General features: G+C 64.8%; 54 protein-coding genes and 1 pseudogene (1 of these 55 running past the window's edge). 24 read left to right on the forward strand and 31 right to left on the reverse strand.

Annotated features, from left to right (window positions below; translation table 11 throughout):
• The 6 genes from ORS3428_RS06705 to ORS3428_RS06730 form a co-directional block, all read right to left on the reverse strand.
• Positions 1-887 (reverse strand): VCBS domain-containing protein (locus tag ORS3428_RS06705; protein ID WP_201788296.1); only part of this gene is annotated, 887 nt, incomplete at its 3' end.
• A gap of 471 nt (positions 888-1,358) precedes the next feature.
• The gene (locus tag ORS3428_RS06710) at positions 1,359-2,213 is read right to left on the reverse strand and encodes a patatin-like phospholipase family protein (RefSeq protein WP_071095754.1); all 855 of its coding nucleotides are present in this window, start codon (positions 2,211-2,213) and stop codon (positions 1,359-1,361) included.
• Positions 2,210-3,469 (reverse strand): M16 family metallopeptidase, encoded by a 1,260-nt coding sequence (locus tag ORS3428_RS06715; RefSeq protein WP_083355026.1) that lies wholly within the window; start codon positions 3,467-3,469, stop codon positions 2,210-2,212. Before ORS3428_RS06715 ends, ORS3428_RS06710 begins: the two co-directional genes overlap by 4 nt.
• Before the next feature lie 293 nt (positions 3,470-3,762).
• The gene (locus ORS3428_RS06720; protein WP_071095756.1) at positions 3,763-5,124 is read right to left on the reverse strand and encodes a M16 family metallopeptidase; all 1,362 of its coding nucleotides are present in this window, start codon (positions 5,122-5,124) and stop codon (positions 3,763-3,765) included.
• A gap of 193 nt (positions 5,125-5,317) precedes the next feature.
• The gene (gene rsmD / locus ORS3428_RS06725) at positions 5,318-5,872 is read right to left on the reverse strand and encodes a 16S rRNA (guanine(966)-N(2))-methyltransferase RsmD (RefSeq protein ID WP_071095758.1); all 555 of its coding nucleotides are present in this window, start codon (positions 5,870-5,872) and stop codon (positions 5,318-5,320) included.
• Positions 5,853-7,871 (reverse strand): pseudouridine synthase, encoded by a 2,019-nt coding sequence (locus ORS3428_RS06730; protein ID WP_071095760.1) that lies wholly within the window; start codon positions 7,869-7,871, stop codon positions 5,853-5,855. The genes rsmD and ORS3428_RS06730 overlap by 20 nt, the downstream gene beginning before the upstream one ends.
• Positions 7,872-7,947: 76 nt before the next feature.
• Here ORS3428_RS06730 and ORS3428_RS06735 point away from each other — a divergent pair, with 76 nt between their 5' ends.
• Positions 7,948-8,400 carry a nucleoside deaminase gene (locus ORS3428_RS06735; protein ID WP_071095762.1) on the forward strand — a complete coding sequence of 151 codons (453 nt, stop codon included), beginning with the start codon at positions 7,948-7,950 and terminating at the stop codon, positions 8,398-8,400.
• Between the two features lie 2 nt (positions 8,401-8,402).
• Here the strand turns inward: ORS3428_RS06735 and ORS3428_RS06740 are convergent, their stop codons facing one another.
• The 3 genes from ORS3428_RS06740 to ORS3428_RS06750 all read right to left on the reverse strand — a co-directional run bounded on the left by ORS3428_RS06740 (position 8,403) and on the right by ORS3428_RS06750 (position 13,369).
• Positions 8,403-9,080, reverse strand: coding sequence for a hypothetical protein (locus ORS3428_RS06740; RefSeq protein ID WP_108722995.1), 678 nt, complete (start codon positions 9,078-9,080; stop codon positions 8,403-8,405).
• 203 nt (positions 9,081-9,283) lie between these two features.
• Positions 9,284-12,265 carry an isoleucine--tRNA ligase gene (gene ileS, locus ORS3428_RS06745; RefSeq protein ID WP_071095766.1) on the reverse strand — a complete coding sequence of 994 codons (2,982 nt, stop codon included), beginning with the start codon at positions 12,263-12,265 and terminating at the stop codon, positions 9,284-9,286.
• 306 nt (positions 12,266-12,571) lie between these two features.
• Positions 12,572-13,369: a MipA/OmpV family protein gene (locus tag ORS3428_RS06750; RefSeq protein WP_071095767.1), complete on the reverse strand. Its 798-nt coding sequence runs from the start codon at positions 13,367-13,369 to the stop codon at positions 12,572-12,574.
• Positions 13,370-13,587: 218 nt separating this feature from the next.
• Here ORS3428_RS06750 and ORS3428_RS06755 point away from each other — a divergent pair, with 218 nt between their 5' ends.
• On the forward strand, positions 13,588-14,142 hold the full coding sequence (locus tag ORS3428_RS06755; protein WP_071095768.1) for an HdeD family acid-resistance protein: 555 nt from the start codon (positions 13,588-13,590) through the stop codon (positions 14,140-14,142).
• 7 nt (positions 14,143-14,149) lie between these two features.
• Here the strand turns inward: ORS3428_RS06755 and ORS3428_RS06760 are convergent, their stop codons facing one another.
• On the reverse strand, positions 14,150-15,133 hold the full coding sequence (locus tag ORS3428_RS06760; protein WP_071095769.1) for a bifunctional riboflavin kinase/FAD synthetase: 984 nt from the start codon (positions 15,131-15,133) through the stop codon (positions 14,150-14,152).
• Between the two features lie 32 nt (positions 15,134-15,165).
• Positions 15,166-16,026: a TIGR01459 family HAD-type hydrolase gene (locus ORS3428_RS06765; RefSeq protein WP_071095770.1), complete on the reverse strand. Its 861-nt coding sequence runs from the start codon at positions 16,024-16,026 to the stop codon at positions 15,166-15,168.
• Between the two features lie 306 nt (positions 16,027-16,332).
• Here ORS3428_RS06765 and ORS3428_RS06770 point away from each other — a divergent pair, with 306 nt between their 5' ends.
• Both ORS3428_RS06770 and ORS3428_RS06775 read left to right on the forward strand, forming a co-directional pair.
• Positions 16,333-18,231, forward strand: a complete 1,899-nt coding sequence (locus ORS3428_RS06770) for a pilus assembly protein TadG-related protein (protein ID WP_071095772.1) — start codon at positions 16,333-16,335, stop codon at positions 18,229-18,231.
• Positions 18,232-18,644: 413 nt separating this feature from the next.
• A complete protein-coding gene (locus ORS3428_RS06775) occupies positions 18,645-19,277 on the forward strand; it encodes a LysE family translocator (RefSeq protein ID WP_071095774.1) in 633 nt (210 codons plus the stop codon).
• 3 nt (positions 19,278-19,280) lie between these two features.
• On the opposite strand, the gene ORS3428_RS06780 is transcribed toward ORS3428_RS06775, so the two are convergent.
• Positions 19,281-20,108, reverse strand: coding sequence for a DUF2189 domain-containing protein (locus tag ORS3428_RS06780; protein ID WP_071095776.1), 828 nt, complete (start codon positions 20,106-20,108; stop codon positions 19,281-19,283).
• 241 nt (positions 20,109-20,349) lie between these two features.
• Between ORS3428_RS06780 and ORS3428_RS06785 the strand changes: the two genes are divergently transcribed.
• Entirely contained in the window at positions 20,350-20,856 is a 507-nt protein-coding gene (locus tag ORS3428_RS06785) for a CAP domain-containing protein (RefSeq protein WP_071096068.1), read from the forward strand.
• A gap of 24 nt (positions 20,857-20,880) precedes the next feature.
• On the opposite strand, the gene ORS3428_RS06790 is transcribed toward ORS3428_RS06785, so the two are convergent.
• Both ORS3428_RS06790 and ORS3428_RS32950 read right to left on the reverse strand, forming a co-directional pair.
• Complete coding sequence (locus ORS3428_RS06790; protein ID WP_244507873.1) at positions 20,881-23,514, reverse strand: EAL domain-containing protein; 2,634 nt, start codon at positions 23,512-23,514, stop codon at positions 20,881-20,883.
• Between the two features lie 116 nt (positions 23,515-23,630).
• Positions 23,631-23,888 (reverse strand): hypothetical protein, encoded by a 258-nt coding sequence (locus ORS3428_RS32950; protein ID WP_131802852.1) that lies wholly within the window; start codon positions 23,886-23,888, stop codon positions 23,631-23,633.
• Positions 23,889-24,181: 293 nt separating this feature from the next.
• Between ORS3428_RS32950 and ORS3428_RS06795 the strand changes: the two genes are divergently transcribed.
• Entirely contained in the window at positions 24,182-26,209 is a 2,028-nt protein-coding gene (locus ORS3428_RS06795) for a putative bifunctional diguanylate cyclase/phosphodiesterase (protein ID WP_071095780.1), read from the forward strand.
• Positions 26,210-26,257: 48 nt separating this feature from the next.
• On the opposite strand, the gene ORS3428_RS06800 is transcribed toward ORS3428_RS06795, so the two are convergent.
• The 4 genes from ORS3428_RS06800 to ORS3428_RS06815 form a co-directional block, all read right to left on the reverse strand.
• Positions 26,258-27,790 carry a DHA2 family efflux MFS transporter permease subunit gene (locus tag ORS3428_RS06800; RefSeq protein WP_071095782.1) on the reverse strand — a complete coding sequence of 511 codons (1,533 nt, stop codon included), beginning with the start codon at positions 27,788-27,790 and terminating at the stop codon, positions 26,258-26,260.
• Positions 27,791-28,082: 292 nt separating this feature from the next.
• Positions 28,083-29,258, reverse strand: a complete 1,176-nt coding sequence (locus tag ORS3428_RS06805) for an HlyD family secretion protein (protein WP_071095784.1) — start codon at positions 29,256-29,258, stop codon at positions 28,083-28,085.
• Complete coding sequence (locus ORS3428_RS06810; RefSeq protein WP_071096070.1) at positions 29,255-29,734, reverse strand: MarR family winged helix-turn-helix transcriptional regulator; 480 nt, start codon at positions 29,732-29,734, stop codon at positions 29,255-29,257. Before ORS3428_RS06810 ends, ORS3428_RS06805 begins: the two co-directional genes overlap by 4 nt.
• 128 nt (positions 29,735-29,862) lie before the next feature.
• Positions 29,863-30,753: a hypothetical protein gene (locus ORS3428_RS06815; protein ID WP_131802853.1), complete on the reverse strand. Its 891-nt coding sequence runs from the start codon at positions 30,751-30,753 to the stop codon at positions 29,863-29,865.
• Between the two features lie 279 nt (positions 30,754-31,032).
• On the opposite strand from ORS3428_RS06815, the gene ORS3428_RS06820 reads away from it, so the two are divergent.
• The 8 genes from ORS3428_RS06820 (at position 31,033) to ORS3428_RS06855 (ending at position 38,849) form a co-directional block, all read left to right on the forward strand.
• Positions 31,033-31,947: a glucosamine inositolphosphorylceramide transferase family protein gene (locus tag ORS3428_RS06820; RefSeq protein ID WP_071095788.1), complete on the forward strand. Its 915-nt coding sequence runs from the start codon at positions 31,033-31,035 to the stop codon at positions 31,945-31,947.
• Between the two features lie 83 nt (positions 31,948-32,030).
• Positions 32,031-32,639 (forward strand): CDP-alcohol phosphatidyltransferase family protein, encoded by a 609-nt coding sequence (locus tag ORS3428_RS06825; RefSeq protein ID WP_071095790.1) that lies wholly within the window; start codon positions 32,031-32,033, stop codon positions 32,637-32,639.
• A 36-nt stretch (positions 32,640-32,675) separates the two neighbouring features.
• Positions 32,676-34,463 (forward strand): bifunctional alpha/beta hydrolase/class I SAM-dependent methyltransferase, encoded by a 1,788-nt coding sequence (locus ORS3428_RS06830; RefSeq protein ID WP_071096073.1) that lies wholly within the window; start codon positions 32,676-32,678, stop codon positions 34,461-34,463.
• 75 nt (positions 34,464-34,538) lie between these two features.
• Positions 34,539-35,876: a phosphatase PAP2/dual specificity phosphatase family protein gene (locus ORS3428_RS06835; protein ID WP_083355028.1), complete on the forward strand. Its 1,338-nt coding sequence runs from the start codon at positions 34,539-34,541 to the stop codon at positions 35,874-35,876.
• Positions 35,873-36,316 (forward strand): hypothetical protein, encoded by a 444-nt coding sequence (locus tag ORS3428_RS06840; protein WP_071095792.1) that lies wholly within the window; start codon positions 35,873-35,875, stop codon positions 36,314-36,316. The genes ORS3428_RS06835 and ORS3428_RS06840 overlap by 4 nt, the downstream gene beginning before the upstream one ends.
• Positions 36,313-36,972, forward strand: coding sequence for a lysophospholipid acyltransferase family protein (locus tag ORS3428_RS06845; protein ID WP_071095794.1), 660 nt, complete (start codon positions 36,313-36,315; stop codon positions 36,970-36,972). The genes ORS3428_RS06840 and ORS3428_RS06845 overlap by 4 nt, the downstream gene beginning before the upstream one ends.
• Complete coding sequence (locus tag ORS3428_RS06850; RefSeq protein WP_071095797.1) at positions 36,972-37,907, forward strand: phosphatidate cytidylyltransferase; 936 nt, start codon at positions 36,972-36,974, stop codon at positions 37,905-37,907. The genes ORS3428_RS06845 and ORS3428_RS06850 overlap by 1 nt, the downstream gene beginning before the upstream one ends.
• 108 nt (positions 37,908-38,015) lie before the next feature.
• Complete coding sequence (locus ORS3428_RS06855; RefSeq protein ID WP_071095800.1) at positions 38,016-38,849, forward strand: AraC family transcriptional regulator; 834 nt, start codon at positions 38,016-38,018, stop codon at positions 38,847-38,849.
• A 149-nt stretch (positions 38,850-38,998) separates the two neighbouring features.
• On the opposite strand, the gene ORS3428_RS06860 is transcribed toward ORS3428_RS06855, so the two are convergent.
• Entirely contained in the window at positions 38,999-39,934 is a 936-nt protein-coding gene (locus ORS3428_RS06860; RefSeq protein WP_071095802.1) for a bifunctional helix-turn-helix transcriptional regulator/GNAT family N-acetyltransferase, read from the reverse strand.
• Positions 39,935-40,106: 172 nt separating this feature from the next.
• A complete protein-coding gene (locus ORS3428_RS06865; RefSeq protein ID WP_071095804.1) occupies positions 40,107-41,006 on the reverse strand; it encodes a LysR family transcriptional regulator in 900 nt (299 codons plus the stop codon).
• A gap of 105 nt (positions 41,007-41,111) precedes the next feature.
• Here ORS3428_RS06865 and ORS3428_RS06870 point away from each other — a divergent pair, with 105 nt between their 5' ends.
• Positions 41,112-41,873, forward strand: coding sequence for an SDR family NAD(P)-dependent oxidoreductase (locus ORS3428_RS06870; protein WP_071096078.1), 762 nt, complete (start codon positions 41,112-41,114; stop codon positions 41,871-41,873).
• A gap of 60 nt (positions 41,874-41,933) precedes the next feature.
• On the opposite strand, the gene ORS3428_RS06875 is transcribed toward ORS3428_RS06870, so the two are convergent.
• Positions 41,934-42,785: a hypothetical protein gene (locus ORS3428_RS06875; protein ID WP_071095805.1), complete on the reverse strand. Its 852-nt coding sequence runs from the start codon at positions 42,783-42,785 to the stop codon at positions 41,934-41,936.
• A gap of 110 nt (positions 42,786-42,895) precedes the next feature.
• Between ORS3428_RS06875 and ORS3428_RS06880 the strand changes: the two genes are divergently transcribed.
• From ORS3428_RS06880 to groL, 3 genes are all read left to right on the forward strand, one after another.
• Positions 42,896-43,690 (forward strand): class I SAM-dependent methyltransferase, encoded by a 795-nt coding sequence (locus tag ORS3428_RS06880; protein WP_071095806.1) that lies wholly within the window; start codon positions 42,896-42,898, stop codon positions 43,688-43,690.
• Between the two features lie 235 nt (positions 43,691-43,925).
• Positions 43,926-44,222: a co-chaperone GroES gene (groES, locus tag ORS3428_RS06885; protein WP_040975262.1), complete on the forward strand. Its 297-nt coding sequence runs from the start codon at positions 43,926-43,928 to the stop codon at positions 44,220-44,222.
• Between the two features lie 62 nt (positions 44,223-44,284).
• The gene (gene groL, locus ORS3428_RS06890) at positions 44,285-45,937 is read left to right on the forward strand and encodes a chaperonin GroEL (protein ID WP_071095807.1); all 1,653 of its coding nucleotides are present in this window, start codon (positions 44,285-44,287) and stop codon (positions 45,935-45,937) included.
• 448 nt (positions 45,938-46,385) lie between these two features.
• On the opposite strand, the gene ORS3428_RS06900 is transcribed toward groL, so the two are convergent.
• The gene (locus ORS3428_RS06900) at positions 46,386-47,003 is read right to left on the reverse strand and encodes a TetR/AcrR family transcriptional regulator (protein WP_071095811.1); all 618 of its coding nucleotides are present in this window, start codon (positions 47,001-47,003) and stop codon (positions 46,386-46,388) included.
• Positions 47,004-47,114: 111 nt separating this feature from the next.
• On the opposite strand from ORS3428_RS06900, the gene ORS3428_RS06905 reads away from it, so the two are divergent.
• Genes ORS3428_RS06905 through ORS3428_RS06915 form a run of 3 tightly spaced genes read left to right on the forward strand, consistent with a single transcriptional unit; the run spans position 47,115 to position 49,008 of the window.
• Positions 47,115-48,125, forward strand: coding sequence for a zinc-dependent alcohol dehydrogenase family protein (locus tag ORS3428_RS06905; RefSeq protein ID WP_071095813.1), 1,011 nt, complete (start codon positions 47,115-47,117; stop codon positions 48,123-48,125).
• 34 nt (positions 48,126-48,159) lie between these two features.
• On the forward strand, positions 48,160-48,606 hold the full coding sequence (locus ORS3428_RS06910; protein WP_071095815.1) for an OsmC family protein: 447 nt from the start codon (positions 48,160-48,162) through the stop codon (positions 48,604-48,606).
• Positions 48,607-48,621: 15 nt separating this feature from the next.
• Positions 48,622-49,008 (forward strand): nuclear transport factor 2 family protein, encoded by a 387-nt coding sequence (locus tag ORS3428_RS06915; RefSeq protein WP_071095817.1) that lies wholly within the window; start codon positions 48,622-48,624, stop codon positions 49,006-49,008.
• Positions 49,009-49,085: 77 nt separating this feature from the next.
• Here ORS3428_RS06915 and ORS3428_RS06920 read toward each other — a convergent pair whose 3' ends face one another.
• A complete protein-coding gene (locus tag ORS3428_RS06920; RefSeq protein ID WP_071095819.1) occupies positions 49,086-49,601 on the reverse strand; it encodes an OsmC family protein in 516 nt (171 codons plus the stop codon).
• A gap of 55 nt (positions 49,602-49,656) precedes the next feature.
• A complete protein-coding gene (locus ORS3428_RS06925; protein ID WP_071095821.1) occupies positions 49,657-50,082 on the reverse strand; it encodes a GFA family protein in 426 nt (141 codons plus the stop codon).
• A gap of 191 nt (positions 50,083-50,273) precedes the next feature.
• On the opposite strand from ORS3428_RS06925, the gene ORS3428_RS06930 reads away from it, so the two are divergent.
• Complete coding sequence (locus tag ORS3428_RS06930; protein ID WP_071095823.1) at positions 50,274-51,290, forward strand: AraC family transcriptional regulator; 1,017 nt, start codon at positions 50,274-50,276, stop codon at positions 51,288-51,290.
• Position 51,291: 1 nt separating this feature from the next.
• On the opposite strand, the gene ORS3428_RS06935 is transcribed toward ORS3428_RS06930, so the two are convergent.
• Together ORS3428_RS06935 and ORS3428_RS06940 are read right to left on the reverse strand one after the other, a co-directional pair.
• Positions 51,292-51,903, reverse strand: a complete 612-nt coding sequence (locus tag ORS3428_RS06935; protein WP_071096080.1) for a LysE family translocator — start codon at positions 51,901-51,903, stop codon at positions 51,292-51,294.
• A 175-nt stretch (positions 51,904-52,078) separates the two neighbouring features.
• Positions 52,079-53,212, reverse strand: coding sequence for an alpha-hydroxy acid oxidase (locus tag ORS3428_RS06940; protein ID WP_071096083.1), 1,134 nt, complete (start codon positions 53,210-53,212; stop codon positions 52,079-52,081).
• Between the two features lie 195 nt (positions 53,213-53,407).
• On the opposite strand from ORS3428_RS06940, the gene ORS3428_RS06945 reads away from it, so the two are divergent.
• A complete protein-coding gene (locus ORS3428_RS06945; RefSeq protein WP_071095825.1) occupies positions 53,408-53,995 on the forward strand; it encodes a TetR/AcrR family transcriptional regulator in 588 nt (195 codons plus the stop codon).
• Between the two features lie 178 nt (positions 53,996-54,173).
• Here the strand turns inward: ORS3428_RS06945 and ORS3428_RS06950 are convergent.
• The 4 genes and pseudogenes from ORS3428_RS06950 to ORS3428_RS06965 all read right to left on the reverse strand — a co-directional run.
• Positions 54,174-54,491: pseudogene (locus ORS3428_RS06950) on the reverse strand (YkgJ family cysteine cluster protein); the annotation flags it as partial.
• Between the two features lie 201 nt (positions 54,492-54,692).
• Entirely contained in the window at positions 54,693-55,472 is a 780-nt protein-coding gene (locus tag ORS3428_RS31245; RefSeq protein WP_083355031.1) for an SRPBCC domain-containing protein, read from the reverse strand.
• Entirely contained in the window at positions 55,472-55,792 is a 321-nt protein-coding gene (locus ORS3428_RS06960; protein ID WP_071095827.1) for an ArsR/SmtB family transcription factor, read from the reverse strand. Before ORS3428_RS06960 ends, ORS3428_RS31245 begins: the two co-directional genes overlap by 1 nt.
• Before the next feature lie 81 nt (positions 55,793-55,873).
• Complete coding sequence (locus tag ORS3428_RS06965) at positions 55,874-56,350, reverse strand: MarR family winged helix-turn-helix transcriptional regulator (RefSeq protein WP_071095829.1); 477 nt, start codon at positions 56,348-56,350, stop codon at positions 55,874-55,876.
• Positions 56,351-56,468: 118 nt separating this feature from the next.
• Between ORS3428_RS06965 and ORS3428_RS06970 the strand changes: the two genes are divergently transcribed.
• A complete protein-coding gene (locus ORS3428_RS06970) occupies positions 56,469-57,305 on the forward strand; it encodes an alpha/beta hydrolase (RefSeq protein WP_071095831.1) in 837 nt (278 codons plus the stop codon).
• Here ORS3428_RS06970 and ORS3428_RS06975 read toward each other — a convergent pair whose 3' ends face one another.
• Positions 57,306-57,671 carry the final stretch of an SDR family NAD(P)-dependent oxidoreductase gene (locus ORS3428_RS06975; RefSeq protein WP_071096087.1) on the reverse strand. 390 nt of this gene lie beyond the right edge of the window, so 366 of the gene's 756 nt are visible here — the last part of the coding sequence; its start codon lies beyond the right edge, outside the window; its stop codon occupies positions 57,306-57,308.

The following is a 57,671-nucleotide window of genomic DNA, read 5'->3' on the forward strand; positions in this document are numbered from 1 at the left end:
TCGGTGCCGGCCGCCGTGATCGTCGGTGCATCGTTGGTGCCGGTGATGGTCACCGTCACCGTCTGGGTCACCGTTCCGCCATGACCGTCGTCAATCTTGACGTCGTACTTCTGCACCAGCGTCTGGCCCGCCGCCAGGTAATCGATGGCGCTGTCGGCGACCGAGAAGCTCCAGTTCACCGTGCCGGCGCCGGTGCCGGTGGAATCGGTGGCGATCGTCGGGCTGAAGGTGCCGACATAGCCGCTGGCTTGCGCCACCGCCGAGACCGTGTGGGTGTCGGTGAGATCGACATCGGCAAAGCTGATCGTGCCCGAGGTCTGCTCCGTTCCGGCCTCGCCGCCGGTGCCCTGCACGCCCTTATCCTCGGTGACGACGCCGTTGGTGTGGGCACTGATCGTTGGCCCGTCGTTGGTGCCGGTGAACTGAATATATGCCGTGGTCCAGCTCAGGGTGCCGTTGCCGAGCTGAATGGCATAGGTCAGCTTGTCGGTTAGAACCTGCCMCGCCCCAAGCGCCTGAATTTGCGCGTCGATATCCGCCTTGTTGTAGTGGATTGTGCCATCCGTGCTGATCCAGATCCGTGCGCCGAGATAGCTCGTGTCAGCGGTGGCGACAGGCACAGCGAGTGCGGCACCATCACTTGAATAGGTAGCGTCACGAATGAGCAGGTCCGCCGGCGCGGGTGTTTTCGTTGCTGTCGACGTACTTATCGCGTTGTCGATCGAGTAGAGTTGCTTGGCCGCCCCGCCCAAATCATTCGCCATTACATTCAGGACAAGGACACCATTTACATCTTCCGAAAAGAAGAAGAGGTCACTCTGCGCCTGCGGTGTGTTGGAGAAGGAAACCGTTGTGCCGCCGGCACCGGAGATTTGCGAAGTGGTCATTTCTCTACCCCTGTGGGCAGACGCTCGCGGCGTCCGCCCTTTGGCCGTCCGAGACGGCTGCCTACCCCATGCCGAAAAGCTCGGCGCCCAGTCCAGCGAGGAGAGGAAATGACCAGAATGCCATGCAACCAGGCGCAATCCGACGGCCCGTCCCGTGAACGGCCAGGCCAAAATGGCGGTTCACGGATAGGCGGCGGCCCATGGTGATGGCGGCGACGGCTGTTGAAGCCGCGCTGCGTTCCCCTACCCCAGTAGCGCCGTCACTCGTTGTTGCCGACCTGGAGACGATTCACGCTACCCTAATATTAGGATATTATTAACTCTATCGCGCCGTCAACGTCCGGTTCGATGAATAGTTAATGACAAAACGCGTACTTGTACGCGTTCGTGGATAAACTGCATTGATTGCTATTGAAGTCCAAGCCAACAAGGATCGGCTTCAGGTCGAGCGAATCTGACGGGGCCGATCGCTCAAACCGCCGCCTTGCCGGGCTCGCCGCCGTGCACCGCAACTGCCTTCTCGACGGCACGTTTCAGCTCGTCCTTGATCTCCGCCGTCTCGGCCATCAGGKCCTCGATCTTCAGAAAGTCGAGCACGCGGTATTTCGAGACGGCCGGCCGGATGAGGATGTCCGGAGGGTGCTGCCTCAGCTTGTTGGCGGTGATCGACTGCATCATCAGCTGCGTGGCGCCATACATCAGGTCGACCGTGGTCGGATGCTTCCGCTCAAGGTCGCTCGGCGCCCCCACCACGTCGATGGCGATGACGATATCGGCGTCCTGCTCGACGAGGTCGAAGGGCACCGGGTTGTAGATGCCGCCGTCGATCAGCACGCGGCCGTCGCGCGTCACCGGGCGGAACACCGCCGGAATGGCGGCCGAGGCCGCCAGCGCCGACTGCAAGTCGCCCTCGGTGAACACCGCGAGCTTATGGCCGAAATAGTCGGTCGCCGTCACCTTGAGCGGTATCTTCAGCTCCTCAAAGGTGACCGGGATGGCGTCGGGCAGGAAGGCCTTGAGGATGCGCTCGACATTGAACTGGCCGACGCGGATGCCGCCCTGCATGGCCTCCGCGATCGTGCCCGGCCGCGAGCGCCACATGCGCGCGGCGACCTCGGCGCGGCTGCCGAGGACCGAGCGGGCATAGGCATGGATCTCCGCCCCCCGCATGCCCGAGGCCATGCCGGCGCCCATGATGGCGCCGATGGAAGAGCCGGCGATCGCCACCGGCCTGATGCCGAGCTCGTCCAGCGCCTCGATGGCGTGGATATGCGCAAGTCCGCGCGCGCCGCCGCCGCCGAAGGCAACCGCGAAGCTCGGGCTCATCCCTTGTGTGCTCCGGCCAGCTGCACCAGGGGCGGGCCGATCACCATCACCGCCGGATCGGCCGACAGAAGCTTTCTCGCCTCCGCCTTGACGTCTGCCAGCGTCACCGCGTTGATCAGCGCGGCGCGGCGCTTGATATAGTCGATGCCGAGATTGTCGAGCTGCAGCTCGACCAGCGTCGCGGCAATGGACGTGGAGGAGTCCAGATTGTTGATGGCATAGGCGCCGATCATGTACTTCTTGGTCGCCTCGAGCTCTTCCTCGGTCKGCCCCTTGTCCGCCATCTCCTTCACAACCTTGCGCACGATCGACAGCGTCTCGGCGGCGCGGTCGGAGCGCGTCGCGGTCGTCACCAGCAGCGCATTCGAGTGCTCGTGATCGACGAGATCGGAACTGACGCCATAGGCAAGACCGCGCTTCTCGCGCACTTCCTCGAAGAGGCGCGAGGTGAAGGTCGAGCCGCCGAGTATCTCGTTCATCAGCACTGCAGCGTAGAAATCCGGCGCGTTGCGCTTCACGCCCGGCCAGGCAAGCTGCAGCGAGGTTTGCGGCAGGTCGTAGTTGACTTCGAGCTGCTGGCCGAGCTTGGGAGCGATATCGGCCACCGGAGCCAGCGTCTGCTTCTGCGGCAGATCGCCGAACACCTCGTCCAGCTTGCCGCGCAGCGTGGCGGAGTCGATATCGCCCACCACCGCCACATGCAGGCCGCCGCGGGCGAAATTCGCCCTGTGGAAGGCCCTGAGGTCGTCGGCGGTGATTGTGGCGAGGCTCTCCTTGGTGCCCTGATCCGGCCGCGCATAGGGATGCCCGCCATAAATCGCGCGCAGCCAGCGCTGCTGCGCGACCGTGTTGGGATCGCGCTCGTTGGCGAGGATGCCGGAGAGCACCTGCGCGCGGATGCGGTCGATCGGCGCCTGGTCGAAGCGCGGTCTGTTGACCGCCAGCTTCAGCAGGCCGAAAGCCTCGTCCTTCTGGTCGGACAGCATGCGCATCGAGCCATAGGTGCCGTCGCGCGCCGCCTCGAAGCTCATCTCGGCGCCGGCATCGTCGAGCTTCAGCTGGAAGGCGTCGCTGTCGAGGTCGCCGGCTCCCTCGTCGAACAGACCGGTCATCAGGTTGACCAGACCTTCCTTGCCGGCGGGGTCCTGCGCGGTGCCGCCGTCGAAGACGAAGCGGATCGCAACCAGCGGGATCGAATGGTCCTCCACCAGCCAGGCGGTGATGCCCTTCTTCGACTTCACCTCCTGGATGTTCATCTCGGCGCGCGCTGCCAGCGCCGGCAGGAGCAGGAAAAACAGGGCAAAGCAAAGGGTGGCGAAGACGCGGTAGAGCCCCCCTTCTCCCCTTGTGGGAGAAGGTGTCGCCGAAGGCGACGGATGAGGGGTGCTGGACGGAGTGCGAGCTTTCAGACCGCCAGCCCCCAGTGCCTGACGAAACAGGCCGCGTTTCTTCCAGCACCCCTGATCCGTCTCGGCGCTACGCGCCGATCCACCTTCTCCCACAAGGGGAGAAGGAAAAGCACTCATCCGTCCGTGAATCACGCTCATCATCAATTCCCCGCCTGTTGCTGCGGCAGGAGATAGCCGGTCGTCGCGTGGTCGAGCACGAGGTAGCGGGCGGCCACCGCCTTCACCTGGGCAGCGGTGACCTTGCGGATGCGGTCCGGCCATTCCTGCACATCCTTCACATTGCCGCCGGTGGCGAGCGTCGAGCCGTACATATTGGCCATGTCCTCCTGCTTGTCGCGGGTGAAAATCATCGAGCGGACATAGCGGGTCTTGGCCCGCTCCAGTTCGTCGTCGGTCACGCCGTCCTTGACGATGCGGGCGATCTCGGCGTCGACAGCCGCCTCGACATCGCTGAGCTTGGCATCGCCGCGCGGCGTGCCATCGACGGTAAAATTGGTGTCGTCGAGCATGGTGCCCTGGAAGAAGGCGCTGGCCTCGGAGGCAATGCCCTGCTTGACCACCAGTTGCTGGTAGAGGCGGCTGTGATTGTCGCCGCCCAGGATCTCGGCCAGCAGGTCAAGCGCTTCGGCCTCGCCGGGCTTCGCGGTATGATAGGATGGTACGACCCATTGCGTGGAAAAGCTCGGCACGGAAACGYGCGCGTCGGTGAGCGTCACCGTGCGCCTCGTGTTCTGCTCCGGCTCGACGGGGCGGATGCGCGGCGGCAGATCCGGCCCCCGCGCGATCTTGCCGTAGGTCCGTTCGGCCATCGCCTTCACCGCGCCGGGATCGACGTCGCCCGCCACCACCAGCACCGCATTGTTCGGCCGGTAGTAATTGTCATAGAAGGCCTTGGCGTCGGTGCGGTTGAGCTGCTTCATCTCCTGCATCCAGCCGATCACGGGAATGCGGTAGGGCTGGTTCTGCCAGAGCGTGGCGTCGACCTCCTCGTCGAGCACCGCCTGCGGATTGCTGTCGATGYGCGAGCGACGCTCCTCGAGGATCACGTCGCGCTCGGTCTTGATGACGTCGTCGGTGAGGATGAGGTTGCGCATGCGGTCGGCCTCGAACTCCATCATCAGTTCGAGCGCCGAGGGCGCCACCGTCTCATGGAAGGCGGTGTAGTCGTAGGAGGTGAAGGCGTTGTTCGAGCCGCCGATGTCGGCCACGGCGCGGTCGAACTCGCCGGCGGCGTGATTGGCTGTCGCCTTGAACATCAGATGCTCGAAGAAGTGGGCGATGCCGGATTTGCCGGGCGGCTCGTCGGCGCTGCCGATCTTGTACCACACCATATGGGTGACGATCGGGGCGCGGTGGTCCGGAATGACGACCACTTCCATGCCGTTGTCGAGCAGGAAATCCTTGACCTCGGCCTGGTCGGCGGCACGCGCCGGAGGCTGCGCCGCGAGCGCCAGCGTGCCGGCAAGGAGTGCTGCGCGCAGCGCTCTGGTGTTCAAAGTCATTAAATGCTCCGATTTCGGTCGCGCGACGATAGAAAGGCTTGTCCGACGAGCCAAAGTGATTTGTTCGTCATTTTCGAGGCGCTTGCGTGGACGGGGGTAGATTGAAATGCGGGAGGGACAGCGCCCCCCTCTGTCCTGCAGGGCAGAGGGGGGCGCGAAGGAACTCGCTCAAACGAGATTTGCCGTTGTGACCTCACCCCACCTCGATAAACCGGATGACCGTATCTCCATAGCCGCGCTCGTCGACCACGGAGAAGTCGRCACCCGGCTCGAACGGTGCAGCGGCAGCCTCCTCGACGACGCAGAGCGCGCCGGGCAGAAGCCAGCCCCCGGCCTTGGCGGAGCGCAGCGCGCGCTCGCCAAGACCCTTGCCATAGGGCGGGTCGGCGAAGATCAGGCCGAAGGGCGAGAGCGTGCCGGCCTCGCCGAGATGGGTGGCGTCGCGGCGGAAGATTTTTGTCCGGCCGGTGAGCCCGAAAGCCTCGACATTCTCGCGGATCAGGCCGCGGCCTTCCGTCGATTCCTCGATGAAGACGCAATAGGAAGCGCCGCGCGACAGCGCCTCCAGTCCAAGCGCGCCGGTGCCGGCGAAGAGATCGAGGACGCGGGCGCCCTCGAGCTTTTGCGCGTAGCGATGCGCCAAAACATTGAACACCGCCTCACGGGTGCGATCGGTGGTCGGGCGGATGGCATTCGAACGGGGCGTCGCCAGCGGACGCCCGCGGAACTCACCGCCGACGATCCGCATTGCCGCCCCTCTTCGGACCACGCGACCTGTCGCCGCCATCGCCGCCCTCGGGGCGCTCACCGCGCGGCTTGCCGTAAGGCTTCGCGCCAGGCTTGCCCTGTGGCTTGGCGCCGGGTTTGTACGATGCCTTGCGAGCCTTTGCCTCGGCGGCCTTGGCGGCGTCGGCCTCGGCCCTGCCCTTGCCGATGGGGCGCGCCCCGGGCGCCATCCAGACATTGGCCTTGCGCTGGCCCGGCGGCTCGATCGGCCGCGGTTCGCCTTTCTTGCCGCCCGGCTTGCCGCCGAAGCCGCCGCGTTCGGACTTGCCGAAGCCGCGCTCGGATTTTGGCCCGCGCTCGCCGAAGGTCCTTTCCGGCCGCGTGGAAAGCTTGCTCAATGSCTCGTCGCGGCTTTCTTCGCGGCGCTTGCGGGCCTTGATCAGCCCGCCTTCGCCGATCGGCCGACGATCGCCCTCGCGCGTGAATTTCGGCCGTTGTTCCTCATCGCGGCGCGGGTCACTGCGCCGCACCGGCCTGTTGGAGAACGGCTTCTGGATCTCGGCGTCGAAATTGGCGCCGGACTCCTCGATCAGCCGCTCGCCGAGCTGCTCGCGCAGCGTGCGGCCCTTGATCTCCAGCACATGGCCTTCGGGCAGGTCGTTGAGCTGGAACGGCCCGTAGGAGATGCGGATGRGGCGCGTCACCTCAAGGCCGAGCGCGCCGAGGATGTTCTTCACCTCGCGGTTCTTGCCTTCGCGCAGTCCGATCGTCAGCCAGGCATTGGTGCCCTGCTCGCGATCGAGCGAGGCCTCGACCGAGCCATAGAAGACGCCGTCGACGGCGATGCCGTCGCGCAAGGCGGCCAGCGCACTGTCTTCCACCTTGCCGTGGACGCGCACGCGGTAGCGCCTCAACCAGCCGGTCGCCGGCAGTTCGAGCACCCGCGACAGCCCGCCGTCGTTGGTGAGCAGCAGCAGGCCTTCCGTGTTGATGTCGAGGCGGCCGACGGTCATCAGCCGCGGCAGGTCGGCCGGCAGGACGTCGAAGACGGTCTTGCGGCCTTCCGGATCGCGGTTGGTGGTGACGACGCCCGCCGGCTTGTGGAACAGAAACAGCCGCGTGCGCTCGATCGGCGGGATTTCCGTACCGTCGAGATGGATGACGTCGTCGGGCATGACGTTGAAGGCCGGCGACGACAGCACCTTGCCGTTGACCTTGACGCGGCCGGCGGCGATCAGTTCCTCGGCGTCGCGCCGCGAGGCGATGCCGGCGCGCGCCAGCCGCTTGGCGATGCGTTCGCCGGCTTCCGGTGCCGCCTCCGATGGGCGCTGGCGCGGTTTGAAGCCGCCTTCGGGCTTCTCCGCAACGCGGTCGCGGGGCGGACGGTCGCCGAAGTCACGCTTCGGGCGTTCCGCAAATTCGCCCTCGTCACGCTTTGGCCGATCGGCGACGTCGCGTTTGGGGCGATCGCCGAATTCGCGCTTGGGGCGGTCGAAACGCCGTTCGCCGCGCTCGCCTTCGGCGGCCATCGGGTGGTCGCCGCGCGGTGCATAGGGCTTGCGCCCTTCGCGCTTCTCGAAGGGCTTTCCCTCACGCGGCGGACCTTTGCGGAAGGGCCTGTCGCCGTGTTCGGCACCCTCGCCCATCTCGCGCGGCTTGTAGCTGCGCTTGAAATCGCGCCGCTCGCCCTCGGCCGCCGCCGGCCGGTCGCCGCGCGGTCCGAACGACTTGCGCTGTCCTTCACGCTTCTCGAACGGCTTGCCCTCCGGGCGCGGCCCCTTGCGGAATGGCCTGTCGCCGCGCTCGGCGCCTTCAGCCATCTCGCGCGGCTTGTAGCTGCGCTTGAAATCGCGCGCGGGGCGCTCACCATCCGCAGCCATCGGCCGGTCGCGCTTGGCGAACGGCTTCTTGGCGCCGAAGGACCGCTTGCCGGCCTTCTTCGCTGTGTCGTCACGGCCGGTTTTCGGCCCGTTTTTGCCCGGGCCCTTTCGGCGGGGAGGTTTCTTGTCGTTGTCGTCCATGTGGTCTTTGCTCTTTTGGGCGGCTAGATAACAGGATCACCATCAGGTGGCGAGGAGTAATCGGAATGGAAACCGCGTGAAGCGGCCGGATTTCATGGCGCTGGCGCTGAAAGAGGCCGAGGCGGCCGCAAGCCGCGGCGAGGTGCCGGTCGGCGCGGTGATTGCCAACGGCAACACGGTCGTCGCGAAGGCCGGCAACCGCACGCGCGAGCTCGCCGATCCGACCGCGCATGCCGAGATGCTGGCGATCCGCGAGGCCTGCCAAAAGCTCGCCAGCGAGCGGCTAACCGGCCACGATCTCTATGTGACGCTGGAGCCCTGCCCCATGTGTGCCGGCGCCATCTCTTTCGCAAGGCTCCGCCGGCTTTATTTCGGTACCGCCGACGAGAAAGGCGGCGCGGTGGTCAACGGCGTGCGCTTCTTTGCCTCGCCCACCTGCCATCACATACCGGACGTCTATCCCGGGATCGGCGAGAGCGAGGCCGCCCTCATCCTCAAGGGGTTCTTCCGCGAGAAACGGGAGACGTGACCTTACAGGCCCAGCCAGTCGAACCAGCCGCCGCTCTTCTTGCCTTCCGCCTGCGCCTTGAGCCGGCGCTCCTTCTTGTACTCGTCCTCGCCGAGCTCGTTCTGCGGCGCGGTGGCGGCGGGAGCGCGATAGGCGAGCGGCGGCTCGCTCAGATATTTGCGGACATTGGGATTGCCCTGCTTGCTCTCGGCGAGGCGGCGCTGGATCTCGGCGGTACGGGTCGCGCTGGAATCGTCCGGCGACCAGCGCGGCGGATGGCTGGAGGCCGAATCGGCCATCGCCTTCTTCACCGCCGCCGGATCGGTCTGCACGTCCTCGACGGCCTCCGGCTGGTAGTTCGGGTCGTTCTGGTGGGCGGTGGCGTCGGCGCGGATGCGGGCGCGGCGCTGCTCCGGCGATTCGGGCCAGTTGGCGCTCGCCGTCTCGATGCTCTGCTGCGGCTGCGGCAGGGTCGGCTTCTGTCCCGGCGCCGGCTTCACCAGATCGGGGCGCGGCTTGTAGTCGATCGGATCGCGATGTTTCGGGGTGATCGAGATGGCCCCGGAAACGTCGTCCGCAAGCTGCTCGGCGGCGGTCTTGTCGGTTCCGTAGGTCGGAGAGCCGACGCAGCCGGACATGGCGATGGCCGATACCACGAGCGGCGCCAGCAGCGCGGCGCGCGCAAAAGTTCTTTCGGTCATGCCATAAAGTCCCACTTTAGCTGCCTCTGGTCGCCACCGGCCAACGGCGCGGTCCCCGTCAATCCCGCACTTGCGATGGAATTCCGGCGAGAATTTGTCTGCCGGAGTGTCGCGTGTTTACCTCAAGCGCCGGTCAAGGGCAACGCGCAGGCGGATTTGCGCCGCCCGGCGTGGCATTTCTGCACCGGCTTATAAACAGGATCCTACAAACGCCCGAGCGCCCTGAGCTCATGCAGCACCGCGGCGTCGCGAGCCGAGACATCCGGAAACTCCGGGTCCTGCCCGACATCGGCGGTGTAGCGCCAGGAGCGCGCGCATTTGGTGAGGCCGCGGTCCTCGGCCTTTTCCACGACCACGCCGACACCCTTGACGTCGTCGAGGGTGAAGGCGCCCTCCGGTTGCTTGCCGTGCTTGATGACAAGGTCGCTGGTGATCGCCATCTCGGCCATGTCGACATCGGCGATCGCGGCTTCGAGCGCGGCATCGTCGATCGTGACCACCGGAACGGCTTCCAGCGACGAACCGATCAGCTTGTCGGCGCGCGCGATCTCCAGCGCGCCGGTGACGACGCGGCGCACCTGGCGGACCTTGCGCCAGTTCTCGGCCAGCGCCTCGTTGCGCCAGTTTTTCGGAATGGCCGGGAACTGGTCGAGATGCAGCGAGCTGGCCTCGGGGTGACGGTCGAGCCAGGCCTCTTCCATGGTGAAGGGCAGCATCGGTGCCAGCCATTTCACCAGGCATTCGAAGAGATGGCGCACGACCTGTACCGCGGACTTGCGGCGCAGGCTGGAGGGCGCGTCGCAGTAGAGCGCGTCCTTGCGGATGTCGAAATAGAAGGCCGACAGCTCGACCACCATGAAGTCGAGCAGCGCCCGGGTGATGCGCTTGAACTCGAAGGCGTCGTAGCCCTGGCGCACCACCTCGTCGAGCTCGGACAGCCGGTGCAGCATCAGCCGCTCCAGCTCCGGCATCTGGTCCAGCGGCACGTCCTCGCCCTCGTCATGGGCGAGCGTGCCCAGCATCCAGCGGATGGTGTTCCTCAGCTTGCGGTAAGCGTCGATATTGGTCTGCAGCACATTCTTGCCGAGCCGCTGGTCTTCCCAATAATCGGTCGTCACCACCCAGAGCCTGAGGATGTYGGCGCCGGACTGCTTGATGACATCCTGCGRCACGACGGTGTTGCCGAGCGACTTCGACATCTTGCGGCCTTCCTCATCCATGGTGAAGCCATGGGTGATGACCGTGTCGTAGGGCGCCCGGCCCCTGGTGCCGCAGCTTTCGAGCAGCGAGGAATGGAACCAGCCGCGATGCTGGTCGGAGCCTTCGAGATAGACGTCGGCCGGCCATTTGAGGTCGGGGCGATCCTCCAGCGTGAAGACATGCGTCGAGCCGGAATCGAACCAGACGTCCAGGATGTCCCTCACCTGGTGCCATTTCGAGGCGTCGTGGCTGCCGAGGAAACGCTCCTTGGCGCCGGGCGCGAACCAGGCGTCGGCGCCTTCCTTCTCGAAGGCGTCCATGATGCGCTGGTTGACGGCCTCGTCCTTCAGCACGTTGCCGTGCTCGTCGGCGAAGACGGCGATCGGCACGCCCCAGGCGCGCTGGCGCGACAGCACCCAGTCGGGGCGCTCCTCGATCATGGCGCGGATACGGTTCTGGCCTGCCCCTGGCACGAAACGCGTGTCGTCGATCGCCTTCAGCGCCCGGCTGCGCAGCGTCGTGCCGTCGCCGAGATCCTTGTCCATGTAGACGAACCATTGCGGCGTGTTGCGGAAGATGACCGGCTTCTTCGAGCGCCAGGAATGCGGATAGCTGTGCTTCAGCCGGCCGCGCGCGAAGAGCGCGTTGCGCTTGATCAACTCGTCGATGACCGCCTGGTTGGCGTTGCCCTTCTTGCCGTTGTCGTCGATGACGCGGGCGGCGCCGCCCTCGCGGTCCGGGCCGAAGCCCGGCGCGTCCTTGGTGAAGAAGCCGGCATCGTCGACCGGGAACGGGATGGCGGTATCGACGCCGCGCTTGAGCAGCTCGGCGACCGCATCCATCCAGGCGTCGAAGTCCTCGCGGCCGTGGCTCGGCGCGGTGTGGACGAAGCCGGTGCCGGCATCGTCGGTGACATGCTCGCCGGCGATCATCGGCACGGGGAATTCATAGCCGCCGCCCAGCCCCCTGAACGGATGCGAAAGCGTAAGGCTTGCAAGCTGTTCGGCCGAGATGCTGTGAAGACGCGTCAACGTCACCTTGGCCTTGGCCGCAGCATCCTCGGCCAGCGCGTCGGCGAAGATCAGCTTTTCCCCGGGCTGCGGGCCGAAAGCGTTCTCGGCCGCGGTGACCTCGTAGAGRCCGTAGGCGACGCGCGGCGAATAGCTGACCGCACGGTTGCCGGGGATGGTCCAGGGCGTGGTCGTCCAGATAACGACATGCGCTTCGACAAGACCGAGCGCGGTCTCGCTCAGCGCCGGCCCGTCGGCGCCGGCCACCGGCTGGGCGAGGCTGGCAACAGGGAACTTCACCCAGATCGTGTCGCTCTCATAGTCCTGATACTCGACCTCGGCCTCGGCGAGCGCGGTGCGCTCGACCACACTCCACATCACCGGCTTCGAGCCGCGATAGAGCTGGCCTGACATGGCGAATTTCAACAGCTCGCCGGCAATCCGCGCCTCGGCGTGGTAGGCCATCGTCGTGTAGGGATTGTGGAAATCGCCGATGACGCCAAGGCGCTGGAACTCGTCGCCCTGCACCTTGATCCAATGGGCGGCGAAGTCGCGGCATTCCTTGCGGAACTCGTTGACCGGCACTTCGTCCTTGTTCTTGCCCTTGGCGCGATACTGCTCCTCGATCTTCCATTCGATCGGCAGGCCGTGGCAGTCCCAGCCCGGAACGTAGTTGGCGTCGTAGCCGCGCATCTGGAAGGAGCGATTGATGACGTCCTTGAGGATCTTGTTCAGCGCGTGGCCGATATGGATGTTGCCGTTGGCATAGGGCGGGCCGTCATGCAGCACGAATTTCTCGCGCCCGGCAGCCTCCTCGCGCAGCTTGCGGTAGAGGTCCATGTCCTGCCAGCGCTTGACCAGAACCGGCTCCTTCTCGGGCAGGCCGGCGCGCATCGGAAAATTGGTCTGCGGCAAATAGAGCGTGCTGGAATAGTCGATCGTTTCAGCAGGCTCGGTCACAGGGGTATCGGTCATTGATCTGCCATCTCAATTGCCCGGCAACCAAACAGCCGGGCGTTCAACTCTTTGCTTTGACGCATATCCTTTTCCAAAGCCGGAGCCCACTTCTGGGCGACATGCGTTGATGTTCTGAAAAGAGCGCGAGGGGATCGCGCAAAACTCCCGGCGGCTCCAGCGGCGCTCAGGCCGGCCGGAACACCGGGCCCGTAATTCGTATCGCGATCGCGAAAAGGCGCGAAAAGCTCATCATGGCGAGGCTTTTAGCGGATGCTGCGGCAGGAATAAAGCGCGGATTTCAAGGCGAAGCGCTGGTCTTTGGCCCTACATCGAGAAATCGAACCGGTAAGCGGTCGAGACGCCGAAGGTCCACTGGTTGCGGTCGCCGCGCTCCTTGACCAGGCTGGAATCGGCCGCCGGTCCCATCAGGCTAGAATATTCGCCGAACAGGCTCGCCGTCATCGGCTCCGTCACCTTCCAGGTGATCGCGCCGCCGAGGCCCGTCGACTTCAGCCCGCCTCCGGGATGGTATTCGCTCAGGCCCGAAGCCGCAGCCTCCCTGGCATTGACGCCGTAATAGGCGTCGAAATAGCCGGAAGAGGCGAAGGACACGCGCGGGCCGCCGGCGATGCGGACGGTCGGCGTGACGTCGTAGAAGGCGTCCGCGGYGATGTCGGCGACGAAGCCATCATGGGCGCGGATGCCGTGCCTCAGTTCGCCCCGCGCGCGCATCCATTCGAAGGGATAGAATTCGAAGAAGCCGCCGGCCTCGCCGCCCCAGCGCACCGGGTCGAGGCCTTTCAACTCGTCCTTGCTGTCGCGCGCGAAGAGGAACTTGCCGGTCAGGCCGGCGCGCACGCTGCCGTCGTCGATCAGCGCCAACGAGATGTTGTCGTTGCGCGAGGCGAAGCGCGCCTCCGGCCCGGCCTTGCCGAGCGAGATGATGGGCTGGGCGCTCAGCATATACTTCTTGCCACCCTCGAAATTCGGGGCGACCAGCCCGGTGGCGCCAAGGGTCAGGTACCAGTCGCCGGAAATCCAACTCCCCTCGCCCGCCTGGGCGGCGGACGCGGCCATCAGGCCAGAGGCGAGAACCAGCGGAATCGTCCCGACAATACGCATTGTCAACCCTTACGCGAAACTGGCCGGCAGGAACACCCGGCAGCGCCCAAGCCATGGAGCCAGTTCGGTAAAATTTGACTTAAAATCTGTAATGTCGCGCCGGCTGCCGGGCAGCCTTCAGCAGGCGGCGGCGCTTCGCGCTCGCTGGACGGTCAAGGCCATCGGGATTACCTTGTCTTACCGCGCGTCTGGCGGCGAATGCTGGAGGAGATGGGACCATGACCTTTCAAGGTAACGCCCTGGACGACGCGATCGGACGCACGCGCGACAAATGGGGATGGTTCGTGGCGCTTGGCGTGCTGCTTTTGATTTTCGGCGGCATCGCCTTCGGCAACCTGTTCATTGCCACCGTTGCCTCGGTCTATGTCGTCGGCTTGATGATGCTGATCGCAGGCGTCATCGAGATCCTTCACGCCTTCGGCGTCAAGACCTGGGGACGCTTCATCTACTGGCTGGCGAGCGGCCTGCTATACGCCATTGCCGGCTTCTTCGCCTTCGACAATCCGCTGCTCGCCTCGGCGGTGCTCACCCTGCTGCTCGCGATCGCACTCGTTGCTTCCGGGGTGCTGCGGGCCTGGGTCGCCTACCATCACCGGCCGGAGCAAGGCTGGGGATGGCTGCTCGCGGCCGCCATCATCACCATCCTGCTGGGCCTGATCATCGCCATGGGCTGGCCGGTCAACAGCCTGTGGGTGCTCGGCATGTTCCTGGCCGTCGACCTGATCTTCCAGGGCTGGAGTTTTATCACCATCGGACTGGCGCTGAAGCGGTAGGCTGCGGTCAGAAACAGATCGCGGCGTCCAGCTCCGACAGCGGGCGCACGCCTGCGAGCAGCGCCCTCGCCTCGGCCTCGTCGCGCTTCATCTGCGCCACCAGCGCGTCGAGCCCGTCGAATTTGAGCTCGGGACGCAGGAAGCCGAAGAAGGAGACCTCGCAGGTCTCGCCGTAGAGATCGTCGGAGAAGTCGAAGACATAGGTTTCAAGCAGCGGCGCACCGTTGTCGTCGACGGTGGGGCGGCGGCCGAAGCTGGCGACGCCGTCATAGAGCGTGCCGTCGGCGCGGCGGAAGCGGACGGCATAAATCCCTTCCTTCAGAGTGGCTTCCGGCGAAAGCCTCATGTTGGCGGTCGGGAAGCCCAGCGAGCGGCCGAGCCGCTGGCCGCCGATCACCTCGCACTCGACGGTGAAGCGGTAGCCGAGCAGGCCGGCGGCCTCCTCCACCTTGCCCTCGCAAAGCAGGGCGCGGATGCGGCTCGACGAGACCACCTCGGCGCCCTCGTCGCGGAAGGCGTCGACCAGGGTAACGCCGAAGCCGTGGCGCTCGCCGGCCGCCATCAGGAAGGCCGGCCCGCCCTGGCGGTCCTTGCCGAAATGGAAGTCGAAGCCGGTGACGGCATGGGAGATGCCGAGCTTGTGCTGCAGCACGTCGGTGACGAAAGTTTCGGCCGAGAGCGAGGCGAAATCGCGCGTGAAGCGCTGCTCGACCATCGCGGCGAAGCCGAGCTTGGCGAGCAGCCTGGCCTTCATCGGCGGCGGCGTCAGCACGAAAAGCGGCACGTCGGGCCTGAACACCTTGCGCGGGTGCGGATCGAAGGTGAGCACGAGCGCCGGCACATTGCTGCGGCCGGCCTCGGCCAGCGCCCGCTCCAGCACGGAGAGATGACCGCGATGGACGCCGTCGAAATTGCCGATCGCCACGACGCCGCCGCGCAGATGGGCAGGCAACGGCGCAACGGCCGAAATGCGTTCGAAAGCTTGCGTCATATCGAGGCGCCCATCATGGCCCGGCTTCCCGCCTATTGCAGCCGCGGGATGACGGCGACCGGCAGGTAGCCGTGCTTTGCGAAGAATCCCGCAAGCCTTTCGGGATCGGGCTGCAGCGGGTCGCCGTAATCGCGGGCATGGATGCCGCCCGAGACATAGAGCACGTCGAAGCCGTTGTCGGCGGCGCCCTTGACGTCGGTCWTCATGCCGTCGCCGATTGCCAAAACAGCCGAGCGTTCGACCGGATGGCCGAGCAGGCCGGCGACTTCCTTCATGGCGACGTTGTAGATCGGCGCGAAAGGCTTGCCGGCAATCAGCGTGYGGCCGCCGAGTTGCGCATACTCGCGCGCCAGCGCGCCGGCACACCAGATGATGCGTTCGCCGCGCTCGACCAGAATATCGGGGTTGGCGCAGATGAACGGCAGATTGCGCGCGCGCAAGCGCTGGAGCAGCGCCGCATAGTCCTCAGGCTTCTCCACCTCGTCGTCATAGAGCCCGGTGCAGACGATGCCGGAGGCTTCGAACTCCTCGACGAGGTCGACGTCGAGGCCGTCATAAAGTGTGAGGTCGCGTTCCGGCCCGATGTGGAAGATCTTCCGCGGACCCTCGGCGATCAGGTCGCGCGTGACGTCGCCGGAGGTGACGACGCGGTCGTACGCATCGGYGGGCACGCCGATCGCATTCATCTGCGCAACGACGTCGCCGCTGCGGCGCGGCGAGTTGGTGATCAGCACCACCGGGACCTTTGCCGCGCGCGCCCGGGCCAGCGCCTCGGCGGCAACGGGAAAATGCCATTCGCCATTGTGCACCACGCCCCACACGTCGCACAGAATGGCCGCGTAGCTGCCCGTCAAGTCAGTGAGCGAAGCGATGATGTCGGGCGAATCCGCCATGCCGTTTTTCCCGATCCTGGTCTCTGGCAAAACCGTGACAGCCATCCTTCAGTCAGAGGCCGCCACGGCGGGTCCCGCATAACCGAAGCGCTTCATCCTGTCACCAGCTTTCCCCATCGCCGGCCGGACCGACGGCGAGGCGCGGCGCGCCAGCCGTCGGCGCCACAGGGTTAACGAAGCGTCAAAAGGCGATGCGCCCTTGGTTGTTTCACGCAACCTAAAATTTAACGAATTGCGACAATGGTGCCAGTCCGGTTACGACCATAGTCTTACATCAACATGGGATCTTTGGCGGGGGTAAGCGCAATGATCCGAAATTTGCTACGCGACAGGCGGGGCAACTATGCCCTTTTGACAGCCATCACCATGATACCCGTGATGGGCGGTGTGGCACTGGCGGTCGACTATACCGAGCTGGTGCGGCAGAGGCAGGAAACGCTGAACGCGCTCGACGCTGCCGGCATCGCAACGGCGCAGCAGATCGTCGCCGGCGCGAGCGACGATGCGGCGAAGGCCTCCGCCAAGGATTTCTTCGAGGCAAATCTCAGGCACGTGCTGCCGGCCAACACCGCGCTGACGGTCACCCTGCCCAACAACAATGCCGGCGGCGGCACGCTGAAAATGYAGGCGACGCTGACCTACCATCCCCACTTCCTGCCGGCGGCCGCGATGCTGCTGGGCAACACCGCAGGCTCGACCGATGTCAACATCGTCGCTACCTCCGAGGTCCGACTGAAGAACACTCTCGAAGTGGCCCTCGTGCTCGACAATTCCGGATCGATGAGCACCAACGGCTCGGGGACGGGCCAACAGCGGATTGAGCTGCTAAAGACTGCCGCGACCGAACTGGTGAATATGTTGGCGCAGCAGGCCGGCCAGATGAGACAGATCAGCAAGCCGGTGCAATTCTCGCTGGTGCCGTTCTCCGCCTCCGTCAATGTCGGCCCGGCCAACAAGGACAAACCCTGGATGGATCGGGACGGCATTTCGCCGATCCATCACGAGGATTTCGACTGGTCGCAGATGTACAAGAACGCGGCCGGCTACGATCCCAACAAATATATCGAGAACGTCGGCGGCGTTTACTACAAGCGCGGCAGCGGCTGGGGCACAGGCCAAAACACCAAGGCGACGCGCTTCAGCCTCTACGAGGACATCACGGCCACGACCCGGACCTGCTCGAAGAAAAGCAGCAGCGGCTCATGCCAGACCTATAGCTACACGACTGGCCCTTATGCGGCCTGGAAAGGCTGCGTGGAGGCAAGGCCTTATCCCTATAATGTCGATGACACCACGCCGACGACAGGCACGCCCGCCACGCTGTTCGTGCCGATGTTCGCACCGGACGAAGCAGGCAATCTGTGGACGGACGGCACGCGCACCAGCACAACATCCTGGGGCTACAGCAACAACTGGTGGATCGATTCCGACGACGGGCTCTCCGTGGCCAGGCGTCAGGCGGACATGCGCAAGTATTTCCTCACCAAGCCGTACAACGCCTCGACCGTATCGGCGGACGACGGCCCCAATGCCGGTTGCACGACCAGCCCGATCACACCGTTGCAGGATGTGACGACAACCACCGGCAAGCAGACAATCATCAATGCCATAAATGCGATGGTGCCTACCGGAAACACCAACGTGCCGGAGGGGCTCGCATGGGGCTGGAGGACCTTGTCCAGCAACGAACCATTCACCGAGGGCCGGGACAACAGCGAAAGAGGCAACGACAAGGTCGTCATCGTGCTGACCGACGGTGCCAACACTTACAGCGCCGTGAACGACGGCAGCTATGCCAAGAACCGATCGACCTATGCCGCCTACGGATACACCGGCCTGACATATCCGGGGTCGGGCACGGTCACCCGGCTGTTCATGAACACGAGTTCGGCCGTCGGCAAAAGCACCTATACGGACGCCAACTACACCGCCGCGCTCGACGAGCAGATGCAAACGCTATGTGCCAACGCCAAGGCCAACAACATCATCGTCATGACCGTCTCGCTTGACCTCAGCAAGCAGAAGACAGCCGAAAGGAAGGCAATCGCGGCGCTTACGGCCTGCGCCTCGGACTCGCGCTTCCGCCGGGACCCGACCGATCCGAGCAAGCCGGCGAAACTGTTCTGGAACTCGACCGGCGCCACGCTGTCGGACGACTTCAAGGCGATCGGCAACGAATTGTCGAACCTGCGCATCGTTGGGTGACTCACGAAGCGAGGTCGCCTGCCTCTGTCCTGCCGGGCATCTCCCCCACTTGAAGGGAGAGTGGCAGCTTCGTCGGCTGCACCCTTCTGCGACGCTGGCGGTTGGCGAAAGCGGTCGCGACGTCTGATCTCCCCCCTTGCGGGGGAGATATCCGGCAGGACAGAGGGGGGTGTGAAGGAACGCCGGCCCTTGTCGTTTTTCTACCGGTATCCATCCAATTTTGCATGCGATGCGCTGAGAGGCCGGCGGGACGGCGCCCCCCTCTGCCCTGCCGGGCATCTCCCCCACTTGGGGGGAGATTGGCAGCTTCAGCGGTTTCGCCAATTGTCAGCGCTGGCGCAAAAACTCTCGCAATCATGCTCTTGCGGTTGTCCGAGACCCATGATGAGGGTTCCGCGACCGGAGCCCCCCCGATGCCCGACGCCGCCAACCATCTCACCTTCGCGCTGATCTGCCTCGGCATGGTGCTGACGCCGGGGCCGAACATGATCTACCTCATCTCGCGCTCGCTGTCGCAAGGGCCGAAGGCTGGGCTAATCTCGCTCGGCGGCGTGGCGCTGGGCTTCCTGTTCTATGTGCTGTCGGCGGCTTTCGGCATCACGGCGCTGATCTTCGCCGTGCCCTACGCCTATGACGCGCTGCGTACCGCCGGCGCGCTTTACCTGCTGTGGCTCGCCTGGCAGGCGCTGAGGCCAGGCGGACGCTCGCCGTTCCATCTGCGCGAACTGCCGAAGGACAGGCCGCGCAAGCTGTTCGTCATGGGGCTGATGACCAACCTGCTCAATCCGAAAGTGGCGGTGCTCTACCTCTCACTCCTGCCGCAGTTCATCAACCCGGCCAAGGGCCATGTGCTGTCGCAGCTTCTGGTGCTGGGCGTCACGCAGATCTCGATCAGCCTCACCGTCAACGCCATCATCGCGGTGACGGCCGGCACGATCGCCGCCTTCCTTGCCGGACGGCCGTTCTGGCTGGTCGTCCAGCGCTGGATGATGGGCACGGTGCTGACGGCACTCGCCTTGAAAATGGCGACAGAAGCGCAGCGCTGATAACTACATCGGCCGCCGGCGGGCGGGCCGGATCTGCTCCGGCTCCACCACCTTGCGATAGAGATGCCAGGTGGAGTGGCCGAGGATCGGCACGACGACGGCAAGGCCGGCAAACAGCGGGATCGAGCCGATCACCAGAAGCACGGCGACGGTGAGGCCCCAGAGCGCCATCTGCAGCGGATTGGCCATTACCACGCGCGCCGAGGTCTCGATCGCCGAGACGGCGCCGACATCGCGGTCGAGCAGCAGCGGGAAGGCGATGACGGTGGTGGCGAGCACGATTGCGGCAAACACGAAGCCCGCCGCATTGCCGAGCAGAATCAGCGTCCAGCCCCTGCCGGTCGTCAGCACGTCGCGCAGGAACGTGCCCACCGAGGCGGGCGGCTCGGCGCCGAACAGCATCGTGTAGATCGACTGCGCGGTGAACAGCCACAGAAGGAAGAGCGCGAAGAGCAGGACGCCGATGACCGCGATCGAGGGCAGCGCCGGGGAATGCCGCACGTCGAGCGCATGGTGCCAGCGGCTGCTCATGCCAAGCTCGCGCCGGCGGCTGATCTCATAGAGGCCGATCGCCGCGAAGGGGCCGATCAGCGCGAAGCCCGACATCAGCGGATAGACCAGCTGGATGGCGCTTGCGCCCGAGGTCCACCGTGTCAGGATCAGGCCGACGATCGGATAGATCAGGCACAGGAATACATAGTGCGAGGGCTTGGCCCAGAAATCCTCGGCGCCGAGCCTTAGCGCATCCCAGAGATCAGACGTGGTGATGTGGCGCACCGTGGGCTGCACATGCAGTCCCTGCGCGTCCGCCATGACATGAAAACCGGCCATTACCGTCCTCCGTTTGTCAGTGCATGACCCCGAAACCGAGCGGTTTCGGAAAGGAATCATGCTCCAAATCAAAACGGGCGGTCACCGCCTGGGGTGGCCGCCCGAGGGCTGCCACTTCACGAACGCCCTGATCATAGCCGATCTTCCGGGGAATGTCGCCCGCCTACGGCGTGTCCAGCGCGATCACCCGATTTTCACCGTCTGCCCGGCAAAAGCCATGATCGCCGGTATCAGAGGCCGCATGACCAGCCTGACCACCGAATCCCCCAATTTCGACAGACGCACATTGCTCAAAGCCATTGGCCTTGCGGCGCTCGGCGGCATCGCCGCCTGCGGCACCGCCCCGCTGCCGACCGGCGGAGGCGCCGGCGTGTCATCTTCGGCCACCAGCACGCTGGGCACGATCCGCACGTCCGCCGGACTACCGGCGCTGGTTCCGGACGGGCAGCTCGAACAGGCAGCGCTGCAGCAGRCCGGCTACATGGCGGGCCGCGGCCGCATGAGCCACACCACGGGCTGGGGCAAGGATTTCGCCTCGCGCATGAAGGACAATGGCGTTCACGGCGCCGCGGCCGAGAACATCGCCGAGGGGCGCTTCGACCTGCAGAAACTCTTCGACATYTGGATGCATTCGGACGGCCACCGCCGCAACATGCTCGATCCGGACTTCAGCCGCTTCGGGCTGGCCTATATGCGCGACGGCCGCGACCCCAGCCTGCGCTACTGGGCCCTGGTGCTCGGCAGGTAGCGCTTGCGGCGCGGTGCGAGCGCATCACGCTGTGCGCCGGTCGCCAAGCATTTTCTCGATTTCGACAGCGCTGATGGGTTTGCTGAAATGATAACCCTGCATCTCGTCGCAATTGTTCTTGCGCAGGAAGGCCACCTGGTCGTCGGTTTCCACGCCCTCCGCGATGACCCGGAGATTGAGCTTCTGTCCCAGTGAAATCACCGCACTGGCGACCRCCTGATCGTCCTCGTCCACGGCGAGATCGTTGATGAAGGATTTGTCGATCTTCAGTCGCGCCACGGGAAAGGTCTTCAGCGCACTGAGGCTCGAATATCCGGTCCCGAAGTCGTCGATCGAAATTTGAACGCCAAGCGCCTGAAGTTCGTTCATCGTGGCGACCGCCAGATCGATATCCTGCATAATGAGGCTCTCGGTCACCTCGAGCTCGAGATAGCGGGCTTCGAGACCGGAGGCCGTCAATGCGTTGACGACCCGGCTGACAAGGTTCTTCTCCCTGAATTGACGCGCAGACACATTCACGCACACAACGATGGGAGGCAGGCCCGCGTCCTGCCAAGCCTTGTTCTGCCGGCACGCCTCATGCAGCACCCAGTCGCCCAGCTGCACGATCAGGCCGGTTTCCTCGGCGGTTGCAATGAAGGCCGTCGGCGGCACGATGCCCCGTGTCGGGTGCTTCCAGCGGACCAGTGCCTCGACCGCGAAGACGCGTCCCGACCGGAGATCGATCTGCGGCTGATAGAGCAGCACGAATTCCGAGCGGGCCAATGCGTTCTGCAATTCCTCCCGGAGCACGAATTTCTCATGCGCCCTGGTGTTGAACTCGGGAGCATAGAACTGGAAATTGTCGCGGCCGAACTCCTTGGCGCTATACATGGCCGCATCGGCATTGGCCAGGAGCGCGCCAGGGCTGGTTCCGTCCTTAGGGTAATTTGCGACGCCGATGCTGGCTGTGGTCTTCAGGCGATGCTTTCCCAGTTCAATCGGCTCGGCGATCGCCGCCCGGATCTTGCCCACGACCTCGGAGGCGTGATCTACGTTCGTCGGCTGATCCGACAGGACGATCACGAATTCGTCGCCGCCAAGCCGCACGACGGTATCGGTCGGCCTGACGCATTGAACCATCCGCCCGGCGACGGTCTTCAGCAATTCGTCTCCGGCATTGTGGCCGAGCGTATCGTTGACGAGCTTGAAATTGTCGAGGTCGATGAACAGAACCGTTACCCATCGGCCATAACGCTGCGCGTAGAGGATCGACTGTGAAAGACGGTCCTCAAGCAGCGCACGGTTGGGGAGCCCGGTCAGCGCATCGTGGCTTGCCATGAAATGAATCTGCTCTTCGGACCGCTTGCGCTCGATGGCGATCCCGGCGATGTGCGTGGAGAAGTCGATGAGCCTCGTCTCGGCACTCGTCGGCTCGCGCGGCGTCATCGAATACATGGCAAAGACGCCGAGCACGACGCCCTGATGCGAAAGGATCGGCGTCGACCAGCATGAACGGTAGCCGTAAGGCAGCRCCAGATCGCGATAGCCCTCCCAAAGCGGGTCCAGGGTGATGTCGGTGACGAAGACCGGCTCGCGCCGGTAGGCGGCGGTTCCGCATGATCCCACCCTGGGACCGACGGYGATGCCGTCGATGGCGCTCGTGTAATCCTTCGCCAGGCTGGGTGCCGCGCCGTGCCGCAGGCGGCCATTCTTGTCCAGCAACAGCACGGATCCGAATATGCCTTGAAGCTGGGATTCGACCAGGAGCATCAGGTTATCAAGCACGTCTTCGAGCGGCGCGCCCGTCGCTATCATTTCCAGAATGTGCGCCTGCCCGTCACGAAGGACGTCCGCCCGCTTGCGGGCGGTGATGTCGTGGGCGATGCCGACCAAACCAAAAATCTCGCTTTTGGCATTGCGGACCGGAACCTTTGTCGATGCGAACCATTTGCCGGCCCCCGATGCGTCGACGACGAACTCCTCCTCGTCGATCATCGGTTCCCCGCTGCGAAGAACCCTCAGCTCTATGTCGCGAAACCTTTGCGCCATCTCCGGGGCATGGAGATCAAAATCGGTCAGGCCGATCATGTCCGCGGTCTTTTCGCGGCCGCTGTCGGCGGCAAGCGCCTTGTTGGCAACGACAAAGCGGCTTTCGGTATCCTTGACCCACAGATAGTCCGGCACCCAGTCGATCAGTGCCTGCAGCGATATCCGTTCGTCGGCGACCTGTCGCCCCGCGACGAGTTCCGAGATGTCCTCATGCGTGGCCACCCAGCCGCCGTCAGGCATCGGCTGGTGGCGAACCTCGATCGTCCGGCCATCGCCAAGCTTGGCGTTCCATATTCTCGACTCGCCGCCGGTATTCACCGACCGGGCCATTGCCAGATAGGCGTCGGCGGGCAGGATCGACGTGCCGGCAGCGACGCGGCGCGCGACGATTTCGGTGAGCGTCATGCCCGGCCGCAAATCGCCCGGCGCAATGCGGTAGATCTCCGCGTAACGGCGGTTGCACAGTATGAGCCGTTCGTCGACGCCGAAAAAGCAAATGCCTTGAGGAAGGTTGTCGATCACCGTCTCGAACCGCAGCGCCTGACTTTCCAGCGCCATGATCCTGGCGCGAAATTCGCGCTCGAGCGTTTCGTAGGAGGCCGTCGCCAACTTCGCCAGCGTGGCCATTCCGGCCCGCTCAGGCGCTTCGATGGCCCGCCTTGACGATTTGGTGATCAAACAGGCTTACCCTTCGTTTCGATGCCGGGATAAGAGAAAGACAGTCCGCGGCAATTAGAGGCGGGTCAATCTTGACCGTAACATGCTAATGGTAAGTGAACGCCTCGAATGCGGGCAGCAAACGGCGCCGCATGGATAAAAATTGCTGATGTTGTTCTACAGCGCCGTGCGTTCTTTCTGACCTGTAATGCATGCTGCAGCGCTTTGATTTTGTGCGTAGTACCCTCCGGGCCGAAGGCCAGCGAGGCAAAAATCGATGCCGGATCTGGGGCGATGCGCTCGGGCTCCAAGGTCGCGACAGCAGCGGCGAAGCCGCAGCGCATGGAGCGACTCTGAAAGATCACGAAGCGCTTTAGGCGGTATCCCCCTCGCGGTCCCGCCCGTGCGCCCGCCCCTCGATCAGCATGTGTCCGCCCGGACCGGCAGCGGCAAGGGCTACCTTTTCGAGCGGCGCGGACGGATACGAACCGACTTTTTACCAACCGACATCAAAAACACGCTCTAGCGGCTTGAAAACACGCGGCCATCGCCCGCGACTGCAGCCTTTAAGACATTTCTAATTGATGATTGGCTTGATTGGCTGATCTGCTGTGCAACCGCGTCCGGCTGGTTCAGAATGCGCTATCATCGCTGGCGAGAAAACGTCTTTCTTGGTCGGTCGGATTTTCTTTTCTCGAAGGTGCCTCATATCGTTGCCGGCATTTATATGCTGGTCAGCGCGGTATGGATTGCATTCAGTGACAGACTGCTGGTCCGCATTGCCGGAGGCTACAGCCAGTACCAGCACCTCCAGACGTACAAGGGATGGCTCTTCGTTTTTGCTTCGGGACTGGTCATGTTCCAGTTCCTCCAGAACGCATGGAAAGCCATCCTTGCCGCCTACGAGACCGCGCTTGAAAGCGAGRCTCGTCTCGAATTGGCGCTGGCCAGCGCGGATGGCGGCGTCTGGGAACTGAACCTTGCCGAAGGCGAGAAAGCGATTGCTTTTGTCTCTCCGCAGCTTACCGCCAGACTGGGACTCCCGCCGACGCAGCAGCTTACCCTGGACGAATTTCGACGCAGAAGGCATCCCGATGATGTCGATCGGGTTGACCAGACGTTTGAGGATTTCATCAAGTCTGGCAGCCGAGGTTCCTACGAAGATCGCTATAGGGTGCGGGCAAGCGACGGATCTTACCGTTGGGTGCATTCGCGCGGAAAGATCGTCGCCGTCAAGGACGGCATGGCGCAGCGAATGGTCGGCGTTTCCCTTGATATCACGGAACAGATGGAGGCCGCGGAGCGAGTGAGACAGCTGCTGCGCTATGACCCTCTGACCGGTTTGGCAAAGCCGCAGAAATTTCTTTCCGATATCGATGACGGGCTTGCCAGGATGAGCTCCGGCAGCATGGTTGGAATCGTTCAGGCAAAGCTGCTCGACCTCGACAAGCTCATCGGCGAGTCAGAGATTTTGGAGGATGCAAAGATTGTTCGGGCAATCGGCGATCGTCTGCAGGCGCTCTCGGAAGYCGGCTTCACGGCATGCCGCGTTTCGACGGATATTTTCGCTGTCGCCACCCCTGCGCTGAAGACCTTTGAAGCGGTGCAGCACTCCACACGACAGGTTCTGAGCGTCTTTTCGAATCCGTTGCAAGTGGACGACGGAAGCGTGAGAGTTCGTTTCCTGATGGGCGCTGCGGTCTCCCCGCAGGACGGCGACAATGCGCACCTTCTTCTGCGCAATAGTGGCCATGCGCTCGGGCGGGCTGACCGAACCGCCGACGCCGGCATTCGATGGTTCACCGAAGGAATGGACATCGAATCCCGGAAGCGAAACGACCGCCTCCGGGACCTCGCCGGTGCCGTGGCCAACGGTGAGATCGAGTGCCATTTTCAGCCGGTTGTCGATCTTGTGACCGGGCAAACAGCCGGGTTTGAAGCGCTGGCACGCTGGCGCAGGAGAGATGAGGGATTGGTGCCTCCGGACCAGTTTATCGGCGCCGCCGAGGAACTCGGTCTCATATCGGAAATCGGGGAAGACATCCTCAAGCAGGCATGCCGTGCCGCGGCCCAGTGGCATGGAGATTCGGAATCGGCGCCGTTTGTGGCCGTCRATGTCTCACCCATTCAATTGAACGACCCCTCTTTCCCCGCCGTCGTTGCACGCGCTCTTTCGGAAAGTGGACTATCCCCCAGCCGGTTGGAGCTGGAGATCACGGAGAACGCTCTTTCAAGCGAACCCGCATTGGCGGCGCGGCGACTTACGACCCTCAGACGGCTGGGGATTTCGATCGCAATCGACGACTTCGGCACCGGATATTCCTCCCTTGCGCTTTTGAGCAAATTTCCCTTCACCCGGCTGAAGATCGACAGGTCCTTTATCGCCGGCTACGGCCAGCGTCATGAAGCCACGATCATCGTCGACATGATCATTGATCTTTGCCGGCACCTCGATCTGTCGATCACCGCCGAAGGTGTGGAATCGAGCAGGCAAGCCGCGCTGCTGTCCGCCAGAGGCGTTACCCTCGCGCAAGGCTACCGGTTCAGCCGTGCCGTGCCGGTTGCGAACGCGACGGCGCTTCTTCGCAAAAAATGGCCGGTCCAAACCGCGAGTTCAGCGCCCGATCAGGAGCTTCTCGCCCATCAGGGTGRAAACCGACGGTGAGGGTGCTCAAGAGTCCCCCCGCGCCGTGCGAAGGTCGGGAAATAAACGTCAGTCCATATGCGCCCCAGGCGCTCCACCCGCGGGCGCGGCCTTGGGCTTGCGCAGCAGGATCACGAACGGAACGGCAATCAGCGTCATCACCATCAGGAGTTTGAAGTCGTTGATGTAGGAGATCATCATCGCCTGGGCGTTGACCATTCGGTCGACCTGCGAAAGCGCTGTTGGATCGCCGCTCGCCGCTGCCGGCGAGGCGGCCCTCAGAACAGGATTGTAGGGATTGATGAAGGCTCCGAGCTCGCTGTGGTTAATCTGGGTGTTCTGCACCATGAGCGCCGAAACCACCGAAACGCCGATGGATGAGCCCAGATTGCGCACCAGGCTGAACAGCGAGGTGGCGTCGGTGCGGTAGCGCGCGTCGAGCGTGGCGAWGGCCACCGCCGACAGCGGCACGAACACCATGCCCATGCCGAGGCCCTGGACGATGCCCGAGGAGACGATCAGCCAGTTGTCCATCTGCGGCGTGAAGCTCGCCATCGTGTAGAGCGACTGCGCGGTGAGCAGGAAGCCGATGGCGACCAGGATGCGCGCGTCGACCCGGTGCATGATGCGGCCGACGACCAGCATCGAGATCATCGTGCCGACGCCGCGCGGTCCCATGACGACGCCGATGGTCACGGTCGGGTAGCTGAAGATGTTGGCAAGCATCGGCGGCAAGAGCGACATCGAGGCCAGGATCAGCACGCCCATGACGAAGATGAAGGCCAGCCCGGTCACGAAATTGCGGTCGAGGAAAATCTTGGGATCGATGAACGGGTGCTCGGCCGTCACCGTGTGGATGATGAACACCCAGAAGCCGGTGATCGACAGGCCGAGCTCAATCCAGATCTCGGTCGAGGAGAACCAGTCGACCTCGCCGCCGCGATCAAGCAAAAGCTGCAGCGCGCCGACGCCGAGCGAGATCATCGCGAAGCCGAAGAAATCGAAGCTGCGCGTGCGTTTGGCGATGGCGGGCAGATAGGCGGCCATGCCGAGGAAGGCCAGGATGCCGACCGGCAGGTTGATGAAGAACACCCAGCGCCAGTTGAAATTCTCGGTCAGCCAGCCGCCGAGCGTCGGCCCCAGGATTGGCCCGAGCATGATGCCGGCGCCCCAGATGGCCATCGCCTGGCCGTGGCGCTCCCTTGGATTGATGTCGAGCAGGAAGGTCTGCGAAAGCGGCACGATCGCGGCGCCGAACACGCCCTGCAGCAGGCGGAAAAGCACCATCGTCTCGAGGCTCCAGGCCATGCCGCAGAGCATGGAGAAGATGGTGAAGCCGACGACCGAAGCGAGGAACAGTTCCTTGCGGCCGAGCCGGTCGGCAAGCCAGCCGGTGACCGGCGTCATGATCGCCGCTGCCACAATGTAGGAGGTCAGCACCCAGTTGATGTTGTCGGGCGAGGCGCCAAGGTCGCCGGTCATGGTCGGCAGCGCGACGTTGGCGATCGTGGTGTCGAGCGCCTGCATGATCGTCGCCAGCATGAGCGCGACCGTGATCAGTCCGCGATGCGGCACTTCCTTGAAAGGTTCGGGCGTGCTCATGGTGGTGAACTTCCAGCAGGTAACAAAAACGTGTACTCACCGGTTTCCGGGCAGCAAGGCCTTTCGTCGAGAGACCTTCATCGCGGTGGGACGCGACTATCGATGTGGGGGTTCATCGACCGAAAATCTCTGTTCGAGCGGGATGCAAGCCGCCCGGAAACCTGAGGTCCGACGGGATCCGTGTCGAAAGCTTCGGCTGCGATCAAGCCGCCAGGCGGCTCGTTCTCAAACGCTCGGCTCTCCACTCCTCCCGTCAGACCAATCCCCTGCTCCAACTCTCTGTTTTTCGTCCTTACTGCGCGTGCTCGCCGGCCGTGGCGTGACCGAAGATCGACGGCAGGCCGCGGGCCACACCGGTATCGACGGTGACCGTCGCGCTCATGCCGGTGCGCAGCGCCATCTTGGCGTCGGGGTCGGTCAGCTCCAGGCGCACGGGGATGCGCTGGGTGACCTTGACCCAGTTGCCGGTGGCGTTCTGGGCGGGCAGCAGCGAGAACTCCGCGCCGGTGCCGGCGCCGATCGCCTTGACTGTCGCGTCGAAGGTCTTGCCGGGATAGGTGTCGACCACGATCTCGGCCTTCTGGCCCGGCTTCATGTTGGTGAGCTGGGTCTCCTTGAAATTGGCGTCGATCCAGGTGTCGCCGGTCTCGACCAGGGCAAACAGCGGCGTGCCGACGGCGACGTACTGGCCGACCTTGAAGGACGAGGCCTGGTAGACCACGCCATCGGCCGGCGCCTTCACCGTCGTCTGCGCGAGATCGTAGGCGGCCTTGTCGCGCGCGGCGAGCGCCGACATCACCGTCGGATGCTTGTCGGTCTCGATGTCGGGATTGYCGCCAAGTGCTGCCTTGGCGCTGGCGATGCCCTGCTGGGCAACCGCAAGCTGCTGCTTGGCCTTGTCGAGGTCGTTGCGAGCCTCGTCCAGCGACGACTTGGCGTTGATGCCCTTCTGGGCGAGATCGGCGGCGCGGTCATACTGCGACTGCGCGTATTCGACCTCGCTGCTGGCCGACTTTTCCTGCGCCATCGCCTGGTTGTAAGCGGCGCGCAGCTGCTCGACATTGAGGCGCGCGGCGGCAACCGCGGCGTCGGCCTGGGCGAGCGCGATGCGATAAGGCTCGGGGTCGATGGTAAAGAGCACGTCGCCCTTCTTCACCATCTGATTGTCGGCGATATCGACCTTGACGATACGGCCAGCCGTATCGGACGCGATCGAAATCCTGGCCTGCTGCAGGTTGGCGTTCTCGGTCTCCTGATAACGGCCACCCGTCACCCAGACATAAGAGCCACCGGCAAGCAGAGCCAGCGGCAGGGCGACCATCAAAAGGAAACGGCCTGTGCGGCGCTTCCTCTTCGGCGCGGGAGCCGGCTGBGGGGCAGGTGCTATCGAAACCGGGGCCGACGGCTGCGCGGGGGCTTCCATTTCGAGCTTGGTGACGTTCTCGTCTATCTTGGCTGCCGCGTTCATGCTGCTGCGCCTTCCTTATTCTTCATCTTTTCCAGGGACGACGCTTCGCCATCCGTCAAATTCTGCACGATCGTGTCCAGCGTCCGGATCAGCACGCGGCGATCCGCCGGCGACACGCCAGCAAGCGATTCCTCATAGACCTCTCCGGCAAGGCTCTTGACCTCGGCATAGGCGGCATTTGCCTTCTCGGTTGGGAAGATCATGCGCACACGGCGGTCGGCGGCGTCCTGGCGGCGCTCGATCCAGCCGCCCTCCTCCATCCTGTCGACCAGGCGAGAGACGCTGATCGGCTCAATCTCGAGGAGTTCGGCGAGCCGCGCCTGGGCGACGCCCGCCTCCTTGGCGACGCGGACCAGCAGCCGCCATTGCGCCGACGACAGGCCGAGCCCACTGGCGCGCGCCTCGAAGCGCTTGCGCATCAGGCGCTGCACGTCGTGGATCAAAAACCCCAATCTGTCGATGCCGTCCGAAACCATGAGCGGCATATATAATAAGCGTGCTTACTATTCAAGTGCCTGCTTTGTTCCAGAAGCTGGCAAACCGGCATGGCAGCCATGCGATACGCTCATGGTTAGCGATCGCTGAAGGCAAGGCTCGGGAAGGCTCAGGCGAGCCTGCCGAAATCCGGATCCGGCCCGGGCTTGAGCTCGAGCAGCCTGCCGACCACCATCCTGCCCAGCGGCTGGCGCAGCCTCAGGCGTTTCGCCTCGGCCATCTGCACTTCGAACGGCGCAGCGTGATTGCGCTGGAAGAACTCGAACATCCTGCGGCGCGCAAAGGCTTTTGTCCTGGTGGTGGAGAAGATGCTGAACTTGCCGGAAGACGGCACCACCTCGTGCTCTCTCTCCAGCGCCACGCCGAGGGCGAACTGTTCCAGCGTATGCGTGTCGATCTTGCCGAGCAATCCGCGGATGATGCGGTCGGCGCATTCGACGCTCTCCCGCATGTCCCGGTGCAGGCCCATGATGGCCGAACTCCAGAGCGGCGCGCTGGGCGACAGAACGAGCCCGTCCTCCGCGAACAGGTCCTTCGGCAGTCCGGCGAGGCTGTGGTAGCTCGACTTCGGTGATCTGTTCGCCGGCCCCTCGCTGCGGAACATAACCGCCCGCCCCGGCGTGACGCGGGCCATATCGACACGCGGATCACCGGTGAAGGCGATATCGCTGTCGATGTAGAGCACGCACTCGAAGCCGCGGCCCAGCACATCATACATGACGCGGTTCTTGATGCGGAACCAGTAGCGGCCCTCGAGCGACCAGTCGCCGATCTGCTGCGGCGAGATCGGCACGATCTCGAACGGATAGTTTCGGAACAACTCCGGACGATCGGTGTAGATCACGACCGGCGCGCCATCGCCCTTGTAGGCGCTGATCAGCAAGGCCGCGAAAATCGCGCTGTAGTGATAGCCAAGCCTGTCGCCATAGGCGACTACGACATAGGCCTCCGACGAACGCGTCTGGCCAGAGCTGCCATGGGCAGCACCAAGTACACTCACACTGTTTCCCATCAAAGCCACCCCTCGACCGCGCATCCGCCGCAATCGAGCTTCCGCCATCTTGCCGATACTGGAACGCCGCCAGCACCAAGAACCGGCCGTCACTAAAGCTTGGCTCAGACCACAGTCAAGGCCGCGCCGGCCGGTCAGGTTTGCGCAAGCATGACGCGCTCAACCTGCGGCGAAGTAATGACCAAATGGAGACCGCCCGTCCGCATGGAATATTTGCCGGCGACACCGTTTGATGCATAGTTGCGGCGGGCGCAAGGGGGATGAACGATGGTCGATATCTGGCAAGTGGGCATTGTGCCCGAACCGATCGGCAATGCGCTTGCCCCGCAGGGCCTGGACAAGAGCCGCGTCGTCTGGCTGCCGCCGCAGGGATCGTTCCGCTTCATCGCCGACCCGTTCGGGTTCTCCCATGGCGACCGCTTCACGGTGCTGGTCGAGGCTTATGACTATAGGATGAGGCGCGGCGAGATCCATTATTATGTCTACGACAGAAACTGGACGCTGCTGGAGCGCGGCGTGGCGCTCAAAGAGCGGTTCCATCTCTCCTATCCGTTCCTGATCCGGCAAGGCGAGGACATCTTCATGCTGCCGGAAGCCTACCGGAGCGGCCGGCTCACGCTTTACAAGGCGACCGATTTTCCGAGGGCGTGGCAGCCGGTCGCCGCGCTGCTCGACGAACCGGTGGTCGATGCGACCGTCTTTCGTCACCAGCAACGCTGGTGGATGCTCTACGCGCTGCATGGGCCGGAGGGTCGGGACACACGCGAGCTGCATGCTGCCTTCGCCGACAGCCTGACCGGCCCGTGGCGCAAGCATCCGCAAAATCCGGTGCGAACGGGCGGAGCGTCTTCGCGGCCCGCCGGCTCGCCCTTCGAGCATGGCGGCCACCTCTATTTTCCGACGCAGGACTGCATGGCGGGCTACGGCACCGCCGTCAGCCTGCTCAGGATTGACCGTCTGACGCCGGAGGAATTCTCGGCCGATATCGTCAAACGGCTGTCGTCCGAGGGCTGGCTCGACGGCTTCGACACCGGCCTGCACACATTGTCGGACGGTGGCGGCGTCACGCTGATCGACGTCCGGCGCGTCGAGCGCCCGCCGATGCGGCACCTGATCAAGCTGCAGTGCTGGCTGCGGCRCAGGCTTGAGGCAGCCCGTTACAGCAGGGCGCCAACCGTCTGAAATTCGCGGTGTATTAGCTCTACGCTGGCGCCGTTCCGCATCTTCATGGTACATCTAGTGCCGTGGATCGGGGGATCAGCACCATGCCGACGCTCTATGCGTTGAAGCCGGCTTTCCAGGACAGGCTGCGGCCGCTGGTCGGCAAGCTGGCTGCGATCGGCGTGACAGCCAATGGCATAACCATACTGGGGGTCCTGCTCTCCGCCGCGGCCGGAACGGCGGTCGCGGTCTTGCCCGACCGGCCTGCGCCGCTCCTTCTCATCCCCTTGGTGCTTTTCGTGCGCATGGCCCTCAACGCCATCGACGGCATGCTGGCGCGGGAGCACGGCCAGGCCTCGACGCTCGGCATGTATCTGAACGAGATCTGCGATGTCGTCGCGGACCTTGCCCTGGTCCTGCCGTTTGCCGCCTTTCCGCAGTTCGGCGCCTGGAGCGTTGTCGCCTTTGCCATCGCGGCGGTGCTCAGCGAGTTCGCCGGCGTGCTCGGCATCGCCGCCGGGATCGGGCGAAACTATGCCGGACCGTTCGGCAAGAGCGACAGGGCACTGGCGCTGGGTGCGGTCGCTGTGCTCACCGCTGCCGGGCTCTGGCCGGCGGCGATCGCGCCCTTCGTGTTTCCCGCCATGGCTTTGCTTTCGCTGCTGACCGCCATGAACCGGATACGCGCCGGCCTTATTGGCGGCGTCGGCTAAGCATCGAGGCTCGCCATGCCGCCCGGGGACACCGTCATGCTTCACGAACAGATCGCCGCCGCACCGGCGGACAGCCCTGCGCGGCAAGCGCAGGAGCGCAGCTTCCGCAGCCATGACGGCACGCAGATCTTCTACCGTTTCTGGCCGGCGGCATCGGCCGAGGTCAGGGGCGCGGTCGTGCTCTTCCATCGTGGGCACGAGCATGGCGGCCGCATGGCGCATCTCGTCGACGAACTGGGCATGCCCCATCACGCCTTCTACGCCTGGGATGCGCGCGGCAACGGCCGCTCGGAGGGCGAGCGCGGCTACGCGCCGTCCTTCGCAGCACTGGTGCGCGACATCGACTGCTTCATGCGCGAGATCGCCGCCAGAGACGGCTTTGCYGCCCAGGACATAGCCCTCATCGCGCAGTCCTTCGGCGCGGTGCTTGCGGCGGCATGGGTGCACGACTATGCGCCAAAACTGCGCGCCATGGTGCTCGCCTCGCCCGCCTTCTCGGTCAAGCTCTATGTCCCCTTCGCAAGGCAAGGCATCGCGCTGTGGCAGAAGATCAAGGGGCGCTTCTTCGTCAATTCCTACGTCAAGGCGAAGCTGCTGACCCACGATCCGGTGCACATCGCCTCCTTCGAAAACGACCCGCTGATCACAAGGCCGATCGCGTCGAACATCCTGGTCGAGCTCTACCAGCACGCGGCGCGCGTCGTCGCCGATGCCCGCGCCATCACCGTGCCGACGCAGCTTCTCTTGTCGGGCAGCGACTGGGTGGTGCGGCACGCGCCGCAGCACGCRTTCTTCGTCAATCTCGGCAGCCGCGTGAAGGAGCGCCATGTGCTGCCGGGCTTCTTCCACGACACGCTCGGCGAACGAGACCGCGAGAAGGCGTTCGACCTCATCCGGCCCTTCCTCGCAGGGCAGTTCCAGGCGCCGGCCGCCCCCGTCGACCTGAAGCAGGCGGATATTGCCGGCTACACTCGCGACGAGGCCGACCGGCTCGCCTCGCCGCCCGACATTCTGTCGCCCAAGGGCCTCTATTGGGCGATGAGCCGCGCCTCCATCCGCATCGGCAGCTGGTTCTCGCAAGGCATGAAGGTCGGCGTCGGCACCGGCTTCGATTCCGGCTCGACGCTGGATTATGTCTATGAGAATGCGGCGCGCGGCCTTGGGCCGATCGGCCGCGCGGTCGACCGCGTCTTCCTCGACGCCATCGGCTGGCGCGGCATTCGGCAGCGCAAGCTCAACCTGGAAGAGCTGATCGGCTCGTCACTGGCGGCGCTCAAGGCCGCGGGGCGCCCCGGCCATATCCTCGACATCGCCGCCGGCCACGGCCGGTATGTGCTGGACGCGATCGCCAAAAGCCCGGAGCAGCCGGCCAGCGTGCGCCTGCGGGACTATTCCGACCTCAATGTCGAGCTCGGCCGCAAGCTGATTGGCGAGCGCGGCTTGGCGGCGAGCGTCTCGTTCCAGCGCGCCGACGCCTTCGATGGCGACGGGCTCGCCGCGCTCGAGCCGGCGCCGGATCTCGCCATCGTCTCCGGCCTCTACGAGCTGTTCTCGGACAATGCGCTGATTGCCCGCTCGCTCGGCGGCCTTGCCCGCGCCATGCAGCCGGGCAGCCTGTTGATCTATACCAACCAGCCCTGGCATCCGCAGCTCGAGATGATCGCACGCAGCCTGACCTCGCATCGCGGCGGCCAGGCTTGGGTGATGCGGCGGCGCGCGCAGGGCGAGATGGACCAGTTGGTCGAGGCGGCCGGCTTCGAGAAGCTCGACCAGCGCATCGACCAGTGGGGCATCTTCACAGTCTCGCTGGCTAAGCGTGTTTAAATCAAGGGATAGAGCATGATGTCGTCCGAAAGCCGCTTCACACTTTTCGGCATCACGCTCTAGGACCGTCACCGCATGCCGACCGGTGCCGAGCCCTCTCAGCCGCCAGCCAGCCCACCAGCCGAGCCTTATGGGCGGATCGTGGCGAGAGCAGCGCTGTGGCTCGCCTTCCTCGCGCCGTTCTTCTATGCGACCTACGGCTTCGCCAACTGGCTGGCTTCGAGGCGCGATCATGTCGGCAGCATCGTGTTCTCCTGGGAACACCATGTTCCGTTCCTCGCCTGGACGATCGTGCCCTACTGGTCGATCAACCTGTTCTACGGGCTGTCGCTTCTGCTCAATGACGGCAGGCAGGGAGTCGACCGGCTGGCGGGCCGCTACCTCACGGCACAGATCGTCGCCGTCACCTGCTTCATCCTGTTTCCGCTGACCGCCACCTTCGTGCGGCCGCAAACCAGCGGCCTGCCCGGTTTCCTGTTTGCGGTGCTCGGCGGCTTCGACAAGCCGTTCAACCAGGCGCCCTCGCTGCATATCGCGCTGCTGGTGGTCGTCTGGGATCACTGGCGCCTGCGCCTCGGCGGAATCCTGCTGCCGCTCTGGCACGGCTGGTGCTTCCTGATCGGCGCCTCGGTGCTGACGACGTGGCAGCACCATTTCATCGACATCCCGACCGGCATGCTGCTCGGCGTGTTTGCGCTGTGGCTCTTTCCCGCCAAGGGCGAATTGCCATTCGCCGGCTTCCGCCTGACCACTGACGCCAAGGCACGGCGGCTTTCGCTGTGCTACGCGCTGGGCGCTGCCCTTGCTCTCGGCGCCGCCGCTGTCGGCGCCTTCTTTTCCGCCGTCGCGCTGGTTCTCCTGTGGCCAGCCCTGGCACTGGCCATCATTGCCTTCGCCTATGCCGGGGCCGGCGCGAAAGTGTTCCAGAAGACGGCGGACGGCCATGTGTCGCTGGCAAGCCGCGTGCTGTTTTGGCCCTACCGGCTTGGCGCCTGGGTCAATGTGCTGTTGTGGACGCGCAAGCTGCCGCCATTCGTCGCGATCGCCGACGGCGTCTTCCTCGGGCGTTTTCCCGCAACCGGCGAAGCCAACCGCTTCGGCACGGTGATCGACCTTGCCGCCGAGTTGGAGCGGCCGCGGCGCGTGACGGGCCGCTGGGCCAGCTTCGGCATGCTCGATCTGCTACCGCCGCCGGCGGACATGCTCGACCAGGYAGTGGCCGCGATCGAGCCGGCGCGCCGGCATGGCACCGTGCTGGTCTGCTGCGCGCTCGGCTTCCAGCGCAGCGCCACCGTCATCGCCGAATGGCTCATCGCGACCGGCCGCTCGCACACGCCTGCACAGGCGCGCAAGAGGCTTAGCGCGTCCGGCCGGCCGGTGTATCTCCAGATCGGACTGGACGGGCGGGCATGACCGACGACGCCTATAAGGAGCGGACAGGCCGCTTTGCCGCCATGCTGGTCAAGCAGGCGGCATGGCCGAGCGTCATCGTGCTCGCCTGCGATGGCTTCGCGCCTTTGGTCGTCGCGGCGCGTGGCGCCTTCCAGGCGCCGCTCGCCATCCTGGCGCTGCTAGTTGCGGCCGCGAGCGGCGTCGCGGTGCTCGTGCTTTCGGCGCTTCTCATCTTCGACGCGCTGCTGTTCCGGCTGATGGCGACGCATGGCGATGAGGGTGCGGGAGGCGCCGCTGTCGACGACGTGCTGTCACGCATGCGGCTGAAGCCTGCCCCACCCGTCCCGCGCCCGCTCGACGAACGCATGGCCGGAACCCGGCGCCTGCTCGGCCGGCAGCGCATGGCCTTCGCCGTCTTTGCGGTCGCGTTCCTCATGGCCGGTTACTGGATGCCCGGATGAGCACGCTTGCGCACAGGAGCTTCGGCCTGCTGCAGACAGTGACCTCCGTCAGCCTTTCGGCGCTGGCCTGGGCGGTGACCGGCGTGCGCCCGATCTGGAGCGGCAGCCAGCCGTCGGACCGGCAGCGCATCTATTTCGCCAATCACACCAGCCACGGCGATTTCATCCTGCTGTCGGCTTGCCTCAGCGAGAAGGAGCGCGCCGTCACGCATGCGGTGGCCGCCGCCGACTATTGGGGAAAGTCGCGGCTGCGCCGCTTCATCGCCGAGGACATGCTGTCCTCGGTGCTGATCAAAAGGCAATGGACGAGCCCCGAGGAGAACCCGATCTCGATCATGCTTTCGGTTCTCGACCGGGGCCACTCGCTGATCATCTTTCCGGAAGGCACGCGCAATATGACCGATGAGCTGCTGCCCTTCCGCTCGGGGCTCTACAATCTGTCGATGGCGCGGCCGGACGTCGAATTGATCCCGTGCTGGATCGAGAACATGTCGCGCGTGCTGCCCAAGGGCGAGTTCCTGCCGGTGCCGCTGCTCTGCCGCGTCGTCTTCGGCCCGCCGGTATCAGTGGCGCCGGGCGAGGAGCGCCGCGCCTTTCTCGAGCGCGCCCGCGCCGCGCTGCTTGCGCTCAATCCGCGGCCCGCACGAGACGATTGATGCGCCACGAAATCAGCATCCTGATCATCGGCCTTTTCGTGGTGCTGACCACCGCCAGCGCCGTTGCCGCCATCCTTTCGGCGCGCGCGCCGAAGCCGCTGAACGCAACGCTTGTCAACCTCACCCAGCGCATCAATGCCTGGTGGGTGATGGTGGCGCTGATGACGGTCGCCTTCTTCTTCGGCCGCTACGGCATGACCATCCTGTTCGCGCTGATCTCTTTCGCGGCGCTGCGCGAGTTCGTCACGCTCACCCACAGCCGCCGCAGCGATCATTGGGTGCTGCTCGGCATGTTCGGCATCGTCATTCCGTTCCAGTACTGGCTGGTCTGGACGGCCTGGTATGGGATGTTCGTCATTTTCATCCCCGTCTACTGCTTCCTTCTGATGCCGGCGATCACGGCGCTGCATGGCGACACCGAACGCTTCCTGGAGCGCGTCTCGGCGCAGCAGTGGGCGATCATGATTTCGGTCTACTGCGTCAGCCATGTCCCTGCCCTRCTCACGCTCAACGTGCCGGGTTTCGAGGGCCGCAACCTTCTGCTCATCGCCTTCCTGATCATTGTCGTGCAGGGCAGCGACGTGCTGCAGTACATCTTCGGCAAGCTGTTCGGGAAACACCGCTTCTCGCCGACCGTCTCGCCGTCGAAGACCTGGGAAGGCCTGATCGGCGGGGTTGTCGCGTCGAGCCTGCTGGGCGCGCTGCTCTCGTTCATCACGCCCTTTTCGCCGCTACAGGCTTCGGCCGTCGCCTTCGTCGCCTGCACGATGGGCTTCCTCGGCGGGCTCGTCGCCTCGGCAATCAAGCGCGACCAGGGCGTCAAGGATTGGGGGCATCTGATCGAGGGCCATGGCGGCATGCTCGACCGCACCGACAGCCTGGTCTTCGCCGCGCCGATCTTCTTCCACGCCGTGCGCTATTTCTGGACGGTCTGAGCGCCGCCACGCCCGGTCGCTCAACTGCCATTATTGCCCACTGCACAATTTCGATCAAACTGGCCGTCGGCGCGGTGGCTAGTGTCGCCCCGCCAAATGCGAGGGCCCATGAACCCGACCGAGAAAGCGCTGTGGTTTGTCGAAAGCCATCTGCCGGAAGCGATTTCGCTCGACGATGTCGCGGCAAGCAGCGGCGTGTCGCGCTTCCATGTGACGCGCGCCTTTGGTGCGGCCACCGGACGGTCGGTCATGGGCTATATGCGGGCGCGCCGGCTCAGCGAAGCGGCGCGCAAGCTTGCCGGCGGCGCGCCCGACATCCTGGCCGTCGCGCTCGATGCCGGCTACGGCTCGCATGAGGCTTTCACGCGGGCCTTCCGCGACCAGTTCGGCACCACGCCGGAACTGGTGCGCGCCGAGGGCTCGACCAAGAACCTCGATCTTGTGGAGCCGATCCTGATGGACCAGTCCTTTCTCGACAACCTTGAGCCGCCGCGCTTCGAGACCAGCCGGCCCTTCCTCATCGCCGGACTCGGCGAGCGCTACAGCTGCGAGACCAGCGCCGGCATACCGATGCAGTGGCAGCGCTTCGGCCCCTATATCGGCCACATCCCGGGCGAGATTGCCGGCGTCGCCTACGGCGTCTGCGTCAATGGCGACGATGCCGGCAATTTCGACTATATCGCCGGCGTCGAGGTGTCGGACTTTTCCGAGCTGCCGAAGGAATTCTTCCGCGTGCGCGTGCCGGCGCAGAAATACGCCGTGTTCTCGCATCGCCAGCACATCTCGACCATCCGCCGCACCGTCAACACGATCTGGAACAAGTGGCTGCCGGACTCCGGCCACGAGATCGCCGACGCGCCGGATTTCGAGCGCTACGGCCCCGAATTCGATCCGCGCAGCGGCAATGGCGGGCTGGAGATCTGGGTGCCTATCGCAGGCTGAGACGCACGCGCTCTGCCAAGATTCGGGTCAGGCCGAGTCGAAAATGGTGGCTCCCGAGAACCGGAGCGGAGCGTACTTGGAGTACGTGAGCACCGGAAGCGCAGGAAGCCGCCATTTGCAGGCCGGCCTCACCCGAATCTTGGGCAGAGCTAAAGCTCCAGATTCCAGGTCTGGCCTACCAGATCCTTGCCGAAGGAATGGTGGGGCTCCTCCTCGACCAGCTTGAAGCCCGCCGCCTGGTAGATGCGGCGGGCCGAGCCCAGTATGTCGTTGGTCCACAGCGTCAGCGTCCTGTAGCCCTTGGCGCGCGAGAAGGCGATGCACTCGTCGACCAGCCGCCGGCCGATGCCGAGCCCGCGCGCCGAGGGCTCGACATAGAGCAGCCGCAGCTTCGCAACCTTGGYYGACTTGCGCATGACGAAGACCGAGCCGACCACTTCGCCTTCGCGCTCGGCGATCCAGCTGCGCTCCGATTTCGGATCGAACTTCTTGACGAACTCGCCGAGGATCTCGGCCACCAGCGCCTCGTAGGTTTCATCCCAGCCATATTCCTGCGCGTAGAGCAGGCCCTGGCGATGCGTGATCCAGCCGATATCGCCGACCTGCAGCGGCCGCAGGATATAGGGCACCTTGGGTTCGGGCTTGTCGCCGAGCAGGTCCTGCACGGTGCGCATGGCCTTGACCAGCCGCTCCTGGTCTGCCGGCGCAAGGCGATCGAGCAGCGCGCGCACCTGCTCATGCGAATCCTGGTTGAGCGGCGCGAACGCCTCCCGGCCCGCCTGTGTGAGGGCAATCGAAGAGCGCCGCGCATCCGCTTCGATCGTCGCGCGCTCGACCAAGCCGCGCTCCTCGAATTTCTTCAGCAGGCGGCTCACATAGCCCGCGTCGAGGCCAAGGTCGCGCACCAGGTCGCTGGCGACAAGTCCGTCGCGATGGGCGAGCTCGTAGAGCACGCGTGCCTCGGTTAGCGAAAAGGCGCTTTTCAGCCAGACTTCGTCGAGCACGCCGATCTGGCGGGTGTAGTAGCGATTGAAGGCACGCACCGCCTCGATGCGCTCCTTGCCGGGATGATCGTGGATGGTCATGGGAGGTCCTCCTGCCTTGGACAGGATCAAGCATTTAGTTGACGGAGTCAACAAATATGACGAGCGGCTACTACACAACTTCGTCATTGTAGGGTCTGCACGCGTCCTCCTTGCTTCGCTCCAGGAGACGACCGAGCGGACCGCTGCATCCTGCACGCCACCCTTGGCCGTCTCACCCCCTCTCCAGCTTCGGCCCCAATATCTCCACCAGCCAGTCGACGAACACCCTCACCCTTGGCGACAGCTGGCGGCTGCGCGGATAGAGCACTGAGATCGGCGTCGCGGTCGGCGGGAAGTCGGGTAGCACCTCGACCAGCCGGCCGGCCGCGATATCGTCCGCATAGCGAAGCCTGGGCGCCTGGAACAGGCCGAAGCCCAGCCGCACCAGCGCCGCGCTGGTGTCGGAATTGGCGACCGTGACCCGCGAAGGCAGGACGATCTCGCGGATCTTGCCGTCGACGGTGAATTCCAGCGGCATCACCTGTCCGGTGCGGGAGGAGATGAAGCCGATCATCATGTGACCGGCAAGGTCGTCCGGCGTGCGCGGCACGCCGTGCCGTTCGAGATAGGCGGGGCTCGCGACCGTGATCTCGCGCGCGATGCCGAGACGGCGCACGATCATGTCGCTGTCGGGAAGTGTGCCCGCCCGGATGACGCAATCGACGCCCTCGCGCACCAGATCGACGAGGCGGTCCCCTTCGCCGATATGCACTGTCAGGCCCGGATATCTGGCGAGCAGCGCCGGCAGTTCCGGCAAAAGGAAGGTGCGCGCCATGTGGCCGTTGACGTCGACGCTGAGCCTTCCGCGCACCTCATGCGCGCCGAAGCCGCCCTCGGCGTCCTCGATGGCGGCCAGGATGCCGGTGCAGCGCTGGTAATAGGCTTCGCCGTCGAGCGTCGTCGTGACGTGTCTTGTTGTGCGCCTGAGCAACTGCACGCCGAGCCGCTCCTCCAACTGCTTGATCGCCGCGGTCGCGCTGGAGCGCGGCAGGCCGAGGTCTGCGGCGGCCGCGGTGAAGCTTCGCCTTTCCACGACGCGGGTGAAGAGCCGCATGCTGTCGAACCTGTCCATCGGCAATTGTTCGCATAGCCTGAATAGTGTTGGCAATCCTTGCGGGATTATTTCGGATGGTCAGTCGATTATATGGACCTCCGTCACCAAGAAGGAGATCCCATCATGGCCACTCGCCCCATCGCTCTCATCACCGGCGGCAGCCGCGGCCTCGGCCGCAACACCGCGCTCAACCTCGCCCGCAAGGGCGTCGACGTCGTCCTCACCTATCGCTCGCGCGCCGACGAGGCGGGAGCGGCCGTCGCCGAGATCGAGGBGGCCGGCGGCCGTGCCACAGCACTCGAACTCGACACCGGCGCCGTCGCCAGCTTTCCGGCTTTCGTCGCAGCCTTGAAGAAGACGTTGCAGGAGACCTGGCAGCGCGAGCGTTTCGACTATCTCGTCAACAATGCCGGCACCGGCCTGCGCAAGCCGATCGCCGAGACGACGGAGGAGGAATTCGACACGCTTCTGAACATCCATCTCAAGGGCGTGTTCTTCCTCACCCAGGCACTGTTGCCGCTGATCAACGACGGCGGCCGCATCATCAACGTGTCGAGCGGGCTGGCGCGCTTCGCGGTCCCGGGATCGGCCGCCTATGCGATGATGAAGGGCGGCGTCGAGGTGTTCACGCGCTACCTCGCCAAGGAACTTGGCCAGCGCGGCATCACCGCCAATACCGTGGCGCCGGGCGCCATCGCCACCGACTTCAACGGCGGCCGTGTGCGCGACGACGCCGAGACCAATCGCGTCGTGGCCGGGATGACGGCGCTCGGCCGCGCAGGCGTTGCCGACGACATCGGGCCGATGATCACCTCGCTGCTTTCGGAGGACAATCGCTGGGTCAATGCCCAGCGCATCGAGGTCTCGGGCGGCATGAATATCTGAGCGGCACCTCGGGGATTCCAGAAAGCGCGCGGCACCGCCGCGCACTTTTGGGCGGGTGCATCAGGCGACCTGACGCATCAGGCCCTCGAAGCCGTCGGCCAGATGCGAAGCGCCGGCCGCGAACATCCTCACCAGATTTTTGGGGCGTCCCGGCGTTTTGTTGGCATCAAGGAGGATTGCCCTGCCCTCATGCATGACGAAATCGAACTTGCCGTAGTCGAAGCCGAGTTCGCGTCGCCTTTCGYGCATTTCGTCAGGAACAGGCACAGGCTCGCGCCGGATGGTTTCCGATGCCTTGACCAAGCTGTTTGGCGATACGTATCGGGTGCAACGCTCGCGCTCTCCGCAAAACACCMAGAAGCGCGCCGCAAAGCCGTCGCGGTCCCTTTCGGGGATGAATTTTTCCACGACCAGGTCGTCGCGCTCGAGGATCTGCTCCGGGACCTCCCCCAGGGATTCATAAACCTCATAACGCTGCAGGGTCGGCATGTCCGGAAACGGCGGCGGTTTGCCGGCCCGCATCGCACGCCGGTTCAGCAGCGCCTCCGGAATGCCCAGGTTGTTGAGGTTGCTCTTGACGATGACCGGGCCCTGYCAGGCCTCGCCGCGGCTGACCAGCGCGCCGCTGACGCGCCGTTTCGAAATGTCGGCCGCCCCGATATTGAGGCAGAACGGGAAGCTCCGCGCATAGTCGACATAGTCGGCGGAGGCGGTTGTCGCATCGACATGCAGAACCGCAATGTCGGCGTCATGCCTCGCCGACAGTCCCTGCTGAATCCGGATCGAATGGCCGCGCCTTTTCAATTCTGCGAGGATGTCGAAAAGCAGGTAGGGGCTTTTCCTGCGCAACAGCAGGTCACGCTTGCTGAGAAAACAGTCATACTCGTGCGTAATAACGACCACGCGCGCCACATTTACCCCCCTTGGCTTCCCCAATCACTTAAATTACTCACTCATATCAGGACACACTGATGTCAAGCTGCCCGGTGCGGTCGCTCCAGACCTTCCTTCGATAAATCTGCATGACAAATCATTGGGATAACTATCATCGTCACTGGAAGTTGCTGGAGGCGCCGCTGCGGCCGACGCCTGAGACAGTGTCCATTTTCGAGCGCGAACTCGATCCGGCCGAAGCGGATGTTCTGCTGCTGGGCGTTACTCCGGAGCTTGCCGATCTCGGCAGGACGATGCTGGCCGTCGATGGCTCCGCCGCGATGGTTTYCGGCGTATGGCCGGGCGACAGCGCCCGCCGCAGGGCGATAACCGGGAACTGGCTGAACCTTCCGCTCGGCCCCGCCAGCGTCGGCGCCGTCATCGGCGACGGCTGCTTGACGGTCGTCGATTCCGCCCGCGTCCGCCATGGCCTTCTCGGCGAGATCGCCAGGGTGCTGAAGCCGGGGGGACGGGCGGCGATCCGTGTTTTCGCCGGCCCCGAAAGCTTCGAGGATTTGCCGTGCATCAGGGCCCAGGCCCTGGCCGGCGAGATCGGGAATTTCCACGCGCTCAAATGGCGCATCGCGATGGCATGCGCGTCGAACGACGGCGATCGCGCCATAAAGGTGCAGGCAATACGCGACAATTTCGACGAGACTTTCCCCGATCGCGCAACGCTTGCAGCGGCGACCGGATGGAGCATGGCCTCCATCAACACAATCGATGTCTATGCAGGTTCCGACACGACCTATTGCTTCGCCACGCTGGCCATGCTGGTCGACGAGGCGAGAGGCTGGTTCGGCGAGGTTCGCGTCGTGCCGAGCGGCTCCTATCCGCTCGCCGAGCGATGCCCGTTGCTGGTGCTGCAATCGCCCCGGCACTGAAGCTGACGGGCAAGATTCCTCGCCGGCATCCCACCCGCAACGGGCGCATTCCCGACCGGGAAATCATGCGGGAAAAATTTCGCGCGATTGCCCCCTCTCGCGCGCCTTGACTCTCGCAATTGGCCAGCCTATTTCAGCGCCACGTTAGCACTCGCCATAGGTGAGTGCTAACTCATATCCGGCGGCCTCGCCGGATGGAGGAACAGTTCTCACCGTTCTCATCGAGGAAGAAAACATGGCAAAGTCCAAGTTCCGCCCGCTTCATGACCGCGTGGTCGTTCGCCGGGTTGAATCCGAATCCAAGACCGCCGGCGGGATCATCATCCCGGATACGGCGAAGGAGAAGCCGCAGGAAGGCGAGATCATCGCTGTCGGCTCGGGCGCTCGCGACGAAAGCGGCAAGCTGGTTCCGCTGGACGTCAAGGCCGGCGACCGCGTCCTGTTCGGCAAGTGGTCGGGCACTGAAGTCAAGCTCAATGGCGAGGACCTTCTGATCATGAAGGAATCCGACATCATGGGCATCATCGGCTGATCAAAGGCATCCCCACCAACTGAGTTTCCGGGCTCTTCCCGAGCCCCTGTCAGGAGCTAACAATGGCTGCAAAAGACGTAAAATTCTCCCGCGATGCCCGTGAGCGCATGCTGCGCGGTGTCAACATCCTCGCCGACGCGGTGAAGGTGACGCTCGGTCCGAAGGGCCGCAACGTCGTCATCGACAAGTCGTTCGGCGCCCCGCGCATCACCAAGGACGGCGTCACCGTCGCCAAGGAGATCGAGCTCGAGGACAAGTTCGAGAACATGGGCGCGCAGATGGTGCGCGAGGTCGCCTCGAAGACCAACGACATCGCCGGCGACGGCACCACGACCGCGACCGTTCTCGCCCAGGCGATCGTCCAGGAAGGCAACAAGGCGGTTGCCGCCGGCATGAACCCGATGGATCTCAAGCGCGGCATCGACCTCGCCGTCGGTGAGGTTGTCTCGGCTCTGGTCAAGGCCTCCAAGAAGATCAAGACCTCCGAGGAAGTCGCCCAGGTCGGCACGATCTCGGCCAATGGCGACGAGTCGGTCGGCAAGATGATCGCGGAAGCGATGCAGAAGGTCGGCAACGAAGGCGTCATCACCGTCGAGGAAGCCAAGACCGCCGAGACCGAGCTGGAAGTCGTCGAAGGCATGCAGTTCGACCGCGGCTATCTCTCGCCCTACTTCGTCACCAACGCCGACAAGATGGTCGCCGAGCTGGAAGACGCCTACATTCTGCTGCACGAGAAGAAGCTCTCCAACCTGCAGGCCATGCTGCCGGTCCTGGAAGCCGTCGTTCAGACCTCGAAGCCGCTGCTCATCATCTCGGAAGACGTCGAAGGCGAGGCTCTGGCCACGCTGGTCGTCAACAAGCTGCGCGGCGGCCTGAAGATCGCCGCCGTCAAGGCTCCGGGCTTCGGTGACCGCCGCAAGGCCATGCTGGAAGACATCGCCATCCTCACCGGTGGCCAGGTCATCTCGGAAGACCTCGGCATCAAGCTCGAGAATGTCGGCCTCAACATGCTCGGCCGCGCCAAGAAGGTGTCGATCTCCAAGGAGAACACCACCATCGTCGACGGCGCCGGCAAGAAGGCCGAGATCCAGGGCCGCGTCGCCCAGATCAAGCAGCAGATCGAGGAGACCACCTCGGACTACGACAAGGAGAAGCTGCAGGAGCGTCTGGCCAAGCTCGCGGGCGGCGTCGCGGTGATCCGCGTCGGCGGCGCGACCGAGGTCGAGGTCAAGGAAAAGAAGGACCGCGTTGACGACGCGCTGAACGCGACCCGCGCGGCCGTGGAAGAAGGCATCGTCCCCGGCGGCGGCGTCGCGCTGCTGCGCGCTTCCAACGCCGTCAAGGCCACCGGCGTCAATGCCGACCAGGCCGCGGGCATCGCCATCGTCCGTCGCGCGCTGCAGGCTCCGGCCCGCCAGATCGCGGCCAACGCCGGTGCTGAAGCCTCGATCGTCGCCGGCAAGATCCTCGAGAACAAGGCTGCGACCTACGGCTTCAACGCCCAGACCGGCGAGTATGGCGACATGATCGCCATGGGCATCGTCGACCCGGTCAAGGTCGTGCGCACCGCTCTCCAGGACGCGGCCTCGGTCGCCGGCCTGCTCGTCACCACCGAAGCCATGATCGCCGAGGCTCCGAAGAAGGAAGCCGCCGGCGGTATGCCGGGCGGCATGCCCGGCGGCGGCATGGGCGGCATGGGCGGCATGGATTTCTAAGGAAATCCATAAGCACGCCCATCGACTAACAATGCTCAAGCCCGCAAGCGGGCTTGAGTGGCGGCATGGATTTCTAATCCAGGCTACCTGGCTAATGCATACGGAAAGGGCGCCGAAAGGCGCCCTTTTTGCTTGGCAGCTGCAGTCAGTCTCTAAAGGCGGGCAGAGCTTCGTGCCGCTGTGGTTGGCGAAAGCCTGCGCGACAGCCAATCTCCCCTCTAATGGAGATGCGTGAAGGATCGCGCCCAGGATCAAGGTTCCTCGCCCCCATGAAATGGGGGAGAGGTGGTTCGGCGAAGCCGAGACGGAGAGGGGGAGCGCCCTGCGAAGGCCCCCTCTCCGTCCGCTTCGCGGCCACCTCTCCCCCGCCTTTGGCGGGGGCGAGGAACCCAAGCCTTCAGATGCCGGCGGGACAGCACCCCCCTCTGGCCTGCCGGCCATCTCCCCCTCAAGGAGGGAGATCAGCTGCATCCACGTGCCCCGCGATCTTGCCGGAACGCACCGCCGCATCAACCAGCGCCACCACCTCGTCGGCCACGGCAGCGAGCGGCGTGCGGTCGCGGGTGGCGCGGGCGATCACCATTAGGCCTTCGAGTGAGGATTCGACCAGCAGCGCCAGCGCCTGCGCGCGGCGCTCGGCCACCCCTGCCCTGACGAAGGCCTGGCGCAGCAGGCCGATCCACTGTTCGAAGGCCGAGCGGCAGATTTCGGCAAGGTCCGGCACATCGTTCGGCGCGTCGAGCACCACCGGCGCGATCGGGCAGCCGAGCGTGAATTGGTTCTCCTCAAGCATCTGCGCCACCGACTGGTAGATGCGGCGGACGGCGACGGCCGGGTCGCTTTCAGCGGCGAGGTCGGCGCCCAGCCGCTCCGTCACCCTAGCCACACTGTCGCGCGTCACCTCGATGACCAGCTGCTCCTTGCCGCCGGGAAAGTGGAAATAGAGCGAGCCGCGCGGTGCGCCGCTGGCGCTCAAGATGTCGTTCAGCGAGGTGCCGTGATAGCCGCGTTGCCGGATGAGCAGCGCCGTCGCCTCGATCATACGGGTGCGTGTGTCCGTCGCCACGTCTCTCACACCATGTCAACCTCTGTCAGGAGCCAGCATTATAGGTCTTGCGGCCAATATGACAATCGGTCTACATAATATGTAAATCGGTCTACATATCGGGAGACAACAATGCGGCGCTATCGGCTTGAAGGATTTGGCGGCATCGAGAAGCTGGCGATGCGCGAGGAAGCGGTGCCGCAACCCGGCCCGCATCAGATTGTGGTGCGGGTGCGCGCCACCTCGCYCAACCGCCGCGACACGATGATCCTCAACGGCACCTATCCGCTGACGCCGCGGCCAGGCATCGTCCCGCTGAGCGACGGCGCCGGCGAAGTGGTGGCGACCGGCGATGCGGTCACGCGCTTTGCCGTCGGCGACCGCGTCACCGGCAGCTATTTCGCGCGCTGGGTCGACGGCCGCATGCATCCAGCCGTCGTCGACCAGCTCGGCTGCACGCTGGACGGCATGCTCGGCGAATATGCCCTGCTCGACGAGCAATGGGCGGTACGGCTACCCGGCCATCTCTCATGGCACGAGGCCGCGACCTTCAGCTGTGCCGGGCTGACCGCCTGGAGCGCGCTGCCGGGTGCCGAGATTCCGAAGCCCGGCCAATGGGTTCTCACCATCGGCTCAGGCGGCGTCGCGATCTTTGCCTTGCAGTTCGCCGAGCTCRCCGGCTGCCGCGTGGCGGCCGTCACCTCGCGGGCGCAGAAGGCCGAAAGGCTGCGGGCGCTCGGCGCCGACCTCGTCTTCGCAACCGCCGAGACGCCGGAATGGGGCATGAAGCTGCGCGAGGCGACCGGCGGCATCGATCTCGTCGTCGAGACCGGCGGCCCGGCGACCTTCGCGCAATCGCTGACCGCCAGCACGCTTTACGGGCGCATCGTGCTGCTCACTGTCCAGGACCAGCATGGCAAGTCCGTCGAAATCCCCGGCGCCGTCTACCAGCGCAGCCTCGTCACCATCGGCCGCCTCTTCGTCGGCAGCCGGAGCGCGCTGGAGGCGATGCTTGCCGCCGTCGGCACCCATCGGCTGAAGCCGGTCATCGACCGAATCTTCCCGTTCGCCGAGGCGCGCGAGGCCTACCGCCATTTCCAGCAGGGCGACGTCTTCGGCAAGGTCGTCATCGACGGCGCGTGAACCCCGCATCCCACCAACCAAAGGAGAGACGGCAATGACAATTCGCGAATCCTCGGCCGAATGGCAGGGCACGCTCAAGGAAGGATCGGGCCGCCTGCGGCTCGGCAGCGGCGTGTTCGAGGGCGCCTATTCCTTCCCTTCCCGCTTCGAAAACGGATCCGGCACCAATCCGGAAGAACTGATCGCGGCCGCGCATGCCGGCTGCTTCTCGATGGCGCTGAGCGCCATCCTCGGCCGCGAAGGCTACACCCCCGCGCACATCCGCACGACCGCGAAGGTGCATCTCGGCRCCACCACGGCCGGACCGACGATCACCCGCATCGAGCTGGAAACCGAGGCCAGCGTCGCCGGGCTGGCTGCGGACGATTTCGAGCAACTGGCGCAGTCGGCCAAGGCGACCTGCCTCGTCTCGCGTGCGCTGACAGGCGTCGCCACCATCACGCTGAAGGCCAGCCTCGTCGACGCCGCCGCCAATCATTGAAGGAGGAACGATGCAATGACCCAGGAACTCATCATCGACATCGCCACGGCCAGACGCTCCACTGAGACCGCCGAAATCATCCGGCGCTACAATGACGTCTTCCAGCGCCACGATCCCGCCGCGCTCGACGAGCTGGTGGCGGAGGACTGCGTGATCGAGAACACCACGCCGGCGCCGGACGGCGCCCGCCGTAGCGGCAAGGCCGCCTGCGTCGAGCTGTGGTCGGCGATCGCGACCGGTCCCGGCACGCGCTTCGATATCGAGGAGACGTTTGTTGCCGGCGACCGCGCGACGATCCGTTGGCGCTTCTGGATGGCCGACGGCAATTCGCTGCGCGGCGTCAACCTGATGCGCATCGCGGACGGGCGGATTGTCGAGGCGATGGGCTATGTAAAGGGATAGGGCCTGGCGCGAAAAAGTCGCGCTCAGGCCCCGCCCGGAATCCCCCCGCCAAGGTCAGGATTCCGGGCTAGTCGAAGTTATCGCGAGACCCTGTTGAGCTTCACGTAAGTCCTGGGACTGCGCTGGATGGTCTGGAAGATCACGCAGTAACGGTCCGTGAGTTCGAGAAGCTCTGTCAGCTGGCTTTGCGGAACGTCCGTCTCGATGTCGAACCGCAGGCGGATCTCCTTGAAGCCGACCGGCACGCCTTTGGTGACACCCAGCGTGCCGCGAAGATCGACATCGCCTTCGGCGGAGATTTCGGCCGACTTGATCGGGATTTCGAGGACGGCGGCAGCCGCCCGCATCGAGACGCCGGCGCAAGCGATCAGCGCCTCCAGCAACATGTCGCCGGAGCAGAGCTCCTGCCCGCTGCCGCCTGCTTTCGGGTGGATGCCCGCCAGCGCAAGGCCGCGCCCGGTCTCGACCTTGCAGGTCACCTTGGCGTCGTCGGCGCGGCCCTTGGCCTTCAGCGTAAGAAGTGCCGCCCGCGCATCCTTGCGATATAGATCCTTGATCGGCTCCTGCGTGGCGCGAAAAGTCGTGATGTCCATGCATATTCTCCTGTCGTGAGATCGGGTTCGTGGAGATCGCGTGTCATCGCCGCCCCTACTCCGGCACGGCCACGCCCGAGCCGCCGAGCTCGGCCGGAAAGTCCTTCAGCTTCGGCAATCCGTCCTTCATCGGCAGGACGGTCTCGGCGTAGTTGACATGGACCCCCGGTGTGAATTCCAGCGTCGGGATCGTGGCGGCATAGACGTCGACCAGGCCGAGCGGCGGATGGTCCGTCATCAGATGGCCGCCGCATTTGGTGCAATACTGGCGGTCGCTCGTCTCGGATTTCCTGAAGCCGGACAGGAACTCCGCGCCCTTGGTGACCTTGACGTTCTGCGGCTTCCACAGCGTGAACGCATTCACGGGCGACGCCGACCACGAACGGCAGGAACTGCAATGGCAATAGCCCATCGCCTCGGCGGTTCCGTGCACTTCGATTTCCACGGCGCCGCAAAAACAGCGGCCCTTATGTACCGTCATGACTTGCATCCTTATCTTCACGTTCGACCGCGCCCGGCACCTGTCTGAGGCACCGCACAAGCGCCGGGCCCGGGTTTAAAGCTTCCGGCGACGAACGGAATGACGCGGCGTCCGCCTCACTTGACAGCGCGTCCGGAACTCGAAAGGGATTGTCGCCCGGGTTGCCGCGCAGCTCACGGGACATGGGTGGAATGGCCGGGGACGCTCTGTCTGACCTCTTGAAAACGGTGCGTCTCACCGGCGCGACGTTTTTCGACATCAAGGCCCAGGACCCATGGGCCGTCTGCTCGCCCGCCCCATCCGCCATATTGCCGAAGATCCTTCCCGGCGCGGATCACCTGATTTCCTATCACGTGCTGACCACCGGCCGTTGCTTCGCCCGCATCGTCGGCAGGGAGGCGATCGTCGTGGAGGCGGGCGAAGTCGTCGTCTTCACCAGGAGTGACCCGCATATCATGTCGAGCAATCCCGACCTGCGGGCCGATCCGCCGACGGCGGACGTGCTGGAGATCGCCGCCGCCGGTCAGAAGCCGTACCACATCAACTATATCAGCGACGGAACGATCTCGGCCGGGCTGGTCTGCGGCTATCTTGCCTGCGATGCCTTGCCGTTCAACCCGCTGCTCGAAGCCCTGCCGCCGGTCATCAAGGCCGGAGACGCCAAAGGCGATGCCGGCTGGCTCGGCCAGTTCATCAAGCTGGCGGTGTCGGAGGTGGCGCACAAACGTGCGGGCAGCGAGACGGTGCTCACCAAGCTCAGCGAACTGATGTTCGTCGACGTCCTGCGCCGCTATGTGGAATCGCTGCCGCCGCAACAGACCGGCTGGCTGGCGGGCCTGCGCGATCCGCATCTGAGCAGGGCGCTAGCGCTGATCCACGACCGGCCGGCGCACCACTGGACGATCGAATCCTTGGCAAGGGAATGCGCGCTGTCGCGCACGGTGCTTGCGGAGCGCTTTGCGAGGCTCATCGGAATCCCGCCGATGCACTATCTCGCGAAATGGCGGATGCAGATCGCCTCGGAGCTGCTCAGCACCGGCAACAGCAACATCGCGAATATCGCGGCGGAGATCGGCTACGAGTCCGAGGCGGCGTTCAGCCGCGCCTTCAAGAAGATGATCGGTGTTCCGCCCTCGGCCTGGCGCCTTGGCGTACGGGCGCCGGGTTCCGGAAGCGGCGAAGCTTCCGGAACCGGAGGCGCAGACTGAGCTAGCGATCCGCCAGCGCCAGCTTGGCGCCGAGCATGACGAAGGCGCCGGCGAAGGTGCGGCGCATCCAGGTCAGCACCATCGGCCGCGACACGACATGGCTGCGGATCGAGGCCGCGAACACGCCGTAGACGACAAAGACGAGGAAGGTCATCAGCATGAAGACGCCGGAGAGCTCCAGCATCTTGGGCAGCGCGTGCGCCTCGGTGGTGCTGACGAATTGCGGCAGGAAGGCAAAGAAGAAGATCGACAGCTTCGGGTTCAGGATGTTGATCAGGATTCCGGAAGTGATGACCTTGGCCGCCGAGCGCGGCGCGACGTTCTCGTCGACGCTCAGGCCGCCCTTCTCCTTCAGCGTGTTCCAGGCCATGTAGAGCAGATAGGCGACGCCGAGATATTTCAGCGTCTCGAAGGCGACGGCGCTGGTGTGCAGCACCGCGGCAAGGCCGGTGATGGCGGCCGCCATATGCGGGATGATGCCCAGCGTGCAGCCGAAAGCGGCGATGATCGAGGCCCGCGCGCCGCGCGAAAGGCCAGCGCTCAGCGTGTAGAGAACGCCGGTGCCGGGCGAGGCCACGACAATCAGCGACGTCAACAGGAATTCGATGCTCAAGGTTTCCTCCACGGCCCTACCCGGGCGCGAAGGTATCGGGAGGCGCGAATGTGGGCAAGYGGGTGGAGTGCGTGATCTCCCCCCAAGTGGGGGAGATGGCCGGCAGGCCAGAGGGGGCGCTGTCCCGCCGGCGTCTCCGTGGTCAAGTCGCCGCCCTGGAGAAACCGCCGCTCTCTTAATTCAGCACCCGCCCATCAATCTCCCCGACGCTTCTTGTCCCCGTGAGCGCCATGGTGACCGACAGCTCCTTGCGCAGGATCTCTATCGCCGTCGCCACGCCGGCCTCGCCGCCGGCGCCAAGACCGTAGATATAGGCTCGTCCGAGCAGGCAAGCCCGGGCGCCAAGGGCCAGCGCCCTCATGACATCCTGGCCCGAGCGCACGCCGCCGTCGAACAGCACCTCGATCTCCGAGCCCACCGCCTCCGCGATCCTGGGTAGCATCGAGACGGTCGAGGGCGCGCCGTCGAGCTGCCGGCCCCCGTGGTTGGACACCACGATGGCATCGGCGCCCGTCTTGCTGGCGCTTCGCGCGTCGTCGACGTTGAGGATGCCCTTGAGGATCAGCTTGCCCGGCCAGATGCTCCGGATCCAGTCGACATCGCTCCAGCTCAGCGTTGCATCGAATTGATGCGCCACCCAATCCGCCACCGCCTTGACGCTGTCCTCGCCCTTCACATGACCGGCGAGGTTGCCGAAGGTCCAGCGTTTGGCCGAGAGCATGCGGGCCGCCCAGCCCGGCCGGCTGGCAATGTCAAGGATAGTGCGCGGCTTCAGCGCCGGCGGCACCGAGAGCCCGTTCTTGACATCGGCGTGGCGCTGTCCCAGCACCTGCAGGTCGACGGTGAGCACCAGCGCGCTGCAGCGGGCGGCGATCGCGCGCTCTACGAGCGAGCGCACGAAGCCTCGATCCTTCATCACATAGAGCTGGAACCAGAACGGCTTGCCGACCGCCTCGGCAATATCCTCCATCGAGCAAATCGACATCGTGCTCAGCGTATAGGGAATGYTGGCGGCCACCGCGGCGCGGCAGGCGAGGACCTCGCCATCGGCCCATTGCATGCCGCCGAGGCCGATCGGCGCAAGCGCTACCGGCAGCGATACCCTCTCGCCGAGGATCGTCGTTGCTGTATCGCGCTGCTCGACGTCGACCAGCACGCGCTGCTTGAGCGAGATGCGCTCGAGGTCGGCGCGGTTGGCGCGCAAGGTCTGCTCGGCATAGGAGCCGGCCTCGGCATAATCGAAGAAGACGCGCGGCACCCGGCGACGCGCGGCATGGCGCAGGTCCTCAATGCAGGTCATATTCGCCATGAGCTTTGGCGCCGAGGTCGCCATGATCTCGTCAGGCAAGTCCACGATGTCTGTCGGGACATCGRACGCCGTGCGGAATACCCGTTCCATCGTCGTCCTCCTATCGAATATTAGCAGACGCTGATCATTGAAGGCCGCACATTCGCTGATGTAAATTCACTAGCGAGTATACTTTCACCGGCGACGGCCGCGCCCATGCCCAGAGCGTCTGACGAGACCAGGCCCGAGATCTTGCAGGCGGCTTACAAGCTGTTTCGCCGCCGGGGCTTCTTCCGCGTCGGCATGGACGAGATCGCGGATGCCGCGGGTGTCACCAAGCGCACGCTCTACTACCATTTCGATAGCAAGGACGCGCTGCTGACCGCCGTGCTTGCCTCGCAGCACGAGCGTACCTTYGCCGGCTTTCAGAACTACGGCATCGACYTGTCGGGCGRCTCGGCCGAGCTGATCGACAAGCTGTTCGAGGGCCTGGTCAAATGGTCGTCCAAGCCGCGCTGGGCGGGCTCCGGCTTCACCCGGCTGGCGATCGAACTCGCCGACCTGTCCGGCCATCCCGCGCGCTCGATCGCCCGCCAGCACAAGGCGCTGATGGAGCGGCATCTGGAAACGCTGCTTGCCGAAGCGAAGGTGCCGTCACCGAAGGCACGGGCGCGCGAGCTCTCCTTGCTGATCGAGGGCGCTATGGTGATGATCCTGATCCACGGCGACAAGAGCTACTGCGCGGCTGCCGCGGATGCGGCGAAGCGGTTGCTCGCGGACGGCTCGTCCCTGCCCATGTCGTGAGGGGCAATCGGAAAAGCGCCCCATTCCTTCGTGTCCCCTCTCAGTTCTTTGCGCGAGAACCTTACTCCGGTGTGCGATTGAAGCTCCCTGAAGCCGGCGGGACAGCGCCCCCCTCTGCCCTGCCGGGCATCTCCCCCACTTGGGGGGAGATCACACTCACCGCCAGCCCGTAGGCCGCCCTGGCCATCAGGCAGTCGTCGTCGCCGGGCATGCAGGCGCGGCAGACATGCGGGCGGACGTCGTAGATCGCGCAGGCCGTTTCCTTGCCCACCTCGCCGCCAAGCGCGGCGCAGYGACCGCCCTCGCAGCGCATGCCGGACAGGTCGGCGGCAACCAGCTCTTCGGGGATACGTTCGAGCTCTGCGTCTTCCTCCGTGGAAAAACGCGGCCAGTCCGCCGAATAGGCGCAGCAGGCGCCGCAGTTCTGGYAGTCGAAAGCGGCAGGTATGTCGGTCAAAGTCAGGACGGATTGGTCGTGCGGCAAGGCGATCCTCATGCTGGCAATGCCTTTAGCACAGAGACAGGAAAAGCATCCGTGTAGGCCGAACAAGAATTTTTTGTTTTGCCGGGAACCATTTCGCCGGCTACCGATTATGTCCCTGTCGCCGGCAATTCACGAGCAATCGAGAAAGGCTGACGGCAAAAAGGCGCCTCCCGCACCCTGAAAAAGTGCGAGAGGCGTCTTTGCGTTTGCTCCTTACATGATCGTGCTCATCATCGGCAGGATTTCATAGCGGAAGCCGCGCCCCGAGCGCACCGTCGGGTCGGCGTCGGTCACCGCCTTCGCCTCGGCCTCCGTGCCGGCACGCAGGATCAGAAGGCCCCAGGGCCCGGCCGGATCAGCGACAGGCCCCGCCAGCATCATCGTGCCGGCGCGCAGCTGGCCCCGCAGATAGTCGGCATGCGCGTTCATCACCGCCCTCTCCTCTTGCGTCATGGTGAAGGCGAAGTCGGGCCGCGGCGGGATCAGCCGGCAATGGAAGACCGAAAGCGGCTTGAGGCCGGTCTCCTTCGAAAGGAAGTCGCCCAGCCAGTCCAGCACCCGCTCCCAGCCGGAGCCGTGGTCGCGGCAGGAGTCGTGGCGCCGGCCGAAGCCGTCGTGGCGCAGCGTCAGCCGTGTGCCGTTCTCCACCGCTTCAAGCGTGTAGGTGACGGTGGTGACGTTATCGCCATCCCATGGCGCTATCCAGGTCATTGCCAGCCGGTGCGGCGGCTCGACTTCGAGATATTCGCCCCCGACATGGAAATCTTCGCCGTCGGCGCCCTTGCCTTCCGAGCGCCAGGCGCCGCCCGGCCTGACGTCGGCCGTATGTTTCGTCGTCCGGTACATGTCGTCGGCGCCCCACCAGAGCGGGATCTGATCCTCGGCGGTGATGGCGCGGAAGACGCGCTCCGGCGGCACGGCGATGGTCACCGTGGCAAGGATGGTGCCGGCGGAGACGTCGGCGATCGCACGCGGTCTGTCGTTGCTGGCCATTATTCGCCCTCCAGATAGGATTTGAGATTGCCGAGGCTCTGCTGCCAGAAGTCGCGATAAGGCAGGATCCAGTCCGCCACGTCCTTCAATTCCGCCGGCTCCAGCCGGTAGATGCGCTCGCGGCCCTGCCGCTGCTCGGAGACGACGTTGAGCTCGCGCAGGATTCTCAGGTGCTTGGAAATGGCCRGGCGGCTCTGCGAGAAGGTCGAGGCCAGCTCGTTGACCGGCGCCGGGYCATGCCTCAGCCGGTCGAGAATGGCGCGCCGCGTCGGATCGGCGATGGCGCGGAAGACGGAACGGTCCTGCTCAGCCTGCGGCATGATGCGTATCCATTTGGTTACGTATTAAGYCGAATTGCTCGACTGGTCAATCCCTCGACCGGCAGCGTGCGGCTGACGAGATCAGTCCATGCCGAAGCCGCCTTGCCGGTCAAAGCGGTCGAGGATCGTCTTGAGGTAGCCTTTGAGTTCCTCAAGGCCGGATTGACCGATCGCCTCGGCATATTCCGCCTCGATCTCGGCCATCACCTCGACGGCGGTGGCAAGGCCCTCGCGCCCCTTGGGGGTGAAGGCGACAATGACGCCGCGGCCATCTTCCGGATCGGGTCGCCGCTCGACGAAACCGGCAGCCTCAATCTCCCTGACCAACTGCGCGACCGCCTGGCGGGTGATGCCCATGCGCCTCGCCAGCCCAGAGATGCGGGTGCCTTCCGTGTCCAGATTGCCGAGCAGGCGGGGATAGGACGGCTGCATGCCCTGGAAGCCGCGCGCCTGCATGCGCGCCACGGTCTCGTCGTTCATCAGCCGAAACAGCCGGACAAGCTGGCGCAGCAGTATCCTTTCCCGGCGCGCGCGAAACTCGGATTCGATTTCGTTCACCGCATCACCAAATTTAGGCAAGGTGGTAGACAAACTAGGCAAGTAGGTTGACAAAATAGGCAAGCTTGTTGCCGAGCACAAGCCGAGCCTGTGCCGATCCGCGCCCAGGGAGGTAGCCATGGATTCGCAGTGCGTCTCGCCTACCGTCATCGCCGGTTTTCCCGCAATCGAGGCGTCTCCTGCCCAGACAAGCGCCGGGCGCCCGCCCTTGCTCTTCGTCCACGGCGCCTTTGTCGACCACAACAGCTTCCGGCCATGGCTGGAATTCTTCGCCGCGCGCGGCTGGCGCGGCGTCGCAGCGGCGCGGCGCGGCCGCGCCGGCATCGGCCCTGCACGCGCCAAGGGTCTATCCGTCGCCGACTATGTCGACGACACGCTGAAGGTGATCGCGGCGCTCGGCGACAGACCGATTGTGGTCGGCCACAGTCTCGGCGGACTCATCGCCCAGCAGATCGCGGCGCTGGGCAAGGCCGAAGCGATTGTCCTGCTTTGTCCCGCGCCCGCCGCGAAGCTGCCGGCGCAGAAGGTGGCGTTGTCGACCTACCTGCCGATGATGCCGAGGATCCTGGCCGGCCAGCCGATCCTTCCCTCGGCCAAGGGCTGCGCCACCATTGCGCTCAACCGGATGCCGAAGGAAGCCTGCCCTATCCTGCACGCGCAGTTGGTCCCCGAGTCAGGCAAGGTCTATCGCGAGTTGATCTTCGGCTCCTGCAAGGTCGACTTCTCGAAGATTTCCTGCCCCGCCATGGTCATCGGCGGCGCCGAGGACCGCATTGTCGCGCCGGCACTGGTCGAATGGACGGCCGGTAAGCTCGGCGTCGCCGCCGAAATCCGAGAGCGTCACGCTCACTGGCTGCTGGCGGAACCGGGCTGGGAAATGATCGCCGGCAGCGTGGCCGATTTCCTCGCCGAACATTGGCCGCAGCAAAGGACTTCGCTCAGCCGCATCGCCTGATCAACGCTCCTGGTCGGTCGGGCGGATCAGGATCTCGTTGATGTTGACGCGCGGCGGCTGGCTGACAGCGTAGAGAATGGCATTGGCGATGTCCTCGGCGTTCAGCGCTTCCATGGTGGCAAGGCGGTGTTCCAGTCCGGCCTTGAATTCCTCGTTGGTGATGTGGTCGCCGAGCTCGGTGCGCACCAGGCCGGGCTCGATGACGGTGACGCGCACCTTGTCGGCATAGACCTCGCGGCGCAGCGACTCCGAGAAGGCGACGACGCCGAACTTGGTCGCCGCATAGCCGCTGGCGCCGGGATTGGCGACGCGGCCGGCCACCGAGGAGACGTTGACGATATGGCCCTTTGAGGCCTTGAGGTGCGG

Source organism: Mesorhizobium sp. ORS 3428, from assembly GCF_001854785.1.
Lineage (GTDB): Bacteria > Pseudomonadota > Alphaproteobacteria > Rhizobiales > Rhizobiaceae > Mesorhizobium.

Bases quoted from the DNA above. Each gene is read 5' to 3' on its own strand.
- ORS3428_RS06740 (WP_108722995.1), bottom strand. From the start codon at position 9,080: ATGACCGAAAGAACTTTTGCGCGCGCCGCGCTGCTGGCGCCGCTCGTG.
- ORS3428_RS06755 (WP_071095768.1), top strand. From the start codon at position 13,588: ATGACCTTTCAAGGTAACGCCCTGGACGACGCGATCGGACGCACGCGC.
- ORS3428_RS06760 (WP_071095769.1), bottom strand. From the start codon at position 15,133: ATGACGCAAGCTTTCGAACGCATTTCGGCCGTTGCGCCGTTGCCTGCC.
- ORS3428_RS06775 (WP_071095774.1), top strand. From the start codon at position 18,645: ATGCCCGACGCCGCCAACCATCTCACCTTCGCGCTGATCTGCCTCGGC.
- ORS3428_RS06780 (WP_071095776.1), bottom strand. From the start codon at position 20,108: ATGGCCGGTTTTCATGTCATGGCGGACGCGCAGGGACTGCATGTGCAG.
- ORS3428_RS32950 (WP_131802852.1), bottom strand. From the start codon at position 23,888: ATGCGCTGCGGCTTCGCCGCTGCTGTCGCGACCTTGGAGCCCGAGCGC.
- ORS3428_RS06810 (WP_071096070.1), bottom strand. From the start codon at position 29,734: ATGGTTTCGGACGGCATCGACAGATTGGGGTTTTTGATCCACGACGTG.
- ORS3428_RS06825 (WP_071095790.1), top strand. From the start codon at position 32,031: ATGCCGACGCTCTATGCGTTGAAGCCGGCTTTCCAGGACAGGCTGCGG.
- ORS3428_RS06840 (WP_071095792.1), top strand. From the start codon at position 35,873: ATGACCGACGACGCCTATAAGGAGCGGACAGGCCGCTTTGCCGCCATG.
- ORS3428_RS06845 (WP_071095794.1), top strand. From the start codon at position 36,313: ATGAGCACGCTTGCGCACAGGAGCTTCGGCCTGCTGCAGACAGTGACC.
- ORS3428_RS06855 (WP_071095800.1), top strand. From the start codon at position 38,016: ATGAACCCGACCGAGAAAGCGCTGTGGTTTGTCGAAAGCCATCTGCCG.
- ORS3428_RS06865 (WP_071095804.1), bottom strand. From the start codon at position 41,006: ATGGACAGGTTCGACAGCATGCGGCTCTTCACCCGCGTCGTGGAAAGG.
- groES (WP_040975262.1), top strand. From the start codon at position 43,926: ATGGCAAAGTCCAAGTTCCGCCCGCTTCATGACCGCGTGGTCGTTCGC.
- groL (WP_071095807.1), top strand. From the start codon at position 44,285: ATGGCTGCAAAAGACGTAAAATTCTCCCGCGATGCCCGTGAGCGCATG.
- ORS3428_RS06915 (WP_071095817.1), top strand. From the start codon at position 48,622: ATGACCCAGGAACTCATCATCGACATCGCCACGGCCAGACGCTCCACT.
- ORS3428_RS06920 (WP_071095819.1), bottom strand. From the start codon at position 49,601: ATGGACATCACGACTTTTCGCGCCACGCAGGAGCCGATCAAGGATCTA.
- ORS3428_RS06925 (WP_071095821.1), bottom strand. From the start codon at position 50,082: ATGACGGTACATAAGGGCCGCTGTTTTTGCGGCGCCGTGGAAATCGAA.
- ORS3428_RS06930 (WP_071095823.1), top strand. From the start codon at position 50,274: ATGGCCGGGGACGCTCTGTCTGACCTCTTGAAAACGGTGCGTCTCACC.
- ORS3428_RS31245 (WP_083355031.1), bottom strand. From the start codon at position 55,472: ATGGCCAGCAACGACAGACCGCGTGCGATCGCCGACGTCTCCGCCGGC.
- ORS3428_RS06970 (WP_071095831.1), top strand. From the start codon at position 56,469: ATGGATTCGCAGTGCGTCTCGCCTACCGTCATCGCCGGTTTTCCCGCA.